The 55,616-nt window shown below is 65.8% G+C and carries 60 protein-coding genes, 1 tRNA gene and 4 pseudogenes (1 of these 65 running past the window's edge); 26 read left to right on the top strand and 39 right to left on the bottom strand.

Annotated elements, in window-relative coordinates; translation table 11 throughout:
- Window positions 1–28: 28 nt before the first annotated feature.
- The 4 genes from ACK1X7_RS07555 to ACK1X7_RS07540 form a co-directional block, all read right to left on the bottom strand.
- Window positions 29–1,210, bottom strand: a complete 1,182-nt coding sequence (locus ACK1X7_RS07555) for an N-acetylglucosamine kinase (protein ID WP_413114836.1) — start codon at window positions 1,208–1,210, stop codon at window positions 29–31.
- A gap of 4 nt (window positions 1,211–1,214) precedes the next feature.
- Complete coding sequence (locus ACK1X7_RS07550; RefSeq protein ID WP_385139762.1) at window positions 1,215–2,036, bottom strand: phospholipid scramblase-related protein; 822 nt, start codon at window positions 2,034–2,036, stop codon at window positions 1,215–1,217.
- Between the two features lie 39 nt (window positions 2,037–2,075).
- A complete protein-coding gene (locus ACK1X7_RS07545) occupies window positions 2,076–2,753 on the bottom strand; it encodes a uracil-DNA glycosylase (RefSeq protein WP_078645543.1) in 678 nt (225 codons plus the stop codon).
- 108 nt (window positions 2,754–2,861) lie between these two features.
- Window positions 2,862–3,950 carry a WD40/YVTN/BNR-like repeat-containing protein gene (locus ACK1X7_RS07540; RefSeq protein ID WP_385139765.1) on the bottom strand — a complete coding sequence of 363 codons (1,089 nt, stop codon included), beginning with the start codon at window positions 3,948–3,950 and terminating at the stop codon, window positions 2,862–2,864.
- Between the two features lie 229 nt (window positions 3,951–4,179).
- Here ACK1X7_RS07540 and ACK1X7_RS07535 point away from each other — a divergent pair, with 229 nt between their 5' ends.
- Complete coding sequence (locus ACK1X7_RS07535; protein ID WP_398160413.1) at window positions 4,180–5,259, top strand: NADH:flavin oxidoreductase/NADH oxidase; 1,080 nt, start codon at window positions 4,180–4,182, stop codon at window positions 5,257–5,259.
- Window positions 5,260–5,351: 92 nt separating this feature from the next.
- Complete coding sequence (locus tag ACK1X7_RS07530) at window positions 5,352–5,735, top strand: ArsR/SmtB family transcription factor (protein ID WP_385139770.1); 384 nt, start codon at window positions 5,352–5,354, stop codon at window positions 5,733–5,735.
- Here the strand turns inward: ACK1X7_RS07530 and ACK1X7_RS07525 are convergent.
- The 8 genes and pseudogenes from ACK1X7_RS07525 to ACK1X7_RS07490 all read right to left on the bottom strand — a co-directional run.
- Window positions 5,649–6,290: pseudogene (locus tag ACK1X7_RS07525) on the bottom strand (solute carrier family 23 protein); the annotation flags it as partial. The gene ACK1X7_RS07530 and the pseudogene ACK1X7_RS07525 overlap by 87 nt on opposite strands.
- Window positions 6,278–8,254 carry a recombinase family protein gene (locus ACK1X7_RS07520; protein WP_413116857.1) on the bottom strand — a complete coding sequence of 659 codons (1,977 nt, stop codon included), beginning with the start codon at window positions 8,252–8,254 and terminating at the stop codon, window positions 6,278–6,280. The gene ACK1X7_RS07520 and the pseudogene ACK1X7_RS07525, both read right to left, overlap by 13 nt.
- An 85-nt stretch (window positions 8,255–8,339) precedes the next feature.
- Window positions 8,340–8,522 (bottom strand): hypothetical protein, encoded by a 183-nt coding sequence (locus ACK1X7_RS07515; protein ID WP_413114835.1) that lies wholly within the window; start codon window positions 8,520–8,522, stop codon window positions 8,340–8,342.
- Between the two features lie 39 nt (window positions 8,523–8,561).
- The gene (locus tag ACK1X7_RS07510; protein WP_413114834.1) at window positions 8,562–9,131 is read right to left on the bottom strand and encodes a hypothetical protein; all 570 of its coding nucleotides are present in this window, start codon (window positions 9,129–9,131) and stop codon (window positions 8,562–8,564) included.
- Window positions 9,132–9,545: 414 nt separating this feature from the next.
- Window positions 9,546–9,809 (bottom strand): hypothetical protein, encoded by a 264-nt coding sequence (locus ACK1X7_RS07505; protein ID WP_413114833.1) that lies wholly within the window; start codon window positions 9,807–9,809, stop codon window positions 9,546–9,548.
- Entirely contained in the window at window positions 9,806–10,612 is an 807-nt protein-coding gene (locus ACK1X7_RS07500) for a hypothetical protein (protein ID WP_413114832.1), read from the bottom strand. Before ACK1X7_RS07500 ends, ACK1X7_RS07505 begins: the two co-directional genes overlap by 4 nt.
- A 49-nt stretch (window positions 10,613–10,661) precedes the next feature.
- Window positions 10,662–10,991: a hypothetical protein gene (locus ACK1X7_RS07495; protein WP_413114831.1), complete on the bottom strand. Its 330-nt coding sequence runs from the start codon at window positions 10,989–10,991 to the stop codon at window positions 10,662–10,664.
- A gap of 22 nt (window positions 10,992–11,013) precedes the next feature.
- Window positions 11,014–11,089: transfer RNA gene (locus ACK1X7_RS07490), tRNA-OTHER, on the bottom strand.
- Between the two features lie 1,429 nt (window positions 11,090–12,518).
- Between ACK1X7_RS07490 and ACK1X7_RS07485 the strand changes: the two genes are divergently transcribed.
- Window positions 12,519–13,634 (top strand): XRE family transcriptional regulator, encoded by a 1,116-nt coding sequence (locus ACK1X7_RS07485; protein ID WP_413114830.1) that lies wholly within the window; start codon window positions 12,519–12,521, stop codon window positions 13,632–13,634.
- Between the two features lie 253 nt (window positions 13,635–13,887).
- Here ACK1X7_RS07485 and ACK1X7_RS07480 read toward each other — a convergent pair whose 3' ends face one another.
- The 12 genes from ACK1X7_RS07480 to ACK1X7_RS07425 form a co-directional block, all read right to left on the bottom strand.
- Window positions 13,888–14,112 (bottom strand): hypothetical protein, encoded by a 225-nt coding sequence (locus ACK1X7_RS07480; RefSeq protein WP_413114829.1) that lies wholly within the window; start codon window positions 14,110–14,112, stop codon window positions 13,888–13,890.
- 83 nt (window positions 14,113–14,195) lie between these two features.
- Window positions 14,196–15,767 carry an AAA family ATPase gene (locus ACK1X7_RS07475; protein ID WP_413114828.1) on the bottom strand — a complete coding sequence of 524 codons (1,572 nt, stop codon included), beginning with the start codon at window positions 15,765–15,767 and terminating at the stop codon, window positions 14,196–14,198.
- 218 nt (window positions 15,768–15,985) lie between these two features.
- Window positions 15,986–16,555, bottom strand: coding sequence for a hypothetical protein (locus ACK1X7_RS07470; RefSeq protein ID WP_413114827.1), 570 nt, complete (start codon window positions 16,553–16,555; stop codon window positions 15,986–15,988).
- A gap of 138 nt (window positions 16,556–16,693) precedes the next feature.
- Complete coding sequence (locus ACK1X7_RS07465) at window positions 16,694–16,846, bottom strand: hypothetical protein (protein WP_413114826.1); 153 nt, start codon at window positions 16,844–16,846, stop codon at window positions 16,694–16,696.
- A complete protein-coding gene (locus ACK1X7_RS07460; RefSeq protein WP_413114825.1) occupies window positions 16,846–17,058 on the bottom strand; it encodes a hypothetical protein in 213 nt (70 codons plus the stop codon). The genes ACK1X7_RS07465 and ACK1X7_RS07460 overlap by 1 nt, the downstream gene beginning before the upstream one ends.
- Window positions 17,059–17,137: 79 nt before the next feature.
- Entirely contained in the window at window positions 17,138–17,647 is a 510-nt protein-coding gene (locus tag ACK1X7_RS07455; RefSeq protein ID WP_413114824.1) for a hypothetical protein, read from the bottom strand.
- Between the two features lie 2 nt (window positions 17,648–17,649).
- On the bottom strand, window positions 17,650–17,862 hold the full coding sequence (locus ACK1X7_RS07450; RefSeq protein ID WP_413114823.1) for a hypothetical protein: 213 nt from the start codon (window positions 17,860–17,862) through the stop codon (window positions 17,650–17,652).
- A gap of 2 nt (window positions 17,863–17,864) precedes the next feature.
- Entirely contained in the window at window positions 17,865–18,011 is a 147-nt protein-coding gene (locus ACK1X7_RS07445) for a hypothetical protein (protein ID WP_413114822.1), read from the bottom strand.
- Window positions 18,011–18,553, bottom strand: a complete 543-nt coding sequence (locus ACK1X7_RS07440) for a hypothetical protein (protein ID WP_413114821.1) — start codon at window positions 18,551–18,553, stop codon at window positions 18,011–18,013. The genes ACK1X7_RS07445 and ACK1X7_RS07440 overlap by 1 nt, the downstream gene beginning before the upstream one ends.
- 128 nt (window positions 18,554–18,681) lie before the next feature.
- Window positions 18,682–18,924, bottom strand: a complete 243-nt coding sequence (locus tag ACK1X7_RS07435) for a hypothetical protein (RefSeq protein WP_413114820.1) — start codon at window positions 18,922–18,924, stop codon at window positions 18,682–18,684.
- Between the two features lie 370 nt (window positions 18,925–19,294).
- The gene (locus tag ACK1X7_RS07430; protein ID WP_413114819.1) at window positions 19,295–20,011 is read right to left on the bottom strand and encodes a hypothetical protein; all 717 of its coding nucleotides are present in this window, start codon (window positions 20,009–20,011) and stop codon (window positions 19,295–19,297) included.
- 505 nt (window positions 20,012–20,516) lie between these two features.
- Entirely contained in the window at window positions 20,517–20,936 is a 420-nt protein-coding gene (locus tag ACK1X7_RS07425; protein ID WP_413114818.1) for a hypothetical protein, read from the bottom strand.
- 1,786 nt (window positions 20,937–22,722) lie between these two features.
- Between ACK1X7_RS07425 and ACK1X7_RS07420 the strand changes: the two genes are divergently transcribed.
- The 22 genes and pseudogenes from ACK1X7_RS07420 to ACK1X7_RS07315 all read left to right on the top strand — a co-directional run bounded on the left by ACK1X7_RS07420 (window position 22,723) and on the right by ACK1X7_RS07315 (window position 45,160).
- The gene (locus tag ACK1X7_RS07420) at window positions 22,723–24,654 is read left to right on the top strand and encodes a hypothetical protein (protein ID WP_413114817.1); all 1,932 of its coding nucleotides are present in this window, start codon (window positions 22,723–22,725) and stop codon (window positions 24,652–24,654) included.
- 10 nt (window positions 24,655–24,664) lie between these two features.
- A pseudogene (locus tag ACK1X7_RS07415) lies at window positions 24,665–25,324 on the top strand (peptidoglycan recognition protein family protein); the annotation flags it as partial.
- A gap of 100 nt (window positions 25,325–25,424) precedes the next feature.
- Window positions 25,425–27,248, top strand: coding sequence for a hypothetical protein (locus ACK1X7_RS07410; RefSeq protein WP_413114816.1), 1,824 nt, complete (start codon window positions 25,425–25,427; stop codon window positions 27,246–27,248).
- 178 nt (window positions 27,249–27,426) lie between these two features.
- Window positions 27,427–27,657 carry a hypothetical protein gene (locus ACK1X7_RS07405; protein WP_413114815.1) on the top strand — a complete coding sequence of 77 codons (231 nt, stop codon included), beginning with the start codon at window positions 27,427–27,429 and terminating at the stop codon, window positions 27,655–27,657.
- A gap of 13 nt (window positions 27,658–27,670) precedes the next feature.
- Complete coding sequence (locus tag ACK1X7_RS07400) at window positions 27,671–28,126, top strand: hypothetical protein (RefSeq protein WP_413114814.1); 456 nt, start codon at window positions 27,671–27,673, stop codon at window positions 28,124–28,126.
- Between the two features lie 190 nt (window positions 28,127–28,316).
- Window positions 28,317–28,547, top strand: a complete 231-nt coding sequence (locus ACK1X7_RS07395) for a hypothetical protein (RefSeq protein ID WP_413114813.1) — start codon at window positions 28,317–28,319, stop codon at window positions 28,545–28,547.
- Window positions 28,547–33,409, top strand: coding sequence for a hypothetical protein (locus ACK1X7_RS07390; RefSeq protein WP_413114812.1), 4,863 nt, complete (start codon window positions 28,547–28,549; stop codon window positions 33,407–33,409). Before ACK1X7_RS07395 ends, ACK1X7_RS07390 begins: the two co-directional genes overlap by 1 nt.
- Window positions 33,406–34,269 (top strand): hypothetical protein, encoded by an 864-nt coding sequence (locus ACK1X7_RS07385; RefSeq protein WP_413114811.1) that lies wholly within the window; start codon window positions 33,406–33,408, stop codon window positions 34,267–34,269. The genes ACK1X7_RS07390 and ACK1X7_RS07385 overlap by 4 nt, the downstream gene beginning before the upstream one ends.
- The gene (locus ACK1X7_RS07380) at window positions 34,256–35,548 is read left to right on the top strand and encodes a C40 family peptidase (RefSeq protein ID WP_413114810.1); all 1,293 of its coding nucleotides are present in this window, start codon (window positions 34,256–34,258) and stop codon (window positions 35,546–35,548) included. Before ACK1X7_RS07385 ends, ACK1X7_RS07380 begins: the two co-directional genes overlap by 14 nt.
- Window positions 35,548–36,834, top strand: a complete 1,287-nt coding sequence (locus tag ACK1X7_RS07375) for a hypothetical protein (RefSeq protein WP_413114809.1) — start codon at window positions 35,548–35,550, stop codon at window positions 36,832–36,834. Before ACK1X7_RS07380 ends, ACK1X7_RS07375 begins: the two co-directional genes overlap by 1 nt.
- Window positions 36,834–38,000, top strand: coding sequence for a hypothetical protein (locus tag ACK1X7_RS07370; protein WP_413114808.1), 1,167 nt, complete (start codon window positions 36,834–36,836; stop codon window positions 37,998–38,000). Before ACK1X7_RS07375 ends, ACK1X7_RS07370 begins: the two co-directional genes overlap by 1 nt.
- A 132-nt stretch (window positions 38,001–38,132) precedes the next feature.
- Window positions 38,133–38,669, top strand: coding sequence for a hypothetical protein (locus ACK1X7_RS07365; RefSeq protein WP_413114807.1), 537 nt, complete (start codon window positions 38,133–38,135; stop codon window positions 38,667–38,669).
- Between the two features lie 44 nt (window positions 38,670–38,713).
- Window positions 38,714–39,685: a N4-gp56 family major capsid protein gene (locus ACK1X7_RS07360; protein WP_413114806.1), complete on the top strand. Its 972-nt coding sequence runs from the start codon at window positions 38,714–38,716 to the stop codon at window positions 39,683–39,685.
- Complete coding sequence (locus tag ACK1X7_RS07355; RefSeq protein ID WP_413114805.1) at window positions 39,685–39,957, top strand: hypothetical protein; 273 nt, start codon at window positions 39,685–39,687, stop codon at window positions 39,955–39,957. The genes ACK1X7_RS07360 and ACK1X7_RS07355 overlap by 1 nt, the downstream gene beginning before the upstream one ends.
- A 9-nt stretch (window positions 39,958–39,966) precedes the next feature.
- Window positions 39,967–40,128, top strand: coding sequence for a hypothetical protein (locus ACK1X7_RS07350; RefSeq protein ID WP_413114804.1), 162 nt, complete (start codon window positions 39,967–39,969; stop codon window positions 40,126–40,128).
- Window positions 40,128–40,256 carry a hypothetical protein gene (locus ACK1X7_RS07345; RefSeq protein WP_413114803.1) on the top strand — a complete coding sequence of 43 codons (129 nt, stop codon included), beginning with the start codon at window positions 40,128–40,130 and terminating at the stop codon, window positions 40,254–40,256. Before ACK1X7_RS07350 ends, ACK1X7_RS07345 begins: the two co-directional genes overlap by 1 nt.
- 74 nt (window positions 40,257–40,330) lie before the next feature.
- A complete protein-coding gene (locus ACK1X7_RS07340; RefSeq protein WP_413114802.1) occupies window positions 40,331–40,546 on the top strand; it encodes a hypothetical protein in 216 nt (71 codons plus the stop codon).
- Window positions 40,546–41,451: a hypothetical protein gene (locus ACK1X7_RS07335; protein ID WP_413114801.1), complete on the top strand. Its 906-nt coding sequence runs from the start codon at window positions 40,546–40,548 to the stop codon at window positions 41,449–41,451. Before ACK1X7_RS07340 ends, ACK1X7_RS07335 begins: the two co-directional genes overlap by 1 nt.
- Window positions 41,451–42,722, top strand: coding sequence for a hypothetical protein (locus ACK1X7_RS07330; RefSeq protein WP_413114800.1), 1,272 nt, complete (start codon window positions 41,451–41,453; stop codon window positions 42,720–42,722). The genes ACK1X7_RS07335 and ACK1X7_RS07330 overlap by 1 nt, the downstream gene beginning before the upstream one ends.
- 11 nt (window positions 42,723–42,733) lie before the next feature.
- A complete protein-coding gene (locus ACK1X7_RS07325) occupies window positions 42,734–44,647 on the top strand; it encodes a hypothetical protein (RefSeq protein WP_413114799.1) in 1,914 nt (637 codons plus the stop codon).
- 11 nt (window positions 44,648–44,658) lie between these two features.
- Window positions 44,659–44,883, top strand: a complete 225-nt coding sequence (locus ACK1X7_RS07320) for a peptidoglycan-binding domain-containing protein (protein WP_413114798.1) — start codon at window positions 44,659–44,661, stop codon at window positions 44,881–44,883.
- A gap of 1 nt (window position 44,884) precedes the next feature.
- Window positions 44,885–45,160, top strand: coding sequence for a hypothetical protein (locus tag ACK1X7_RS07315; protein WP_413114797.1), 276 nt, complete (start codon window positions 44,885–44,887; stop codon window positions 45,158–45,160).
- A gap of 960 nt (window positions 45,161–46,120) precedes the next feature.
- On the opposite strand, the gene ACK1X7_RS07310 is transcribed toward ACK1X7_RS07315, so the two are convergent.
- The 15 genes and pseudogenes from ACK1X7_RS07310 to ACK1X7_RS07240 form a co-directional block, all read right to left on the bottom strand.
- A complete protein-coding gene (locus tag ACK1X7_RS07310; RefSeq protein WP_413114796.1) occupies window positions 46,121–46,405 on the bottom strand; it encodes a hypothetical protein in 285 nt (94 codons plus the stop codon).
- Entirely contained in the window at window positions 46,380–46,679 is a 300-nt protein-coding gene (locus ACK1X7_RS07305; protein WP_413114795.1) for a hypothetical protein, read from the bottom strand. The genes ACK1X7_RS07310 and ACK1X7_RS07305 overlap by 26 nt, the downstream gene beginning before the upstream one ends.
- Window positions 46,651–47,298, bottom strand: a complete 648-nt coding sequence (locus ACK1X7_RS07300) for a toprim domain-containing protein (RefSeq protein WP_413114794.1) — start codon at window positions 47,296–47,298, stop codon at window positions 46,651–46,653. Before ACK1X7_RS07300 ends, ACK1X7_RS07305 begins: the two co-directional genes overlap by 29 nt.
- A gap of 31 nt (window positions 47,299–47,329) precedes the next feature.
- Window positions 47,330–47,389, bottom strand: a pseudogene (locus ACK1X7_RS07295) (hypothetical protein); the annotation flags it as partial.
- Between the two features lie 68 nt (window positions 47,390–47,457).
- Entirely contained in the window at window positions 47,458–47,907 is a 450-nt protein-coding gene (locus tag ACK1X7_RS07290; protein WP_413114793.1) for a hypothetical protein, read from the bottom strand.
- A 172-nt stretch (window positions 47,908–48,079) separates the two neighbouring features.
- Window positions 48,080–48,814 carry a hypothetical protein gene (locus ACK1X7_RS07285; protein ID WP_413114792.1) on the bottom strand — a complete coding sequence of 245 codons (735 nt, stop codon included), beginning with the start codon at window positions 48,812–48,814 and terminating at the stop codon, window positions 48,080–48,082.
- Between the two features lie 125 nt (window positions 48,815–48,939).
- A complete protein-coding gene (locus tag ACK1X7_RS07280) occupies window positions 48,940–49,587 on the bottom strand; it encodes a hypothetical protein (RefSeq protein WP_413114791.1) in 648 nt (215 codons plus the stop codon).
- 71 nt (window positions 49,588–49,658) lie between these two features.
- Window positions 49,659–49,790 (bottom strand): hypothetical protein, encoded by a 132-nt coding sequence (locus ACK1X7_RS07275; protein WP_413114790.1) that lies wholly within the window; start codon window positions 49,788–49,790, stop codon window positions 49,659–49,661.
- Entirely contained in the window at window positions 49,790–50,671 is an 882-nt protein-coding gene (locus tag ACK1X7_RS07270) for a PD-(D/E)XK nuclease family protein (protein WP_413114789.1), read from the bottom strand. The genes ACK1X7_RS07275 and ACK1X7_RS07270 overlap by 1 nt, the downstream gene beginning before the upstream one ends.
- Window positions 50,643–51,386, bottom strand: coding sequence for a WhiB family transcriptional regulator (locus tag ACK1X7_RS07265; protein ID WP_413114788.1), 744 nt, complete (start codon window positions 51,384–51,386; stop codon window positions 50,643–50,645). The genes ACK1X7_RS07270 and ACK1X7_RS07265 overlap by 29 nt, the downstream gene beginning before the upstream one ends.
- 9 nt (window positions 51,387–51,395) lie before the next feature.
- Window positions 51,396–51,572 (bottom strand): hypothetical protein, encoded by a 177-nt coding sequence (locus ACK1X7_RS07260; RefSeq protein ID WP_413114787.1) that lies wholly within the window; start codon window positions 51,570–51,572, stop codon window positions 51,396–51,398.
- A gap of 70 nt (window positions 51,573–51,642) precedes the next feature.
- Complete coding sequence (locus ACK1X7_RS07255; protein ID WP_413114786.1) at window positions 51,643–51,864, bottom strand: hypothetical protein; 222 nt, start codon at window positions 51,862–51,864, stop codon at window positions 51,643–51,645.
- A gap of 109 nt (window positions 51,865–51,973) precedes the next feature.
- Window positions 51,974–52,750, bottom strand: a pseudogene (locus tag ACK1X7_RS07250) (solute carrier family 23 protein); the annotation flags it as partial.
- Window positions 52,751–52,940: 190 nt separating this feature from the next.
- The gene (locus tag ACK1X7_RS07245; RefSeq protein WP_385139776.1) at window positions 52,941–54,284 is read right to left on the bottom strand and encodes an FAD-dependent oxidoreductase; all 1,344 of its coding nucleotides are present in this window, start codon (window positions 54,282–54,284) and stop codon (window positions 52,941–52,943) included.
- 231 nt (window positions 54,285–54,515) lie between these two features.
- A complete protein-coding gene (locus ACK1X7_RS07240; protein ID WP_385139779.1) occupies window positions 54,516–55,202 on the bottom strand; it encodes a DUF305 domain-containing protein in 687 nt (228 codons plus the stop codon).
- Between the two features lie 192 nt (window positions 55,203–55,394).
- Here ACK1X7_RS07240 and ACK1X7_RS07235 point away from each other — a divergent pair, with 192 nt between their 5' ends.
- Window positions 55,395–55,616, top strand: partial view of an LVIVD repeat-containing protein gene (locus ACK1X7_RS07235; protein WP_390792694.1) — the 5' end (the start) only. It continues 1,260 nt past the right edge of the window; 222 of the gene's 1,482 nt are visible here — the first part of the coding sequence; its start codon is at window positions 55,395–55,397; its stop codon lies beyond the right edge, outside the window.

Raw genomic sequence — 55,616 nt, 5'->3', positions numbered from 1 at the left:
CCTGCGTCGCGCCCGCACGGGGCGGCGCTCAGACGATGCTGAGCAGCGCAGGGTCCCGGGGCAGCCGCAGTCCGTCCGCCGCCAGCGCCGCCGCGACGCACAGCGCCCCGTCCAGCGGATCCCCGGCCGCCTCCGTGACCCGGACCCCGGGCAGCCGCGCCGCCAGCTCCTCCCGTACGGGCGTCAGCAGCGGCGCGCCCATGCGGAACAGCCCGCCGGTGAGCGCCACCTCGCTCGACTCAAGCCGGGGGCAGACCGCCTCCGCGGCCTCGGCGATATGGCGGGCGGCCGCCCGCAGAATTGCCTCCGCGACCGGATCCTCCCCGGCGCACCGGCCCACTTCGGGAGCGAACGAGGCCAGGACGGCGGGGCGGTCGGGGCGCGGGTACAACTGTCCCGGCAGCCCGGTCGCGGGGCCGAACGCGGCCTCCAGACGGGCCAGCAGCGGCTTCGAGCCGCCCGCGCGCCCGTCGTACGCGCGCATGGCCGCCTCCAGGCCCGCCCGGCCGATCCACGCACCGCCGCCGCAGTCGCCCAGCAGATGGCCCCAGCCGTCGGCGCGCCGCCAGCCGCCGGTGGCCCAGCGGGTGTCGCCGCCTGTGGCCGTGGTGCCTGTGGCCGTGGCGCCCGTGGCCGTCGCGTCAGTACCCGATGTGCCGCCCGTGCCGGATTCGCCGTACGTACCGCCCAGCTCACGGACAAAGCCCTCGGGCACCGCGCCCAGCGCGATCAGGCCCGTCCCCGCCGCGACCACCGCGCCTGGACGCTGTCCCAGCGCTCCGGCGTAGGCGGTCACCGCGTCGGCCGCCAGGGCGAGTCGCCGTACGCCGAAGGCGTCTGCCAGCGCGTCCGGGAGCCTGGCGCGCAGATCGTCGCCGAGTGTGGCCATGCCCGCCGCGCCGACACAGACCGCGCCGAGGTGCCGGGCACCGGCCTCGCGCAGCAGCTCCCGGGCCGCGGGCAGGACCCGCGCCAGCAGGCTCTCCGCGTCGATGCCCCGGTCGCCGACGGTGGCGGGCGTGGCCGAGGACCAGGTCAGTGGCGGGGAGCAAGTCGGTGACGAGGACCAGGCCGGTGGCTGCTCCGCGGAGCAGCCGGGGGCGTCCGCGCGCGCCACCGCCACCCGTACGCCGGAACCGCCCGAATCGATCCCGAGCACATGCGTCACCGCGTCGTCGGGCTTGGCACCGTCGGGCACCGTGTCGCCCACCGGCTCAGCCGAATCCGCGCGAGTCCTGCTTGAGCGCGGTGTCCACGGTCAGGGCCGTGGCGATCACCAGGCTCAGCAGCGGATCGGGCAACTGGCGGTGGATTTGCAGCACATAGTTGTCCGCCGTCGTGAACATCGTCTTCGCCAGGCCCTCCCAGGTCTTGGTGATCCGGGCGACCTCGCCGTCCGTGTGGTCGACGATGGCGAAGTTCCAGGCCCGCCAGTTCTCCGCCTTGATGGCGCCGACCTGCTGGCCGTTGACGTGCATGCCGAAATTGATCTTGCCGATGACGTTCTGCTGGACGATCTCGCCGACCGGCTGTCCGTCCGGGCGGGTCACCACGACCTTGGACTTGATGAACTTCGCGGGCCGGGTGAGCACCAGATGCGGCTGCCCGCCGGCGTCGCGGATCTCCAGCTTGTGCGTCATGAACTGGTCGAGGCTCGAGACGAACCGCGCGACCTTCTTCAGCGTGCTCTGGCCGACCTGGACCACCGAACCGAGAGTGCGCCCCTGCTGGTCGAAGACGCTGTACTCATTGGTGAGCTCGATCAGCTTGGCCTTCTGGTTCACCACCAGCACCGGTTCGGTGAACAGCGTGCCGCCGCCGCCCATCGTGGGCCCCACATGCGCCTGCTGCTGCACCTGGTGCTGCACCTTGGCGGGATTGGGGTTGGGCGGGGCGGCCTGCGTCGGAGCGGCCTGGCCGGGCTGGCCCTGGTGCGTATGCGCGGTCCACTGGGCACCGTCCCACCAGCGCAACTGGTTCGGCGTCCCCTGGGGGTCCGCGTACCACCCCGCAGGGGTGTTCGGATGTGATGTCATGGCGGGCAGACTACCCCTCGCCCACCTGGAACGATGGGGTCAGGGAAGGCGCCAGTCCACGGGTTGGGCCCCCTGCTGTACGAGCAGGTCGTTGGCACGGCTGAACGGACGTGAGCCGAAGAACCCCCGGTCGGCCGACATGGGGGAGGGGTGCGCGGACTCGACCGCCGGAAGGCTGCCGAGCAGCGGCCGTACGTTGCGGGCGTCGCGGCCCCACAGGATGGACACCAGGGGGCGGCCGCGCCCGGCCAGGGCCCGGATGGCCTGTTCGGTGACGTCCTCCCAGCCCTTGCCGCGGTGGGCGGCGGGCCGACGCGGGGCCGTGGTGAGCGCCTTGTTGAGCAGCAGTACGCCCTGCTGGGTCCAGGGCGTCAGATCGCCGTTGGACGGGCGCGGCAGACCGAGGTCGGTGTGCAGCTCGCGGTAGATGTTCTCCAGGCTGCCGGGAAGCGGCCGGACCTCGGGCGCCACCGAGAAGCTGAGCCCCACCGCGTGTCCGGGCGTCGGATACGGATCCTGACCGACGATCAGCACCTTCACCTCGTCGAAGGGCTGCTGGAAGGCGCGCAGCACATTCGGCCCGGCGGGCAGATAGGTACGGCCTGCCGCGATCTCGGCCCGCAGGAAGTCGCCCATCGCCGCGATGCGTTCCTCGACGGGCTCAAGTGCCTTGGCCCAGCCCGCTTCCACAATTTCATTCAAGGGTCGTGCTGCCACACCGCGTCACTCTAGTGGCTCAGCGGGTGGCCGTGTGCCGCCTCGCGATCACTCTCAGCCGATCACTCTCAGCCGATCACTCCCGGCCGATCCCGCTCACGATCAAGCTCAGCCGATCACGGCGGCCCGGACACACAGCACATCCGGGAGATGGCGGGCGATCTGCCGCCAGCTCTCGCCCTCGTCGGCGCTCGCGTACACCTCGCCGTTGCGATTGCCGAGGTAGACCCCGGCCGGGTCGGCGTCATCGGTGCGCAGCGCGTCCCTCAGCACCACTCCGTAGTGCAGCTCGTCCGGCATCCCGGCGGAGCGCTCCTCCCAGGTGGCGCCCGCGTCCTCGGTGCGGAAGACCCGGCAGCGGTAGCCCGGGGGGTAGCGGTCCGAGCCGTCGTTGACCGGGAAGACATACGCGACGCCGCCGCGGCGCGGATGGACGGCGATCGCGAAGCCGAAGTCCGCCGGGAGGTCCTTGCCGATCTCGGCCCAGTGCGCCCCGCCGTCGTCGCTGCGGTACACCCCGCCGTGGTTCTGTAGATAGAGCCGGTCGAGGTCGACCGGGTCCCGGGCGACCTTGTGGACGCACTGCCCGAACTCCGGGTACTGATCCGGCAGGAAATCCGCCTTGAGCCCGTTGTTGGACGGTGCCCAGCTCTCCCCGCCGTCCGCGGAGCGGTACACCCCGCCGGAGGACACGGCGACCAGGAGCGCCCGTGGGTCCCTCGGATCGGGGACGACCGTGTGCACGGCCTGCCCGCCGAACCCCTCCCCCCACTCCGGCCGCTGCGGGTGGTCCCACAGGCCGCGGACGAACGCGAAGGTCTCCCCGCCGTCCTCGGAGCGGAACAGCGCACCCGGCTGGGTGCCCGCGTAGACCACTCCCGGCTCGTCGGGCCCGGCGGGCTGGAGCTGCCACACCCGCTCCAGCGAGGTGTCGGTGCCCTCGGGGAACTTCACCGCGGGTTTGGCGGGCTCGTGCCAGTTTCCCCCGAGGTCGTCGGAGCGGAAGACCGAGGGGCCCCAGTGCGAGCTGTCCGCACCGGCCAGCAGTCGGGGACGGTCGCCCCGGGTGTCGATGCCGACGGAGTACACCGCCTGCATGGGGAAGTGGGGGCCGGTGAGGTCCCAGCCCCCGCGACCGCCGGGGCGGCCGAGGAAGAGTCCCTTGCGGGTGCCGACGGCGAGCAGGACATCGTTCATGACGGCTCACTCCTTGGAGTGCGGGTGCGGGTGCGGGTGCGGGTGTGAGTGCGGATGCGGAAGGCGGGTGTGTCCGTCATCACAGAGTCTGCACCCGGCCACCGACAACCGGAGGGAGCGCGTCCATATTTATCCGAGCGGCTTCATAATTTGACGATCGTCGTACTACGATGTTTACCGTACTACCGCGCGGTCCGGCCGGGCCCCGCGAGGAGAAACGGAGACGTTGATGAGTGCCCTCTTCGAGCCCTTCACCCTGCGGTCGCTGACCATCCCCAACCGCCTCTGGATGTCGCCCATGTGCCAGTACAGCGCGGATGGGGACGCGGGCCCCGGGGTGCCGCACGACTGGCACTTCGTCCACTACGGCGCCCGCGCCACCGGTGGCACCGGGCTGATCCTGGTCGAGGCCACGGCCGTCTCCCCCGAGGGCCGCATCACCCCCGGAGACCTAGGCATCTGGAACGACACCCAGGTCGAGGCGTTCCGTAAGCTCGTCGGCTTCCTCAAGGGGCAGGGCACCGTCCCGGGCATCCAGCTCGCCCATGCCGGCCGTAAGGCGTCCACCGACGCTCCCTGGAGGGGCGGCGCGCCGCTCGACGCCGATCAGGGAAGCTGGCAGACGCTGGCGCCGAGCCCGATTCCGTTCGACGAGGGCCACCCGGTGCCGGACGAGCTGTCCGTGGAGCGGATCGGCGAGATCACCCGCCAGTTCGCGGACGCCGCCCGGCGCGCGCTCGCGGCCGGTTTCGAGGTGGCAGAGCTCCACGGCGCCCATGGCTACCTCATCGGCGAGTTCCTCTCCCCGCACAGCAACCACCGCACCGACGGCTACGGCGGCTCCTTCGAGAACCGCGTCCGCTTCGCCCTGGAGGTCGTCGACGCGGTCCGCGCGGTCTGGCCGGAGGACCTGCCACTGTTCTTCCGTATCTCGGCCACCGACTGGCTGGAGGAGAACGGCTGGACCCCGGAGGACACCGTCCGGCTCGCCGCCCTGCTCAAGGACCACGGAGTGGACCTTCTCGACGTCTCCAGCGGTGGCAACGCAGCCGGTGTGCGCATTCCGACGGGGCCGGGCTACCAGGTGCGGTTCGCCGAGCGGGTACGCCGGGAGACCGGGCTGCCGGTGGCCGCGGTCGGGCTGATCACCGAGGCTGAGCAGGCCGAGAAGATCGTCACCAACGGTGAGGCGGACGCCGTCCTGCTCGGCCGCGAGTTGCTCCGGGATCCCTATTTCGCCCGCCGCGCGGCGACCGAACTGGGCGGCCAGGTGCGCAACCCGGACCAGTACCACCGCGCGGTCCGGTAGCCCGGACCGCCGCCGTTCCCTCCTGGCCCGAAGTAGTACGCCGATCGTCAAACTACACTGGAGGTCACGGATCGAGGCGATGAGGAGCAGCCGTGCAGACGCAGACCACGCCGACCGGGCCCCAGTCACAGGCGACGGGGCGCTCGCTGGAGCACCCACGGCGTGAGGCGATCCGCCTCGAGGATGTGCTGCATGCGCTCTCCGACCCGATGCGGATGCGGGTGGTGCGGACGCTCGCCGAGGAGTCCGCCGAGCTGACCTGCTCGGTCATCGACCTGCCGGTCAGCAAGTCCACCACCACCCACCACTTCCGGGTGCTGCGCGAATCCGGGGTGATCCACCAGATCTACCGGGGCACCGCCAAGATGAACGCGCTGCGCCGGGAGGACCTAGACGCGCTGTTCCCCGGTCTGCTCGACAGCGTCCTCGCCGCCGCGGCTCTCCAGGAGGGGCGCCTCGGCGGCGACCGGGGCTGAAGTCCGCCCGCCCGGCAGGTGGTTGAAGAGCAGATTGAGCGCGATCGCGGTGACGCAACCGGCGCTGATCCCGCTGTCCATCACCGTCTGGAACCAGTTCGGGAACTCCTTGTAGATCCCCGGTACGCCGACCGGCAGCAGCCCCACGGCGACCGACACCGCGACCACGGTGAGGTTGTGGTTGTCCCGGAAATCCACCCCGGCCAGCGTGCGCAGCCCGCTCGCCGCGACCGTACCGAACATCACCAGACCCGCCCCGCCCAGCACCGGGGCCGGGATCGCCGCCACCACCGCGCCCAGCTTCGGGGCCAGCCCGAGCAGCACCAGCATGCCGCCCGCGACCGCCACCACCCAGCGGCTGCGCACCCGGGTCATCCCCACCAGGCCGACGTTCTGCGCGAAGGCGGTGTACGGGAAGGTGTTGAAGACCCCGCCGAGCACGGTCGCGGTGCCGTCCGCGCGCAGTCCGTCCGCCAGCCGCCGCCGGTCGACCGGGCGCCCGGTCATCTCGCCCACCGCGATGAAGTCGCCGGTGGTCTCGGTCATCGTCGGGAGTGGTTGCCGGGAACAAGATCGTGAATGTTCCCTTCTTCCACCAGGATGACCAAGTTCGGGTCCAACTCGCCAGTGACCTTGAGGGGCGGAAGCAGGGCCCGTTCGAAGCGCTGGGCCTCGGGAGAGAAGAGGGGGTCCATCATCTGAGCCCAAGCCCCAGAGGCGATCCACTTCTTAACCCGGGCACGCACGGACAGCCCAGAAGGGAAGTGCTCTGGAAGAGAACTCCAGCCGGTCCCTTGACGCAGCTTGTAGAGCGTGGCTTCGACGGTGGCACGCGGATCGATACTGTTCTTGCGCTCCTGGTACGGCGGGATTCTTCGAGCAACTTCCTCCCAAAGCTCGTCGGTGAGATCTAGGACGCCGTGCGTCTGCTCGGCAAACCATGCCTCGATGGAACAGGGGCGCCCGCCGTGGCGCACGGGAATCTCTCCGGCCACGGTGGCCTTGATTCCCATAAAATCGATGATGTCGGCCCTCCGCTCGCCATTAATGAGGGAGAGGTTTTTCTTTGCCAGTTCGACTAGGGACTTGATGCCGACTGCTCGGCTAGCTGCTTTTTCGGCATCCTTCAGCAATTGCTGAGCTAGATCCCGTTCCTTCTGTTTCTCCTCCAGTTGCTTGTTCAGGCCGGCTAGGGCCGCATTTACAACGGCTTGCGGAATTTCCTCATTGGTTTGAACGAAGCTGAGAAGTTTCTGACCCGACTCGTTTGCTAGCTGCTCAATCTCGGCATCCAGTGCGCTAACTCGTGCTTCGTACTGTTCGCGGTGGTTCGGCGTGTCCCCGATCCAGCGCTCAGCAAGGTCTCGAAGTGTTTTCTCGTCCGACAGGTAATCGGCGAGGGATGCCCAAACGGCGTCCTCGACTTCATCAGCCAGGATGATTGAGTCCGTGCATTTGTTCTTCTTGCTGCTCTTGTTGCCGGAGCAGCGGTATGCCCGCTTGCCCTCTTCGGCGAGGTATTGACCTACGTAGTGGGTGCCGCACGCACCAACCAAGCGCTTCGATAGGGCATAGACATGACCGGTAACTGACTTTGGCCGTGAGCGGCCCGCCAGCGCCTTTCTGACGGCCCTCACGCGGTCAATCGGCAGCGGCAGGGGGCACGGGATCTCAACAGTCCGTCCATGAGCCGGGAGTCCGTCATGCCCTAGGCGCGTAGCTCTCTTTCCTCGTACCTTGTTCACCTTCGGATCAGTGTTGCGGAAAATCACCACACCATGCATAGCGGTGTTGGAGAACTTGGCCTTCAAATTCCCGCCGGTCCACAACGCTCCGGAGCGCGTGCGGTAGCCCAGGGCGTTCAGTGCCGCTGCGGCCTCGTCGGCATTCTTGCCCTCATCCAAAATCAGTTCTGCGGCCTTCTCAAGGACGATGGCTTCGAACGGGTCAACCTCAAGCGTCGACTGACCCTTTTTTCCTCGGTTCTTGATCCGTAGACCGTAGGCCGGCTGGCCTCCGACCCAACCGCCTTCCTCTGCCTTCTCCTGAAGTCCGTTCTGGGTCCTCTTGCGGATCTTGGCGATTTCTTTGAATGCCTCGTTGGCCTTGTCGGCCATACGGTTCTTGCCCTCTTCGGTGGTGTTGTCGATGTCCTCTTCAACAACCGCCACGAAGACTCCGAGGTCTTCGAGCTGCCAAACCCATTCCCAGAACACGCGGGCCTCGCGGCCGATAGCCCGGGTCTCGTAGACAGTGACCAGGTCGAAGGGGCGCGGAGTCTGTTGGGCGAGACTCATCAGTCTCTTCGCGTCCGTGCGTTCCTGCCAGGGCAACGTCCCGGACTCCCCTTCATCTTTGAAGGTACCGACGTGATCCCACCCCTTGTGCCGGATGTGCCCCGTCGTTTTCTTCCCGGTGTACGCAATGCCGTAGCCCTTGGTCTGCTCCTCCGTGCTAACTCGGAGGTAGTCAACGGCCCTCAGCCGACCCGTCTGACTCGCTACGTCGATAGCGGACATAAGAGTCTTGGTCACGTTGGCCCCTTCACAACTGGCCAGACCTCAAGACGTATCAGCGTCGCCGAGGTCACCTAGTTCTGCGGCCCTAGGCCGCTTGGTCGTCTTCAATCGGTGTGAACAACGCACGCAAGAACCGCTGGAACCCTGCTGGGTCCGGCTCCGATTTGATCCGCCATGTGATGTCGATCGTCGGCCGTGGATCATCAGCGAAGTGCTTCTTCAGCCAGTCCCCGGGGTCGTCGGCCGGTATGGCGGCACGATCTTGCATGGGGTACTCCCCTCATCCCGCCCCACAAGGGCGGGGTCTCTACGCCGCGCGGCGGCAGCGGTGCGTGTCGGCCTCCGGCTCGTGCCGGAAGCAGTGGCGCTCGTACGAGGCGCCGCAGACATGGCAGGCAATCTCACCGACCAGCCCGCATGTACAGACAGGCCCGATCTCCGGCGGGGCCCAGCCGGCCACCGCGGCCGTGATCTCGGCCGCGTCTTCGCGCGGGATGTCCCGGAAGAAATCCCAGGCATCTCGGGGGCGCAAGAAGGCGGGAGCCAACATGAAACGACCGGCCCCGCGGCCGGTCTTGCTGTCCCAAGCCAGCCCCTGGCCCGCGTCCCTGGCGGCAGTGCCTCCGCTCACTACCGCCCGGAACCGCTCCGGCGCGTCGATGATGCCTCGGGACGAAAAAGGCCCCAGGATGACCGTGTGGGGGGTCTGGTCCTGGGGCCCGTATCTGATCTGGCCGACGACGGCCAAGCGATGAGTTCTGCCTCTGACGTCGTCCAGCGCGGCTATGGCGGCTGCTGCGACTTCCTCAGCCGACCGGTTCCGGTTCTCCGGATCTGTCAGGATCGTCGCCACTGCGGCGAGCTCGCGCTTGCTCACCCTTCACCTTCCACCGCTGGATTGTGGATGTGGATTCATCGAGAGCATCCGCGATCTCCTCGATTGTCATACCTGACGCATTCATTAGTGAGATTTCGATCCAAAAATCCTCTTCTGCCCGGATTGAGGTTGATTTCGCATGCTTCAGGCGATCCCTGAACGCCTCTCTGACGTCGTCCGGCAAGGCGACCTTCTTTCGTGGTGGCATGTGGGGGTCTCCTCGGTGAAGCGGTCGGCACCAGTAACAAGGGGGGCAGTTTCTCCCATCTGCCTGTGATGTGACACAGAGAGCTGCCCCCTTGCCGAAAATTTAGCCGAACGCAACAGGTGGTGATCAGTCCCCGCTCCGTGGTAGCGACTCATATGCGCCAGCGGCGCCACCAGCCCCCGTCTGGTCCTGGTGGCGGCCCGGCCTCACGCATCTGCGGTCTTGCGCTCTCCCCTCTCCAGGAGGATCTTCCTCCCCTTGGCCTCCTTGGCCGCGATCCCGGACGGTGCGACACCGCCGAGCATGTAGGCGACGTCGGCTTGAGTGAGCCCGTCCCGGCGAGCGCGGTAGACGGCTATCAGCTCGTCCTCTTCGGCCTTCTTCCTGGCCTCGCCCAGCTTGGCGAATGTGTTCTCCCAGGTGCGCCGCTTCTGGCGGGGGACGTCCGCACTGCGGTTCCGCTCGCTCATGCGGCAGCCGACTTGAAGTCGAAGTCCAGCACCGTCGGCAGTGGCTCGCTCGCCATTTGCCGCAACACCGTCAGAGGGGTGCCGCTGGCGTAGGCATTCCATGCCTTCACGATCAGGGCGTATGCCTGGTCACGCCGGTTGACCTTGCCAGCCGTCTGGAGGCCGTGGCGGAAGCGGTCACGAAGGCGGGCTCGGGCATCGCCTCGACCGAGGTTGTATCCAGTACGAACGCCCTCGATCCACTCCGGGATGATGTCTCGGTGATCGGTGCGGGCGACTTGGGCGAGCACTGCCATGTGCGGGCCCGCTGGGATGCCCGCGCCGTACTGGATGGCCCAGACGTCGGAGCCGTACCACGACAGCTCAGGCCAGCGGTGGTAGGTCTCCACCACCTCCGGGATGGTCACCTTCGAGTAGCGGGGCATCCCCCACCGATCCCCGTCCGACAGCGCTGCCAGGTGTCGGGCACCGGCACCCATCTGGGTGGCGTACGGCACTCTCAGAAGATGGGCCGCGGTGCGTCTGAAGCCCTGGTCCAGGAAGGGGGCGATGTCGCGCGGCTCGTTCGGGAAGACCCTGATCCTCAATGTGATGTTGGCGTTAGCCTGGGCCTTCAGGCGGTGCTGGGCCGAGATGATCCAGCCGTCGGAGTCGAAAACGTACCCCTCGGGGGTGGCCTCGGCCCAGCGGCCCGCCTCCATGTCCTCCTGGTATCGGCCTGCCACGCTGGCCGACAAGGGGCGAAGGCTCGGGTGCCGTCGATAGGATAGCCAAGAACTGGCCATCTCCGGCGTCACCTCCATGACCGTCTCCGTACTCGGCAGCGGGTACGGGTCGTTGGCTGGTATCAGCTCATCTCGCTCGATCACTGTTCTGTTTCCTCTCCTCGCGCCCGCGATGGAAGTCCAGCAGCTCCTGAAAGCGCGCCTCGCCCACAAGGCCAATGCGGTAACCCTTCAGGGCCTTGGCCATGGGGTCGTCGCCGAAGGCTCGCCAGAAGGCCATGAACGCCTTCTGCTGGTCGGCCTCGTAACCGGCCGAAGGCGTCTTCGTCAGGTGCTGGCGCTCCACATGCATGAAGCCAGTAGGGCGGCCGTCCCTGTCGTAGACCACCCAGTGGCCATCGGTGTACGGACGCATTTCGTTCTCTATCGGGATCTCGATCCGTGCCTTGCGGACCACGTGGTCTCTCCTCTCTGAGGCGTCCCCCCGACGGGACTCGAACCCGCGCTGATCTGCGCTTTTAAGTGCGCTAGCCTCTGCCGCTGGGCTACGGGGGGCACGGTCGCCGGCTTCGGCCGACAAGGCAGGCGGCGCCCCGGCGAAGGGAGCGGGGCGCCGCCGCTTCGTCCCGCCCCACAAGGGCGGGGGCATAAGAAAGCCCCTCGATCCATAGACCGAAGGGCTTAAAAGAGGCGCCCGCCTCGCTCCCGGGACGGTGGAGACGAGGCGGGCGGAGGGTGGCCGCGGGCACGATGTCAGTCCGATACGGGGGATTCCGAACCGACACGCGACCACCCGGCTTTACCGCTCGCCAGACGGATCTGATTCACATCGGACGAGCGGCGCTTGAGAGGCGGTCCCCGCCCGATCGAGGCATGAAATCGGGCGGGGACCTTCCAACGACCTCCTTACCGGAGGTCCGGCCCGGCTGGTGCCGACCAAAGGCCGGGCCGTGTCTGCCTGTCCTGAACGCCCCCACGCGTAGACAGGCAGGTATCGCGGTAGCCCTGAATCCCGATGCCGTCCCAGGGCTACCGCTGGCGGCTCACTGGGTCCGACAGTGAGCCGCCGTCCCTCGCCCCCCGGCTGCGGCGCCTGGCCGAGCGGGAGGCTGGGGAGTCACTGGATGGGAGGCTGGCGTTCCCGTGATCTGTTCGAGCCGTCGCCTTCGGGTGTCGGCAACCTCGATCATGTTGTCAAGCTCAACCTGAAGGAGGACGATCACCGCTCGGGCGTCCTCCAGCGAGGTGGTTGGGCTCGCCAGGTAGAGCGAGCCGGCCCGGATGGCGGCTCGACCCATCTCCTCGTACGACGCCGTACCATCGGCAGTCAGATGAGGGTTGGGCCGGCGCCGCTCCAGATAGGCTCCGATGCCGCTTGCGGAATGCATCTGGCCACCGCTCATGACTCGTCGTGTCGGACGACCGTCACGCCAGGTGAGACCTCTTGACCTCGGCCGCGCAAGGCGCCCATGACGGCTTCACGCCGACTCGGGTACCAGGGGGACTTCCTTCCGGTATAGGCATTGGTGATCTCTTCCCGGGTTGCGATACGCAGGTTCCCCGGCTCCGCAGTCCACGGCCGATCCCCATGCATGGGGCCTCTCAAGTCAATGCCGTCCTCTCGGACGTCAATCACGATGCCTACTCGTCCCGTGGCGGTGTCCATCCTGATCCGTCCCACGGTGTGGTCCGTGGCCTGACTGTCCTTCTCCATGGCCTCGCTCCCCGGCAATTGGCACCAGCTACGATGCACGCTCGACTTGGTGACAGACAGTCAACGATGCATTGCGAGCTGTGGAAAGGTGCCACCATGGGGGCCAGCAAGGGGCCCCGGGGGGGCCAGCTCGTACGGGGAGGCACTGTGATCGGGAGCGTTATTCGAGCCGCCCGGGAGGCCGCGGGCCTGAGTCGTGTCGAGCTGGCGCGGAAACTCAACGAGGCCGCCGGTTACGAGCCGAGGAGCGGACCGTGTACGTCCGACCAGGTGAAGCGCTGGGAAACGGACAAGCGCAAGCCCGCACGCTGGCGACCCCACATTGAGACAGTGCTCGACCTGGATCTATCCGGCTACGGTGGTCAGGACCAGGGATCAGTGGGTATCACTGCGGTGGAAGGGGTTGAGCCTGTGGAGCGTCGCAATTTCGTTGGAGCTGGCGCACTTGTGGGGGTTGCGCTCAGCGCTCCGTCGGCGTCCGCCAAGGGCCGTCGCCTTGGCCGAACGGACGTCCAACGCTTTCGTCAACGGGTCGCTGATCTGCGCCGACTTGACGACTACGCGGGCGGATCGTCCGTCTTCCCTCTGGCCGCAGATGAGATCAACAAGTTGTCGACCTTGGCCGCCAAATCGAGCTATTCGGAGCCCATTGGCCGCGCCCTGCTGTCCACTCTCGGCGAGCTGTTCCAGTTCGCAAGCTGGACTGCGTTCGATGCGGGAAGGGTGTCGCAAGCCCGCCAATTGGCCGTAACAGCAGCTCGGGCTGCGAATCAGGCTGGTGATCGGACCCTGGCCGCAACGGCCTTGTCTGAACTGTCCTATTTGACAGCATCCTCATCGACACCGAAGGAAGGCGTGGCCATAGCCCGTGCCAGCCTGGCGAATGCCCCCGCGGATGTGCTGCCAGTTGTCCGTGTCGTGCTGGCGGATCGGCTGGCTTGGGCATGCGCTCGTGTCGGGGATGAGTCCGGCGTCGACCGTGCGCTAGGGCTCTCGGAAACGGCGCACGACGAACGAGACGTGAAGGCCATGGAAGAGCCGGACACGGTGTACTGGATCAACCGTGATGAGTCCCAGATCATGGCTGGCCGATGCTGGGCCGAGTTGCGGCGTCCGCGGAAGGCGCTTCCCATCTTGGAGGACTTGACAGCGCCATACGATGACACGCACGCCCGAGAAGTGGCGCTCTACGAATGCTGGCTCGCCGGGTCGTACCTTGATGCTGGTGACATCGACAGAGCCGTGCACGCCGCGGAACGCGCTGTCACACTTTCCCGTAGTACCGCGTCACGGCGGACAGATGCACAGATCGACGCCATGCTGAAGGGCTTCGAACCGCACAGTGACGGCGCATCGGTGCGCGAGCTGCTGGCGTCGGCCCGCTAGCTCGTCCTGTCGAAGCGCACAGACCCCCGTCAGTGACGGGGGTCTTGTCGTGCTGCTACTGGCCGTTCGGCCACCAGATCCGCCGGATGTCCGGACGCACCTCGGGCCGCTCCTCCCTCGTCTCCTGATCGGTCTCTCGGCTCCCCAGGCGCCGGCTGGACCGTCGGTCATTGTGGACTCTGCGTTGAGCCATACAGGCCCTCCCTAATCCGCTCTGCCAGCCGGGCGGTAGCGCCAACAGGCAGGAGGGGTCTCAGTCGTCGTCGGGGTCGAGTCCCATCAGCCGGAACGCTCCCTGCGGTGCCGTCAGCGCCGCCGTGAGCGCTATGAATGCCTCTTTACTCATCGTCAAACGGATCTTGCTTCCGTCCGCGGTTTCCTCGATCTGCACCGGCTCAGCGACAAAGCTGCCGGTACTCGGCACCTCCGGTTCCTGGCCGTTTGCCAACTGCTCCAGGGACTCAATCCCGGCCGTCATACACTTTCTGCACATAGCTCCCCCTTCGGGGCCTAGGGCTAGGGCGAGGCCCCGGCGTCTACTCCACGCCGGGGCTTCCGCCGTTAGACCAGCTCCTCACGATCGACCTTGAGAGCGGAGCCTGAGCAGCCGCTGGACCGGTCGCCGTCCTCGTCCACGAAGTCCGTAGCGTCGACCACTTCGGCGAAGACCTCACGCAACGCCTTGTCGAGCGTCGGCGTGGCCTTCTCCTCGTCGGCTGCGGCCATCAACTCCAACTGCGGCCGGAGCGACTGAGCCGCGCCCACGAAATCGGCGGTGGTGAGGAAGTGGGGCTTCTTGCCCTCCCGGGCGATGGCGTACCGCATGGTGCGGCTGATCGCCTCGGACGCGAACGCGGGGGTGAAGCCCTCGTATGCCTCGTACACCGTGTCGTACTCGATCACGCGCAGCATGTCAGCCGGGACCTTGGCCTTGATCAGTCGCTCGACGCCATGCTGATCCAGGGAGTTGATGCTGATCACCGCGTCCAGACGACCAGGCCGCAACATGCCCTTGTGGATCTTGTCCTTGCGGTTGGTGGTCAGAATCGCGATGACCTCCGACCCCTTCGCGCTGATGCCGTCGAAGCTGTCCAGCAGCTTGGAGATACGGGCCGGATCGCCGGCTTCGGCCACCACGTCGATGTCCTCGAACATGACCACCGCAGGCGCGTACAACTGGGCCGTGCGCATGGCGTCGTCCAGGTTGTCACCGGGACGAACACGAAGGAATGTCCACCCATGGGCCTCGGCCTTCTGGGCCGTCAGGAACGCGGCCAGGCTCTTGCCGGTGCCGTAAGGGCCCTCCAGCAGGACCGCCCTCTTCAGCGGCTCTCCCAGCTCGCGCATCAGCGGCGTGTGCTCGATGAGTGACCACACGTTGGCATCGAGCTGCTGAAGCACCTCATCCGAATAGACGACCTTTGAGGCGTCGACCTTCCGGAGATCCAGGAACCGCGGAGTGAGCTGATCGCCGCCTTCGAGAGCCTTGCCCCGGTAGATCGAGGAAGACTTCAGGTGCTTCTCGATCAACTTGAACAAGCCGTCCACCTGCGCTTTGACAGCGCGCGGGGCCAGGATTTCGACCGCCCCCAGAAGACCGGCCTCCCGGTCCCTCGTGGCCTGGATCTCGATCTGCGCGTCCGGTCCCAGCGGAGGGAACGCCGTGGTTCCCCACGGAACCTGAACGCTGCTGGTGATGCCGGTCGGCACATCCACGAACTGGGGCGGCTGCGGGCCAAAGAAGGTCTGGATCGTCTCGCCCACACCGGTCGTGCCGAACGCCTCCCTGAGCGCCAGAGTCACGGCGTGGGCGACATCGTAGGGCCGGTAGCGAAAGACCTTGCTGTAGTTGTGTTGGGTGCTCTGCTGCTCCTCCCAGCGCTCCAGGAATCGGCGGGCCTCGCCCACCCGGCCGCGGTACTGCTCGGGGAGGATGAACCGCTGCCCTTCGAAGACAAGGTCCGACTCACTGACCCGGCCGCCGCCGATCTCGGCCAGAAGAGCCATCGCGGCGCGCTGGCTCGCCTCCTCCGGACTCAGCTCCGTTGCCTGTCTGGTGTGCTGCTGCTGCATCGCCGTCAGGATGTCGGCGATCTGGTTGCGTGCCATGGCGTCCTCTCGATTGGGTGACATGGCTTGCCTATACGGGGTGTCCGTACGGGCAAGAAGCGTGCGCTGCAACGGCAGGAGAGGGAGCCGGAGCGCACGCCACTTGCTGGCACGGAAGGATGGACGGACACACGAGCAACGGGGGGCGTCTCGTGCCCGGGGGCGCGCCGGGGCTGAGGGAGGGATGGGGGCCGTGCACGGAGTACGCACCACTCCGTGCACGACGGACTCACCGGCGAGTGTCAGACCTTGCTGGCACACGCTCCACGGCCGCAGGGGGCGCCGCCGAGGGCGAAGCAGTCCGCGCGGTCGTAGCTCAGCGGGCCTCGTTCCTTCGCGGTGCGACGGCCGAGTCGGAACAGACGTAGGGCGGTGTTCTTGTCCTGGCCGTAGTCGATGAACTGTCCACTGTGCGGCGCGACGTAGGAGTACGACAGCGCCCAGCGTCCGTCACGCTCGAACAGGGACACGCGGTCGCCGTCGGCCGTTTCGTAGTGCCCGTGGATGTCCCACTCAACCCCCGTCGGGGGCTTCCAGTCCGGCGCCTCCAGGCGGTACCAGATGGACGCCCAGCGCTCCCGGTCCTCGTCGCTGATGCTGTCCGGGAACACAACAGCGTTGTAGTCCACGAGCCGCCCACGCTCGTCGCCGTGCTCCGAACGGAAGTCGGCGAACCAGAAACTGGGGCTGGCGGCGTGCTGGTAGATGTTCAGCACGATTGCGGGGCTGAGGGAACCGGGGCCCTCTTCCCCGGTGTGAGTAATGGCGACGCGGGCGCCCTTCTCCAGGGGCGGTGTGCGATCGTTGGCCATGGTCCTGTCCTTCCGTAGGTCACGGGACCGGAGGGGCCTCGGGCTGCATCCGGGGCCTCTCACATGTGGGCTGCACCGTGCAGTCCCAAGAGACCGGGCGCCCACCAGCGAGGCGCCCGGCGACTTGAGGCGACAGGCTCAGGCAGTGGCCATGGCCTCCAGCCAGTCAACCCACGGCATGCCGTCGATGGTGAACACTGCGCCGACGCCGTCGATGTCGTTCGGCTCCAGCTCGATGTCTTCGGCTCGCGCCGCTTCGATGACGGTCGTCTTGTCTTGGACTGCGTCCACTAGTACACCCCCATGGGGTGCGACTTACCGATGTAGCGGACCGTCGTCTTGGCGTACGGGGAAAGGTGCTCCCTGCCCCACTTCCTGGCCCGCTCCTGAGCGGAATGTGCACCCTTTTCTGACCTGACGACCTGTACGAACACCTCGCCTGACTGATCACCGGTACCCGGCCACTCGATCAGGGCCCAGTGGTAGGTCTTCGTCTGCTCCATGGTCCTCTCCTCCTGTAAGGCCAGGGAGCCGGGCACCCCGTAAACGGGAGAGGGCGCCCGGCAGTCTGGCGTCACAGGGTCAGGAGGATTCCGCCTCGCCGCTCTCCTCGGGTGGACTGACGGGCTTGCCCCATCCCGAGCAAATGCGATTGGTCCTCGGCTTGCCGTGGAAGACGAATTCCCCTTGCCTGACAGCAATGGGCCGCTTACATACTGGGCAACGGTGTCGCTTCGGGCCTTGCAGCTTGCGTTCCGCAACTTCCAAGGCGCTGCCCACGCTGTCCAGGCATGCCCTGATGACGCGTTCCGACTCGCTCAGGTTTTCCTGGGGCCGGTCGGCGGTCGCAACCTCGCGCAACTTGGCCAACTGGCACTGTACGGCCCGCACCAGTTCCAGCGGCTTCATCGCGTCCAGGTCCAAGACCTTGGTCAGCCCAGAGCGGTACGGGACGGGCCACGGGCAGCCGGGCCACTGGACGAGATAGACCCATTGCTTGTAGCGCCGATCGAACTCAATCGTCTCGACGGTGCCGACACGACCGGGCTCGCTCGGGTGGGTGACCTCGTCGCCCTCCTTGATCTCCTCCATGGTCACTCGCCCTTGTCCCTGTGCTCCTCGGTGCAGTCGCTCAAGCCCAGGTGACCAGACAGCATGTCTTCGGCCGCCTCCGAGGCACCGAGGGCGGCCAGCATGGCAGCCAGCGCGTTGACTTCCAGGCATTGGAGCGCCGGAGCCACTTCCGCCGGGGAGACCCTGAAGACCTTGACGAACTGCTTCGCCACTTCGTCCGGGATCCGCGCCATGGTCATCCCTCCTCGATCCACGCGGTGGTGTCGCCGTAGATCTCCATGACGCGAACGACCAGCTTCTCCGCGAGACCGAGCAACGGAATGCCGCAGAGGACCGCGCGGTCGTTGCCGTCCTGGTCCTTAGTCCACACGGTGTAGGTCATCAGCGCCGCTCCCCGGTCGCGTAGCTCTCCGGCCGTGGCATCGATGCGCTCAAGTCTCCGGACTGCCAGACCAGGTAGGCGGTGTGCCAGGCGCTGTAACCAGCCGGGTCACGGTGGGACAGTTCCTGTGCGTGCCTCTCGAAGTCCTCGCGCACCTGGGCCGCGTTAGCGGTCGTCTGAGGCCGGAAGGGAGCCCGGCCGGTGTTGTCCCGCACAGGCGCCCCGGGCGTAGCCAGGTACGCCGACCACTCCACGTTGCGTCGCAGCGTGGCCAGGTCCTGCCGGAAATACCCCTTGAGCGGCCCGTCCGCGTACTTGTACCTGTCCAAGATGGTGTCCGGGTTCTCGTGGGCGCACGGCGGCCACGTCGTACCGCACTTCCCGCACGCGGGGAGGAAGTGCTTCGCGGCCTCTCCGGGAGTCATAGACTCGCCGTTCACCAGGTAGCGCAGACCGCCCGCTGCTGGGTCGAAGGTGGGACTAGGGGCTCCGGCCTCCCGTAGCAGCGTGGCAAGACTCTTGCGCGTGTGCTTGATCTCCATGGCCAACCTCTCCAGTTCCTTGGCCATATGGCGGGGCCCGGGGTGCCACCCGAGGCCCGCGCTCCGTTCCTGTAGGAGCACAGCGACGGCCCGCCGCAGGGGCGGGCCGCACTGGTGATCCGGCAGGATCAGGTGCCGTAGCCGTCGGCCGTGACGTCGCGGCCGTTCTCTGTGATCTGAATCGAGATGCCGTGCGGGCTGAGCACGCCGCACCGGAAGTCGCCCCGGCCAGGGGTCACCTCCTGCCCGTCCGTGCCGCACGGGCACGCCTGGCGTGCCCGCTCGGCCTGTCCTTCTGCAACATCACGCTGACGGTGCGGGCCGGAGACCAGTTCTCCGCCCTCGTTCCACACGAGGAATTCGCGCGCCATGGTCAGTCGCCCTCGCCTACGGCCTCGCGACCGTGCCAGCGCGGGCCTTGAGTCGTGGTGATCTCGATGGCTAGCCAGTCGTTGCGGATGGGGGACCCGTCGTGTGTGCCCGGAGCGTGATGCTTGACTTCCGTCACCGTGGAGTAGACCCCACGACAGAGAACAAGATCACCCCGACTCAGCGTGGGATCGGACGCGCTCTTGCAAGAGCCCGGACCGCGCTTGTTACCTTGGTTCATGGCCTACCTCTCCAAGGATTCCTAGGCCAACTGCGACGGCCCCGGGTGCCACCGGGGCCGTTGCTCTACCCCTGTCGAGAGCACGGCGACGGCTCACCCGGAGGTGAGCCGCGCCGGTACTCCGGCAGGGGTCAGTCCTGGTTGTGCTCGCACTCGTCGCGGTCCCCGTCCGCGAACGCCACCCAGTGGGCAACGGACGGCCCGGCGGGAGGCTCGAAGACGAACGTGTGGGTTCGCCCGTACGTCTCGGGGTGGTTCAGCCGGTAGGTCAGATCGCCGAGAGCGATGGCGGACAAGAACGCTTCGACGTCTACAGCCACACGGTTCCAGTCACATGCAGATTCCGGGTGCGGCTCCAGGGCCCAGCAGGCTTCGTAATAGAAGTCCTGCTGATCCTTCAGCGCGTGTCGCAGACCGTCCATCGCGGCCTCGATGGTGGCGAAGCACGCGGGAGCGTCCTCCGGCGCCTGGTCGTCGGTCGTGTAACCCACGTGGATGTGCATGGGCACGGGGCGCACCCACATGCCCGACCATCCCGGAACGCGCCCGGTGTCACCCGCCCCCTGCCTGTGCAGCAGATACCCGCACAGCGCTTCAAGGGCTGCGCGGTCGTTCTCCAGCGTCTGGACGTCCACCCCGCGACGGACGGCATCCATGAGCCACATCGCGTCGCCCCTGGGCATGTAGCCCGTGTTCACGAAATGGGCTGTCCGGTAGTCGTTGTAACCCGACGCGATCGCCCGAGCCGTGCCGTGGTCGATGACCCCTCCGCGCTGGCGCGCGGCCTTGACCGCATCCTTGATCATCTGTTTGTCGCTCATGGCCAACCTCTCCAGTTCCTTGGCCATTGGCAGAGTCCTCGGAGTGCCATCCGGGAACTCTGTGGTTCGCTCCTGCGGAACCAAGAGGACGGCCGTACGGGACGGCCGCCCGATGGGACTTACAGGACCACCGATTCCGGCAGCTTCCGAGCTGCGGAACGAACGGTGCGGTAGGTGGGGCAGGTGCGCGAGAACGTGAAGACCCGTCGCCCGAGGCGAACGCAGCGCATCGACGCAAACTTGATCGTCTGTTGCATGATCCCTCTCCGATGATCACGTTGGTTCTCCTGCGGAACCAAGGGGGCGCCCGTACGAGACGGGCGCCCGATGGCTCTTACAGGTCAGGGCTGTTGGCCAGCCCATACGGGAATGGGCTGGCCGCCCTTCCCGTGATCGATGTGGTGACAACGCCACTCACCGCGAGGCCCGGGGACCGGCGCGGGACCGAAGTCGCCCCACTGGGTCTCCCTGTCGGCACAATCGATGGAGTGGCCACAGTCAGGGATGATCCACTCATCTTGAGCACTCATGATCAGCCCACCGTGACGGTCACGACCGTGAAGCCCTCGGTCGCGAACGCGACCCATCCACCCTGGTAATTGCGCTGGACGTACCGGACGGCACGATCCGCGCTCACGCGCTCGGTGTGGTCCATGAGCGGGTGATCCTCAGCCAGACAGTCAGTCGCCCAGTCGCGGGCAGCTTCGATCTGGTCGGGGGTGGCGTCGACGGACGCGCGGTGTCCGGGGAGCGCTACGCGCCATTCGTAGGCGGAACACTCCAGACAGAGAGTGCCGACGATGCCCGTGACGGGTAGGGCGTTGCGGCAGTCTCCGAACTGGCACTGCCCGGCACCTTTGTGGAAGCCGCAGACACACGTACCGGCAGTCGCGCAGTCTCCATCAAGGTGCGCATCCACGCACTTGCCGTTGTTCAGCTTGACGTAGCTCATGATCCCTCTCCATTGATCATGTGATGACTCATCAAGCGAGCAGGGACACCGGGATGCCACCGGAATCCGCCCCTGCCCGCATGACGAGTGACGAACAAGGCGCGTCATCACCGCGCGTTCGTCGCTCGCAGGTACCCGCACCAGCGTTCATCTGCATGGCGCATAGGGGCCCTTACGTTGCGGTCACGGACTAGGCCAGCACTCGCACCAGTCATGGCGCCGGGTGTTATCGGGAGGTCTGCGCCGTGTGGCGCGATCGTCTCGGAACCGATCACCGGGTGATGGTCGCGGCTGGTGGCACTGTCGCCTGTCCGTCCGGTCGTGTTCTGGTCCGACCGGCCACCCTTCCGAGCACGTCTGCGCCGCCACCCCGGAAGGGATGCGTTGCCGGTTACCTCCCCGCTCACCCTCTCCCCTCGCGGGGGTGGCCATGTCGGGGGTCGTCACCCGGTAGACGTGCTCTCCAGTTCTCAAATCGGCGTGAACGGCCAGTGAAGACCGGCCAGTTCGAGCCGTGCAATCCCTCCCGGTTCGTCCGCTGTGCGTGCTCCCCGGTGGGGGTGCCAACACTCCTCTTCATCCCAGTTATGGGTCAAGTGTTACGATGGTAAAGAGAGTTCAAAGTCATGATTAGCCATCAAAATGCCTGCTCACAGGTATGAATGAGAAAGGTTGCAGGGTCAATCCAAGATTGTTTGGACGTCCATGTATCCCAAGATCGGGTCTACGCGGGTGACATGGAGTGTCATCCCCGCTTGTGTGCAGGGTGTGAAGCTCTGGCCGATGGGTGACCGGCACACACGGGCGCGAATGGGCGCACACGGGGCGCAAAGGCGAATTGAGCTGGACGGTCCCAATCGAGTGCCGCTCGGGCACGCATGGCCACCTGCTGTGGCCTGTGACGAAAGAGGAAGAGGGGGGTGTCACTCGCCCGATGTCACCCATGCCCGGGTTGGCCCTGTTGGGCTGGCCGCTGGTGGCCGACGGCCACCCATGGCAGGCCATCGGCCTGCCCTTGTACATGTGTGGCCATCGGCCCACATGTCCTAGTGGGCACCGAGCAAGCCACATCGTGGCTGGTCAGGGGCTCGGTGTCCACCTCGCCTCATCCCATCGGGCCCGGGGGCCTGTAAGGCCCATATCGCCCCAAGGTGGACATGTCATGTCCACTCTGACCCCCGGGTTTTTAACCCGGGCCCGATGGGATGGGATGGTCACAGACCTCCCATCCCTCACAAACCCCCCAGGTCCAGGGCGCTCTGACGGAGCGCTGATATGGCCGGATAGAGCCGGGCTTCCTGGAGTCAGCCCCGGCTCGCCGGCCTGCTGGCGGCCGTCGGCCGCTCCGCGGGCGCCGGGCGCCAGCGGCTCCCGCGTCGGTCGACGCGGGACAGGGGAGCCCCGACAGGGGAGAGCGTGGGCATTACTCCACGCCAGCGCGGCATGTGCAGGGGATCGCGGGGTGTACCTCACCCGCCTTCGTTGACCCGCCACGGCGCTCCGGCCTCCGGGTGTCCCATCTGCTCGTGGGTGCGCTCAGTCGACCCTGAGCGCGTTTGGGCGGCGCCCTCTAACGGCCTGCATCCGCCGTCGCGGCGGGCGACCGGGGAGCGTGCTCGACCCGGCACGGCATAGGTGACATCACGGGCGTCGAAATCGCAATCGCGACACGGAATCAACTTTCCGCATCATGAAACTTGGATCGCTCGCGAAATGGCACGAGCCGAATGTAACCTCCCCCGCCGATCGGGCCCCCAAGGGCCCCCAGGCGCTGGGGAGGTGGCAGATGGCCAGGCTGATAGCCGATCCGGCCAAGGTGCCGCCACTCAAAGCGAAAGATCGCCGGGCCGACACGAACAGCGCCCGGGACGCCAAGGGCATCATCCTGGCGACGGTCCGCATGGGCGGGACGGTTGAGGAGGGCTGCCGACAGGCACGCCGTGCCAGGTCGTCTTACGACTACTACCGCAAGACAGATCCCGACTTCCGCGTGCTGGTCGACAAGGCCCTACAGGCGAAGATCGAGCGGGCCAAGGGCAACCGCGAGGCGCTGCCGGACTTCCCCGAGTTCTCTGAGCGGTACCTGGGGATGCGGCTCTTCCGCCATCACCTCCAGTGGTACGACCTGCTAGAAGGGCGAGAGCCGCGGGACCTTCATCCGCGCCAGCGCTTCGTTCGGGGTGACGATGACCAGATCCTGGTCAACACTCCACCCGAGCACGCGAAAAGCACGACCCTCACGGTCGGTTATGTGGTCTGGCGCATCTGCCAGGACCCCAACATCCGTGTCTTGCTGATCTCCAAGACACAGGACATGGCAAAGAAGTTCTTGCTCTCGATCAAGGAGCGCTTGGCCGAGTCCGAGACCTTCGCCGACTTGCAGACCGCGTTCGGTCCGCCCGGCGGATTCGCCGAGGGCGCAGCGAGCTGGACCGCAGACAAGATCTACGTGGCCGGTCGCGACTCCGGCGAGAAGGACCCGACGGTTCAGGCTGTCGGCATCGGCGGCCACATCTACGGCAGTCGCTGCGATCTCGCGATCATGGATGACTGTGTGGACCACACGAACCACCAGCAGTTCGAGTCACAGATCACGTGGATTCAGAATCAGGTCGGTTCTCGTGTGGCCGACGCTGGCGGTCGGATGCTGCTCATCGGCACCCGGATGGAGACGGTGGATCTCTATAGCGAGATCTTGAAGCCGTCCTATTACACCGAGGGCGAGAGCCCTTGGACCTATCTCACTCAGCCTGCGGTCCTGGAGTTCGCCGACGATCCCAAGGATTGGGCGACGCTCTGGCCACGCACGAACCGGCCGCCGGTCACCATCGCGGCCCGCAAGCTGGTTGCCCAGGACGAAGACGGACTCTGGCCAATGTGGGACGGTCCGGCCCTGGCGAAGAAGCGCCGGAAGATGAGTCCGCGGAACTGGTCGATGGTCTACATGCAGGACCAGGTGTCCGACGATGCGGTGTTCAAGCAGGAAGACGTACAGGGTTGCGTTGACCGGGCCCGGTACCCGGGGCGGCTGATGGATGGCCAGTCTCAACACCGTAAGTACGGCATGGATGGCCTCCTGGTGGTGGCCGGGCTCGACCCGGCGGCGGCCGGCTGCACGGCCATGGTGGTGGTAGGTCTCGACCGACGGACCGGCGTCCGTTGGCTGCTGGACGTGGTGAACAAGCGCGGGATGCCGCCTCATGAGCTTCGCGCTGAGATGCGTCGGCTCACCGAGCGGTACGGCATCTCAGAGTGGCGAGTCGAGAAGAACGCCTATCAGGCGTCCTTGGTCCAGGACCAGGAGATCCGGAGCTTCCTGGCCGCGCGAGGCTGCCTGATCACCGGGCACCACACCGACGCGAAGAAATGGGACTCGGACTTCGGCGTGGCCTCGATGGCGACCCTCTTCGAGGGCTGGCGGGACGGCCGGAACCTGATCCGGCTCCCCAGCCAGACCCAGTCCGAAGGCGTACGGGCCCTGATTGAGCAACTGTGCTCGTGGTTCCCGGAAACCAGGGGCTTGACCGACACCGTTATGGCCTTGTGGTTCGTGGAGATCCGCTGTCGAGAGCTGATGTTCGGCGAGACGGACGGATGGCACGTCCAGACCAGCGAATTCAGCTCCGCGCGGGACCGAGCTGGCCAATCGGTGATCGATCTGGACTTTGCTCTGCAACAGCAGGGCTCGGGGGCCTGGGACGGCTCCATGCACTGGTGAGGAGTACGACATGGCAACCCCGCTGACCGCTGACCGAGTCCTGGCCGCCCTCCGGGCAGAGGGGCTGACTGTGCATGAGGTCCGTAGCTGGCGGACGCATAGCCGCAACCACAAGGGCGCCTGGGGGCCGGTGAACGGGGTCATGCTCCATCACACGGCCTCCGGCAGCTCCGGAATTATCGACGCCTGCTACGACGGCACGGCTTCCCTGCCGGGACCGCTGTGTCATGGGGTCATCGATAAAGCGGGCGAGGTGTGGATGGTCGGCCACGGCCGCGCCAATCACGCGGGCGGTGGAGATAGCCGGGTCCTGGCCGCCGTGGTTGGCGAGTCGTACGGGGATCGGCCCCCGGCCACACACGAGCACCAAGGCAGTTCTGGCGCTGTCGATGGGAACAGCCACTTCTACGGCTTCGAATGCGTCAATCAGGGCGATGGACACGACCCGTGGCCGACAGTGCAACGGGTCACGATGGTCAAGGCAGCCGCTGCCCTCTGTCGAGCGCACGGATGGGGCGCCCGGAGTGTCATCGGCCATCTGGAGTGGTCCGATTGGAAGCCGGACCCTCGGGGGCTTGGGATGCCGGGTCTCCGGACAGATATAGCGGCTTGCCTCAAGCTCCCGGCCGGGAAGTGGAAGCCCACTTCTTCGGCCCCCGCCCCCAAGCCCTCCTTCGAGCAGCGCCTTGCGGCACTGGAAAAGCGCGTGAAGCTCCTCGAAGCGCGGAAGTAGTCGTACAGGACGTACATTTTGCACATTGGAGGTGGCCATGGCGGACATGTCGGTGATCACGCGCCGCGTCGAGGCGCTTCGCCGTGATGCCTCCGAGCGGGATGAGCGACACCAGACGATCACTGATGCTCGCGCCCAGAAGATCGACAACATCGCGCCCGGGAGCATGCCGGACGCCTGGCCGCGACCGATCACGGCGAACCTGATCGACACGAGCGCGCGTCAACTGGCGGAGCATCTGGCGCCGCTGCCGTCGATCAACTGCGCCAGCGGAGTCATGACCTCGGAGCGGTCGAAGAAGTTCGTCGCCAAAAAAACCAAGATCGCGTACAGCTACATCATTGACTCCGCCTTCAAGGCAAAGATGCCGACCGGAGCAGACTGGTATCTGACTTACGGCGCCATGCCCATCGTGGTCGAGCCCGATTTCACGGCTGGTCGGCCGCGGCTCCGCATCGACAACCCGATGAAGCACTACGCCCAGTACGACCTGAGCGACAGAATCATCAGCTACACCAAAGTGTGGCGGGAGAAGGCGTCTCAGCTCGCCTCGAAGTTCCCCGAGCACGCTGCCGCCATCCTCGGCAAGGACCAGCCCTTCGGCCGCCAGACGGGTGGAGACACCGAGCTGGAGCTGATCAAGTACTGCGACAAGAGCGTGTACGTGCTCTATATGCCGGAGCGCCGAAACCTGGTCCTGATGGAGACCGAGAACCGCTTCGGTAAGGTCCCTGTCGCCATCGCCCGAAAGGCTCTCTGGGATGACCAGGAGCGCGGTCAGTTTGATGACGTGGTCTGGCCGATGCTCGCGCACAACCGGATGGCCATGCTTGGCCTTCAGGCGACTCAGCAGACCGTCAGGGCGCCGCTGGCCCTGCCGACAGACGTACAGAAGATCCCGTTCGGTGATGATGCGGTGATCAGGACGAACAGTCCCGAGAAGATCCGCCGGGTGGGCACCGACATGCCCCAAGCGGCCTGGCAACAGGACGCGCTTCTCCAGCAAGAGGTCATGCGAGGCACCCGCACGCCGGCCAGCGCGACCGGCGATGTGAACGCGAGCATCATCACCGGCCGTGGAGTCGACGCCCTCAACGGGGGCTACGACATCCAGGTAGCGACAGGTCAGCTCGTGATCGGCCACGCCCTGGAGCAGGCGCTAGAGCTGGCCTTCGAGATGGACGAGAAGTATTGGCCGGACGCCCAGAAGTCCATCTCGGGTGTGATCAACGGGACCCCGTTCGAGGAGAGCTATACCCCCTCGAAGGACATCAAGGGGAACTATCGGGTCAGTGTCAGCTACGGCTTCGCCTCCGGCATGAACCCGAACCAAGCCCTGGTCTTCCTCCTCCAACTCCGCGGTGACCAGCTCGTCTCTCGCGACTTCGTACAGCGCCAGCTCCCCATGGATGTGGATGTGGCCATGCTCCAGGCCGAGGTGGACAAGGAGCAGACGACCGACGCCCTGAAACAGGGCGTGTTCGCCCTGCTCAGCAGCATCGGAATCATGGCGCAGCAAGGCATGGACCCGACCATGATCCTCACCAAGGCCGCTCAGCTAATCGAGTTGCGCGAGAAGATGCCGATGCATGAGGCGATTCTGACCGCGTTCAAGCCGGAGCCACAGCCCGCGACTGCACCCGCTGAGGCGGGTCCGCCCGGCACCCCGGGCTCCGAGGGGGGTCAGCCCGGGGTGCCCTTCGGCATCAACCCTGCCAGTGGTCTCCCGGCCGGCGTGGCCCCTGGCCAGGCTCAGCTCGGCCCTGGCGGCAAGCCGGATCTTCAGACCCTGTTGGCCGGTCTCACGTCTGGCGGCGGGTCAACCCTTTCCGCCTCCGTCAAGAGGAGTGTCCCCGCATGAGCGAGTGTCGCAAGTGCGGCCGAGAAGACGGCCACTGGCTTGGGTGCCCGGCGGCCGAGGAGCAACCCGCCGCCGACGTAGCGACCTGCGCCCGCATCGGGTGCACGAACCCCCCGGCGGTCAGTAAGGGGCCTCGGCCGGCGAAGTACTGCGACGATCACAAGACAGGGAGCAAGAAATGAGTGACACCGGATTCAGCGGCGACCCTTTCCATGAGGGCGGCAGCCAGCCCATGGACGGCCTCAAGGGAACCTCGGCCGGGGTGCACACCCAGACGCCCATGACCAGCGCGAATAGTGGCGACACCAACGGCAACACGACGACGCCGAACATCACCGGGTGGACCACCACGAGCCTCGGTGACAAGCCGAAGGGCACCGGCAACAACGACAAGAACGAGGCTCACTGACGAGGAGGGGCCCATGGCGAGCGGTGGATACCGCAAGCCCAGTGCCCCCGCCCCGGTCTCCGGGCCGGGGGCACTGAGTAAGAGGACCGACGGCGGGCCATCCCAGCCGATCCGCACACCGTCCGGCGGCGCGTACGGCGAGCGCCAGCAACTCGAACAGCTCCAGCAGTCGGCGCCGCTGGCTGCCAGCCCCGGCGGAGACGTGGGCAACCCGCAGTCCGCCCAGGACATCACCGCGGATCTGGTCGGTTTCGACCAGCCGAGCCAGCAGCCGGACGTGCCCGTGACGGCGGGCGCCGAGCTGGGCGCCGGGCCGGGCCTGGAGGCCCTGGGCCTGCCTAACGAGCCCGACGAAGACATGCGGCGGCTCCTGCCCTACATCCCGGTTCTGGAGCACATGGCCAGCCAGCCGGGGGCCTCGAAGGCGGCCCGGAACCTGGTACGGCAGTTGAAGGGGATGGCCCCCTGATGGCGGGCAAGGCTGGCGCCAACCGAGGCGTCCGGAACAGCACCACTCGGATCACGGTCACGGACGTCGCCCTGATCCGCTATTTGCACGACCGTGGGTGGGGCTACCGCCGCATCGCGCGGCGTGTCGGGTGCTCCTGGGATATCGCCCGGGATGTTCTGCGTGGGAAAAGCTGGGAGTGGGTCAAGTAATGGAGTGGTTCACTCAGCTCGGCAATATGGCGGCGTTCATGCCGGACACCCCCGCCCTGGCCTGGGACTTCACACTCAATGGCGCGGACCCTGACACGGTCGGTTATGGCTTGGCCTACGGGCTCCAGGCGATGCCGACAGCCATCGATGTGTACTCGCCCGATGAGCCGTCTTTCAGTGCCCCGGACTTCGGAGGCATGAACGAGCAGGCTGATACAGGGGTGTTCTGATGGGCTTCGGGGATTGGATTAAAGACGGACTCGACAGCGTATCCAACGCGTTCAACGCCATCGACCGCTACACCAACCCTTTCCATTCCGACGTCACATGGCATCACGGGAATGCCACTCACAACCCTGAGAAGGATCAACCTCTCTCAGCGGCAGTCACCCCGATCAGCACGGGTCTAGAAAAGGCCATGGCAACCCTGAACTGGGCATACGACAACGGAGTCAGTCAGCCGTTGTCTACCGCGACCCTGGTCAGCGCTCAGGGGTTCGACAGTCTGGTGTCGGCATCCGATTGGGGAAAAGCCTGGCATGCGTCCAACAACATCAGCCCCGGCCAGGCAGTTTGGATTGGACTGACTAAGGGCGAGTCAGGCGCGGAAGCGGCGGTCAACTCTCCGCTTCGCTATGCCACGCCGCCCGCTTCAGCGCTGCCGCCGAATTGGAAAGACCTGAGCGAGGAGGAGCAACAGCAACTGCTCAAGCAGGCAGGTATGCCTGCGATCGGCAATGCCTATGTTGAGCGCCTTCGCCGAGACAGCGACTTCTTCAAGTACTCCAGTGGCGCCGTGGACTTTGGCCTGCGCTGGTGGGCTGACCCCGCCGTCCTAGCGGGCAAGGGAATCGGTCGAGCCCGACGCGGGGTCATTAAGCCCCGACCCAAGGGCGGCTGGACCACGACGGATATCAACGAGCTGATGTCAAATTCGACCATGACCAAGGCTCAGAAATTCCTGTGGGAGAACAAAGACAACCCCGCCCTACTGAACAACTTGACCATGGCCCGGCAGTCGGGCATGGGGCCGCGGTTCGGCGGCATCGTCTCCAAGCTCCAGTCACCGGACGAAGTCCATCAGTTCTTGCGTGTCTCCCTGGGCGACGTGGAGGCCAGGGCACAACTGGAGGGGGAAAACCTGCTGGCGGCCAACCGGATGCAGAAGGACACGGCCCGGCTGGCCGAGCTGGACCTGATGCGAGGCCGCTACGCGGGCATGCCCACCATGGAGCGCCTGGTCCAAGAGCGCATGGACGAGGTCACACGCCAGATCAACGCGGATGAGGATCTGGTGAGCCGCTACAACGGCATGCTGGACCACTACGCGGAGCTGGACGCCGTCAACCTCACCAGGTGGTCATTCGCCCGCGCGGAGCGCCGAACGGCTGCACAACGGGAGTTCAGGACCGGGCCCGCACGGGGCAGCACCGCTCGCCCGAGCCGGCCAGACCACCCAGCTATCGGCTTCTCGCGCGTGCACAGCGATTTCGACGGCACGCCACTGACGGTAGTACGGAGCTTCAAAGAGGCACATCCGAACGGGCTGATCTCCATCGATGACATCCATCCGGAATCAGTCGATGAACTACGCGGTCACATAGCCCGAATTCCGGGAATCGGGCCGGACATCCGCCAGGACATCCTGAACCGGTACCTAAAGACCGGCACCGAAGGCGAACGACTCGATGTCTTGGACAAGGTGGGCGCCCTTGGCGTGGGAAAAGTCGCGGAGAAGCACGGACTGTCGGCCGACGAGGGCCTGACGCTCTACAATGCGTATCGCTCGCGCATTGGCGCCCAGCAAGAAGGGCTGCGCCGTTATTCGGCCGCCACCATGCCAGGTGAAGCAATCCACGTGGATGAGTTCATGTCCGAGGGCGGCAAGTTGAGCGTGCACCCGAATATGGTCACACGGCTGGCGAATGACCACGTGATGATTGATCTGCAAGCCCTGGACAAGACGCTGGCCAGACACTCAAGCGCCATAAAGGCGTTGCGGAGGAAGGGCTACGGCAATCCCGACTGGATCACGGACCGGCTTGATTGGTTCAATCATCTGTGGAAGTTCGGGACGCTGTTCAGGTTGGGCTACATTCCCCGAGTCCTCGGTGACGATCTAGCCGGCCAGGTGGCCCGCCTTGGGGCAGCCACTATGGCAATGCGCGCCGGGTACGGCGTGAAGAATCTGGCTACAAACCTCGCCCACTGGAAACCTGCCAGTCACTATGAAGCGCGGGAAGAAGCGGCTCGCGAGGGACTGCGGTATGCGGACGAGGAGATTGCCAGGATCCAGCCATCCGCGCTCGCACTTCGTGCACGAGTGAAGGCGCACGAAGCGCTTAACCAGGGCCAAGTTGCCAAGGCGCAGAGATTGCGGCAGGCGGCAGAGACCAAATTGGCCGCCCTACCCCAAGATGCTCCTGCCGCGCGCCGGTCGGCGCTGGGGAAGCAGATCGAGAAGCACAAGAAGACCGAGCGCCTGGCTGCGGACCGCCTCAAGGCGGGACTGCCGAGCAAACAAGCGCGGTTGTCCGAACTGGACGAGCAGTTGGCGCACCTGGCGAGCGGTCGTGAGGACTCGTTGGCCGCGATCGATGTGGTGAAGTCGGCCCGGGAGCGGGGCTTTCGTCAGTCTAGTCAGCTCTACAAGTCGCCAGAGGTGGCCCCTGGCGTAGTCCTGCCGCCTGCCCTTGGGGGAAACAAGGGCGAGTACTTCCAAAAGATGATCTCTTCGGATGACTCGCTTCACAATCTGTTCTCCTCCAACAAGAAGCTGGTGCACAACAACCTGATTCGGTCCTTCAGCCACTCCGGTGTCTCGATCTCGTATCCGCAGGATTCCAAGCTCTTTGTCGCTAGCTGGCATCAGGCGATCAACACCCAGATCATGCAAGACCAGCTAGCCGTCCAGGCAGTCAAGGGTGCCTCCATCGAAGACATGACCAAGTGGCTCGTCGCCACACCCGCAGGGAGGGCGTACCGCAAGCGGCTTGGCATCAAGCACGCGAGCGACGAACGCGTTGCGGCCAGCGTGTACCACGATGTGGCCGAATACCTGCCGACGCCTGAGGTACGCCAGGCCGCCTTGAAGGGCGAGGCAGACGAGGCGTTTTTGACGAAAGCGGCTGACGACGGCATGCGGCCCTTCGAGGTTCACACGACTCAGCTAGGCGAGACCATGGCCGGGTCCAACCGCCTGAGCCAGGGGATGGACCGTGTCATTGACGCCTGGTTCAAGACGGTGGCCAGCCTCCCCGCGGACCGCATGGCTCGGCACCCTCTGTTCAATCAGCTCTACGAGGGCCACGGCCGACAACTGGCCGCTCAGGAGCTGAAGCAGGGCGCCAAGTTGGCCCAGAAGGACGCCGACCGCATCGCCGAGACCGCGCGTCGGCTGGCCTTGAGGGACACGCGCAAGCTCGTCTTCGACATCGCGCACCGCTCCGACGCCGCCCACGCCCTCCGGTTCATCTCCCCCTTCTTCGCGGCCACCACGGAAGCCTGGCAGCGGTGGAGCCGCATCGTCGCCGACCGCCCCCAAGTCGTCGGCTATGCGCACAACTTCTTTAACGCGCCGGCTAGCTGGGGCTGGATGCAAGACCAAGACGGTAACCGGATTCTTGCCGACGGCACGGTCATCGACCCCGTCACAGGAAAAAAGCGTCTGGTGCCCAAGGGGGACCGGTTCATCATGGCCAGGGTCCCCAAGTTCCTTGCCGACAGCCCTGTTGGCAAAGCATTTGGGATGGACCCTAGCGGCCGATGGTTGATCTCCCAGGACTCCATGAACCTGGTCACCCAGGGTGACCCGTGGTTCAACCCGGGAACTGGCCCGATCGTCAGTATCCCCGTCAACGAATTCGTCAAGGACAAGCCCTCTGACGCTGAGCTGGCTCGCAAGCTCGGTGTTCTCCCCTTCGGGCCGGTGACTGGTGGGTTCTTGGGACAGAACCCGCTGGGGCGGGCGGCCGACCAAGTATTGCCCCCAGCCGTCAAGAACTTCTTGACCGCATTCGACACCAGCGACGAGCGATACCAGCGCGTCAAGCTCCAGATCATGCAGCGTGCGGCCTATGAACACGCCAATCTCGGCAAGCCGATGCCATCAGCCGAAGAGATAGCCAGCATGACCAGGAACTATTGGCTCTTCTCGGCGACGTCCGCCTTCCTCCAGCCGTTCGCCACTCAGAAGCCGGACAATTACCAGTTCTTTCGCGACCAGTACAACAATCTGCGCCGCAAGAACCCGCTTACTGCCGACGAGGAATACTTGAAGCGCTTTGGCGAGTCACATTTCATCTTCGCTCAGGCGACCTCTGACGGTTCCGGAATCCCAGCCACGAAGAAGGCCGTACAGCTCTCGAAGGAGTACGGCGACATCATCGCCACGAACCCCGAGCTGGCCGCGCTCATCGTCGGCCCGGAGGGCAATGGCCCCTTCTCTCCAGAGGCGTACGCGTATCAGCTCACGACGCCCCTCATTCCTGGCGGTGCGGAGATGCAGCGCCGGAAGCTGTCGGCCGACGAGGCCATGGCGGAGAATCAGCGCCGCCTGGGTTGGGCCAGATACACCGGCATGATGAATCGCATCTCCGCGGAACTGCACAAGCGAGGGCTCAATAGCTTCGCCGACGAAGGCGCCGAGGACTTGACGAACATGCGGGCTGCCGTGGCCCGGCTGTACGGAGACCCCCTCATGCCTGACGGCTCACGCAATCCGTACTACAACAAAGAGTGGAGCAAGGACTTCTTCACACTCGACGCTCGCCGGTACGACCGCCTTATACCGGCAATGACCGAGGTGGCCAATTCTCGGCTGGCCGACCACCCCAATCGAAGCGACCTTCGCGTCTTGCGTGAATATCTCGTAGGCCGGAAGGCCGTGCTGGCGGTCCTCGTTGAGCGAGACAAAGATGGCGGAGCCAAAACGCTGGGAGCCAAAGCGAACGCGGATCTGGCTCAGTCGTGGAGCCGATACGTGGACAGTCTCATTGAGAAGGATACTCGGTTCGGTGATCTCCATCACCGTTACCTGGCGCGCGATATGGGCGTGGATCTCCAGGACATAGCCAATGAGGAGGCGGAGTGACCATCACGGGCAAGGGCGACCCCTCCAGCGATGAATTGGTGATCTTGAAGAAGTACTTCGGCGCTGGTGGTGGAAAGTCGAGCGGCAGCGGCCGGGTTTTCATGGGTACGACGTGGGAGACCAGTGGCCCGCACGGAAGTTCTGGATCAGTCGCCCCAGAGAAGAAGCCCACGAGCATATGGGTTTCCGAGGAAGACGCTCTGGGCGACTTCTACAACTGGTCGAGCAAGCAACAGCGGGACTTTCTGGCGAAGGGCATCATTGGCGGTCAGCTCAAGTTGGGAGACGGGCCAGTTGAGGCCGGGAAGCTCTGGTCCAAACTGGTCAAGGAGGCCGCGAAGTACGGTGCTGCTGACAAGAAGGTATCTCCTCTCGACATCCTAGCCGCCTATGTCGGAAGTTCTGGCGGAAAGTCCGCATGGGTGCGGCAGGGCGATTTCGAAATCAACAGCGTTACCGGAGAGAAGCGATACGTCGGCCCACGGTTCAAGACCGAGACTCAATCCCGGGTAGACCTGACTGACCCAGACACCGCGCGGGCAATGGCGACGAAGCTATTTCAGGACATGATGGGCCGCGACCCCGGAAGTGGCGAGCTGACCGCATTCGGTAGGGCCCTGAATGAGGCCGAGCGATCGAGTCCCGTCGTCCAGACGACGACCACCGAATATGACATGAAGACTGGCGAGTCGATCGGCGCCAACACGACGTCTAGCGGCGGACTCACCGCCGACGCTCGGGGCTACCTCGGGGAACAGCAGATCAAGAAGAAGAAAGAGTACGGCGTCAACCAGGCAGTCACGACCTATCAGAACGCGCTGGAAAGCCTGATCTATGGGGCCCCTGATGGCGCAGGGTGAGGACATCGTTAGCACGGCCAGATCGGCTCTTGGAGTGCCCTATGTCTGGGGTGGCAACAGCCTGAAGTCTGGAGTTGATTGCTCAGGACTCGTGCAACAGTCCTTTCTCCAGTACGGCATCAGTCTGCCTCGCACGACGTACGAACAGATCAACGTTGGCTATTCGGTCCAGCCCAACAAGCTCAGGCCCGGAGACCTGGTCTTCTTCGATACGGACCGCAAACGGTCCGGCCCGGACCATGTCGGGATCTACATCGGTGGCGGAAAATTCATCCACGCCCCACGGCCGGGCCAGGGCGTGAAGGTCAGCTCGTTGGCTGAGGGCTACTACATGGACCGCTGGATGGCTGGTCGTCGGATACCCGGCGTCCAGGCTGACCCGTCCAGTGGCGGCGGCTTCGCTGAGGAAGTGGCTCCCCGGCTCGACGCCCACGAGTTGGCGGAGACGTACGGCATGTCGTACGCATTCTTCAAGAGCCAGCCCAGCCTGATGAAGCTACTGAAGCAAGCGGTGGGCGGCCAGTGGACGCCGGACAAGTTCCAGGCCGAGGTCAAGAACTCCAGTTGGTGGAGGAAGAACAGCTCAACAGCGCGGCAGGCTCAAATCCTCCAGAAGACCGATCCGGCAACCTACAAGGCTCAGATGGAGGCGGCTCGCGTCGCGGCCCGCCAGATGGCGGTGAAGATGGGCGCCATCCTGCCGGACTCCAAGGTCATCCAGCTCTCCAAGAATATGGTGCATTTGGGTTGGCAAGACGCCCAAGTTGCCAATTTTCTCGGTCAATACGTGAAGTTCGGGAAAGACCACACTCTGGGCGGGGTGGCTGGGCAGGCCGCCAAGCAGATCAAGAATGAGGCTTACAACCTCGGGCTATCCGTCACCGAGCAGTCGATTCTGAATAACGCTCAGTACCTCGTCCGCGGCCTCACCACCATGGAAAAGATCCAGGCCAGCATGCGCGAGCACGCGGCGGGGCTCTACCCTGCATTCGCTGACCAGCTCAAAGCCGGGGCGACCATGAAGGACATTGCTCAACCCTACGTCCAAGTGCTCGCCGAGGAACTGAACCTGCCCGAGTCTGACGTCGACGTGTTCAACCCCAAGATCAAACAGGCGATCAATCGAGTGGACTCCAAGGGCCAGCCGACGCCCATGGATCTGGACGCCTTCACTCAGTCGGTCCGCAATGACCCGCGCTGGCGTCGAACGCCAGGGACGGCTGAGAAGACGTTCAACGTGGGCCGTCAGGTTCTCTCTGACATGGGGCTGGGGTTCTAATGGCTACGACCTTCGAGGCTTTCCTGTGGAGCCTCACACAGCAGGAATCGGGCGGCAATTACCGAGCCATCGGCCCATGGGTCAACGGTGACAGAGCATATGGCCGATACCAGGTCATGGGTGCCAACGTGGGCGCTTGGACAGCGAGGTACTACGGGCGACGGCTAACGCCACAGCAGTACCTCGCCAATTCGGCCGCCCAGGACGCGGTGGTCCGCGGTGTGCTCGGCGGCTACTACAAGAAGTATGGCGCTCGTGGTGCCGCCGCCATGTGGTACTCGGGCCAGCCAAACCCCAACAAGACCTACGGCAACCCGCCCGTCTACAAGTACGTCAACAGCATCATGACGCGGGCGGGAGGCTACTCCGGCCAGAAGGTAGGTGGCGGCTACTCGCCATCCGCTCCTGTTACCGTCAAGCTCTCAAGCTCGGAGCTAGCCGAGCGATACGGCCTGTCCTCCAGGCTCATCAACAGTTCGTCGGAACTGAAGCGGCTCTTCTCTCAGGCGGTAGCCGGCCAGTGGTCGGCAGCCCGCTTCCAAGCGAGCCTGAAGAACTCCAAGTGGTGGCGAACTCAGTCTTCCACTCTGCGGAAGTACATCACCCTTCAAGCCACCGATCCGGCGACCTTCAAGCAGAACTGGAAGAACGCGCAATACAAAGTCAACCAGCTCGCCGTTCAGGTCGGCGTCGGGAACCAGATCAACGGCAAGGGCGGCAGCTCGGCCATCTTGAAGGAAGCCATCTACAACGCACTGGCGCTCGGCTGGTCGGATGCCCGGATCAAGGACTGGCTCGGTTCTCGGGCGAAGGTGAACGACGGCATTATGTGGGGCGAGGCTGGTGAAGCGTGGGACAAACTCCATGAGATTGCGTACTTGAACGGGATGAAGTACTCCACCGACTGGTATAAGCGCAATTCAACGGGCGTGGCCTCCGGCAAGGTAACCGTGGAGACTGTGGAGGACCACATTCGCAGTCAGGCGGCTGCCCGCTTCAAGAACTTCGCCGATCAGATCAAGGCCGGACAGAACGCAATGGACCTAGCCGCCCCGTACATCAAGAGCCTGTCCACCCTGCTGGAGCTGCCCGAAACGGATGTGGATCTCTTCGAGAAGCACATCTACAACGCCATGGCCGGTGACCACGCGGGCCAGAACTTCCCGCTGTGGCAGTTCGAGAACTACGTGCGCAACGATCCACGCTGGAAGAAAACAAACAACGCCCGCGAAAGCATGATGACCGTGGCCCGCCAGGTGGCCAAGGACTTTGGGATGGCCTACTGATGAGCACGCCCGCGCAGAACGTCCCCGAGGAATGGCAGGACACGATAGATCTGCCGGAGCCAGGGCAGATCGACCGCAAGGCCCTGGACAAGGCACAGAAAGACCTCTCGACCCGAAAGCGTCACGCGGCGCTCTACAAGGCGGAACTCGGCACATACCAGAAGAAGATCAAGCAGGCTAAGGACAACAAAGCAAAGATCGACTGGTACAACAAGCAGATCGCCAACATCAAAAAGGAACAGACAGCTAATGATGCGAAATTGGCCACTGCGCAGAACGACGTTTATACGGCCAGCGGCCAGTACGACAAGTTGCTCTCTGGGGACAACAGGGATGCCTATCTTGCGCTGAAGTCTCTGTTCGGGGCCTATGGCTTGGGATCGCTGGCGGGCAAAATATTCGACTACGTGAAACAGGGATACGGCGCCGACACCATCGGCCTGCTGCTCCAGGACACCAAGGAGTACAAGGAGCGCTTCGCAGCGAATGAAGCCCGCACGAAGGCGGGTCTGCCGGTCCTGAGCCCGGCTGACTACCTGTCTGCCGAATCTTCGTACCGGCAGATTCTCTCGGCTGCTGGCCTACCAAAAGGGTTCTATGACGACCCTGCCGACTTCCGGAACTGGATCGCGGGCGATGTCTCGCCGACCGAGGTGAAGAGCCGGGTGGACATGGCAGTCCAGGCCACCACCCAGGCGAACCCGGCGTACAAGGGGGCCTTGTACCAGATGTACGGCATCAACGAGGCGGACCTGACCGCCTACTTCTTGGACCGCAAGAAGGCCGAGCCGCTGCTGAAGAAGCAGGCCAGCGCCGCCGCTATAGGGGCCGCCGCGCTTCGCCGCGGGTTCGCTCTAGATCGATCGGAGCTGGAGAACTACGCCACATACGGCATCACGCCCGATGAGGCCGAGGCGGGATACGCGAAGATCGCCGATGGCTTCGAGCAGATGCTAGGCATCGCTGGCCGATTCGGCGATACCTGGAATCAGCGCATGGCCGAACACGAAGTTTTCGAGCCTGGCCTTTCCGAGAAGTGGAGCCCGTACAGCAGCGAGTCGGCCAGTGAGAAGGGCAAACGGCTGCGCTCTCAGGAACGGGCTCTGTTTTCCGGGGGCAAGGGAAGCTCAAGCCAGGGCTTGTCAGCCGGATACCGGCAGACATAGCGAATTGCGCTGGACGGATGTACTCTCCGCCGCTGACGGACCGACCGGCCCCGTTCGAAGAGAAGTCCGGCAGCGGAGCGCGACCCCGATCCCCGTCGGGCTAGCTGGCCGTGAAGGCGCGGGAGATAAGCAGTGAGCGAATACAGCTTTGGCTATGACGAGACCGACGATTCATCGTCGGACCTGGGCGAGACAGGCAATGGCCAGCAGGGGCCCAAGTGGTTCCGCGAAGGGCTCAGCAAGCTCTCCAACCAGGTGCAGGAGCTGAAGGCGGAGAACGATCGCCTGAAGGCCGAACAGCGTCAAAGCGAAGTGGCTGACCAGCTCAAGGCAAAGGGTTACGCCCCAGCAGCCGCAGGGCTGTTCATGGGCGAGCCTGAGAAGCTGGACGAATGGCTGACGGCGAATGGCGCCGCGCTGGCCAAGCTGCCGACTGCTCCAGGGGAGCAGGAGGGCGGCGAGGGCGAGACGCAGATAGGGCCTCCCGCCTCCACCGTTCCAGATGACGGTCAGGAACAGATGCAGCGCATGCAGGAGCAGGGCACGCAAGGCGTGGCCCCTCCGCAGGGCTCGGACAAGGAGCTGGCCGCCGCGATAGTCGCGGCAAAGACTCCGGAGGAGTTCGCCGAGCTGATGCGGGCGTACGGTTCGCCGTACGACTGGTCCTGACCTCTCCCCGATCCCTTCGGCATCCCTACTGGGGGTGAGAGGCCATGGCAAACGCGTATACCGATACCTCAGCAATGAGCAACGCCGTTCAGACGGCGTATGACAAGTACTTCGAGTTTCAGCTTCGGTCCCAGCCGCTGTTTCGTGCGGTAGCAGACAAGCGGCCGACGGACCTGACGGCGCCCGGCAGTTCCATCGTTCTGGAGATGTACCAGGACCTGGCGACGGCCACCACAGCGCTGACCGAGACGACCGACCCGGACAGCGTGGCCATCGGCAACCCGACCACGAAGACCTTGACACTGGCGGAGTACGGTTCGCCGGTCCTGCGAACCCGCAAGCTCCAGCTATTCAGCATCTCCGATGTTGACCCGGCCATCGGCAACATCGTCAGCTTCAACTGCGCTGACTCGGTGGACGTCATTGTTCAGACCGAGTTGCGCAGCGGCTCGAACCTGATCCAGCGCAAGGCCGGTGCGGTCTCCTACGTCACCAACGCCAGCGTCTCCACGGTGGCAACCACGATGGCGGCCACCGACTCCTTCAACAGCGCGATTTCTCGACTGGCCACAGCGAAGCTGAGAACCAACAAGGCCGTTCCTCGGAAAGGCTCGCTCTACTGGTGCGCCATTCACCCGGAGGTCTCCCACGACCTGCGGGCCGAGACCGGCGCTGCGGCCTGGCGTGACCCCCACAACTACAGCGCGGCCGGGAACATCTGGGCCGGTGAGATCGGCGCCTATGAGGGCGCGTTCTATGTTGAGTCCCCTCGCTGTTACAACGCCGTGGACGCCGGTACCGGCGACAACACCGTCCGTCGATTCCGGACCTACTTCGCGGGTCAGCAGGCCCTTGCGGAAGCCGTGGCCGACGAGTTCCACATCGTGGCCGGTCCGATCGTGGACAAGCTGGCCCGCTTCCGCCCGCTGGGCTGGTATGGCGTGGCCGGCTGGAAGCGCTACCGCGAGGAAGCCCTGATCCGGGTCGAGACCACGAGCACAATCGACAGCGCCTGATGACCGATTGGACGTTCCGGACCCCATCTGTTGATGAGGGTCCGGCGTCCTGGGAGAACCCATTGTTCTACCGGGTCAAGCTCGCCCGAGGGATCTCGATTCTGGAGACCTCCGGCGCTTACCGGGCGATCAGGTTCCCCACTCAGGACGAGATCGCAGCAGCCACAGCCGCCTACATGGGCGGGCACGAGTACACCGTCTCGGATGCCGTGAAGGCCGCGCTCATCGCAGGCAACGTCGGCGTTACCGAGGTCAATTTCACGGCTCAGTAGGAGAACGCCATGGCCGGATACAAGACCACCGCGAAGGCAGCGATGGCCAAGAAGCCCACCCCCGCGAAGAAGGCCGCCGCCAAGAAGGCCGCCGCCAAGAAGGCTGCGGCAAAGAAGGTCGCCACCGCCGCGAAGTCCGGCGGCCGGAAGATGAACCCACGAGGCAAGTGATGGCTGACGACGAGAAGTGCTGCCCCAAGGGCAGCGGTGGCAACTCGACCATTACCAATCAGGATGAGGCCGAGATCCTGGCCCGTACCACCGGCACCTTGCCCATACGGACCGAGGGGCAGCAGTGAGCGGTGAAAACTGCACGTCCGGTTGCCGGACGAGAGCCCACGAAAGCTACGGGGAGTGCCTACGCGACAAGGGCGTGAACACGTACCTGGCCACTCCCAGCCGGGGCCTGGACGGTACGGCACAGAAGCGGTGGGACCACGAGCTGGACCTGTATAGGAAGGTTCGCAAGGAGGGCATCCAGCCTGACGGGACCACGCTGAACCAGATCACCGATGCCATGCGGCGCAGTGACACGGCAGGGATGGCATACGGCCGCGACTTCAACAAGGCGACTCCGATCGAGGCGTGATGGCGACCTTCGACCAGATCATCATCCGCGTGCGCCAACAGCTCCAGGGCTACACCCTGAGCCAGGCCAGCGTCTCCGAGCTGGCCGCGCCCATGTCGGCTGCGGACACGTCCTTCCAGTGCGACGCCAGCACCGTGACGAACCTGTCTCGCGGCCTGGTCGAGATTGACGATGAGCTGGTCCTGGTCAAGACCTTCGATGCGACGTCTGGCGTGGTGAGCGTCATGGGCCTGGCCAACGGCCGCGGGGTCGAGGGCACCACAGCAGCCAGCCATGCGGCGCATGCCCTCGTGACCTCAGACCCGGCCTTCCCGCGCCAGCGGATCAAGGAAGCCATCAATGACACCGTGACGGGCCTGTACCCGCATCTGGTGGTGTTCTCCACCACCGAGATCACGTACAACGCGGCGCAGGTCGAATACGAACTACCGGCCGACGTCGATGACGTCTGGTACGTGGTGGCGCGCACGGTCGGGCCGTCGAAGGTGTCCCAGCCCATGCCGGACTGGCGGTACAACCCGAAGGCCCGCACCGCGGACTTCATCAGCGGCAAGTCAATCCAGCTCTTCGACGCCATCACACCCGGCCAGCCGGTGCGCATCGTCTACGCCAAGCCCCCGGCTCCGCTGGTGGCCGGCTCGGACGACTTCGCCGTGACCGGCTATCCCTCCCGGATGACGGACCTGGTGGTCTACGGGGCGCTGAAGCGACTCCTGCCCGCCCTGGAGTCGGCCAGGCTCCAGCAGCAAGCCGTAGAGGCCACCGAGCGGGCTCCGCTCGTGCCGCCGTCGTCGGCCGCCAAGGCCGTGAACCTGTACGCCTCGCTGTACGCAGAGCGCCTGGAGGAAGAGCGGGCCCTGATGTTCGCCGAGATCCCCAACTACGCCATGTTTCAGGGGTCCTGATGGCCAACGCCTACTACTACAGCAACACGGCCCAGGAGACGACGCTATCCGGGTCCATCTCGGCTGGCGCCGCCTCCATAACCGTGGGCGCCACCACCGGCTTCCCCGGCAGCTTCCCGTACGTCCTGGCGCTCGACTACGGCGCCAGCGCTGAGGAACTGGTGAGTGTGACGGCTGCCGCTGGGACAACCCTTACTGTCAGCCGCGGATTCAGTGGCACCAGTGCGCAGACCCACAGCCTGGGCGCCAAAGTGCGCCACGTCTACCACGCTGGTGATGCCACCGACTTCCGGACGCACGAGGGCGCCACGGTGGCCGTGCACGGCGTGACGGGCACGCTGGTGGGCACGAGCGACACTCAGACACTGGCCAACAAGACACTGACAGCACCCGTCATCAGTGGCGGCGGCTCGTTCGCCGGAACGTTCACCGGCGCGCCCACCTTTTCCGGGGCCGTCACCTTCACGGGAGGCCCTGCGTTCAACCGGGGGCTGAACACGGACGTGGCCCAGTCGGCCACGGTGACGGGCGACACCTTCGACCGCCACCGCGTGTACGCCGACGGCCTACACGAATGGGGACCGGGCTCGGCCGCCCGAGACGTCCGAATGTACCGAGCGGCGGCCGACACGTTGGGGCTGGACGACACCTTCCGCGTCGTTCGCGGCGCCGCCACAGACGAGGCTCAGCAGACCCGTGCCACCGGAGACACTGCCTCGCGGCACATGGTGGAAGCCAGTGGCAAGCACTGGTGGGGGGACGGGGCGAACGCCCCCGACACGAACCTGTACCGCGCGGCAGCCGGGGCCCTTCGGACCGACGGGACTCTGACCGTCATCGGCAACGTGGCCGCTGCCAACATCACCACGGGCACCTGGACCAGCTACACACCCACCTGGACGGCGTCGACCACCAATCCGTCCCTCGGTAACGGGATCTTGATCGGCAAGTCTGCCCTGATAGGCAAGACATGCCACGGTCACATCAACCTGGTCACGGGGACCACGACAACCTACGGATCGGGCACGTGGTCCTGGGCCTTGCCTTTCACATCCGCCAATGACGGCACAACGAGGATCGGCACCGCACACATGCTATCCGGCGGCTACCGAGCATCCGGGGACATCGTCATCTCACCGAACGCGACCACGGCGAGCATCTACTTCCCGGCTGCCGCCGACACCCGCATGGCAGGCGCTAGCGCCACCTACCCGATCACCTGGACACAATCAGACCAGATCCGTATCACCTTCACCTACGAGACCGCCTGAGGCAGGACGGCATGGCAGGCATCGTCTCCCGGCTCCCGTTTCCCCTCTCGGGGCGCACGGCCTCAGCCAGCTCCAGCTACGCCCTGACCGATGTGGCGTACGACTACGCCATCGGCGGCATGCCGTGGCTCTCGGCCATCAGCGACGACCGGCCCATGACCAGGGCAGGAGCAGAGATCCGCAAGGATCAGGTGGACCAACAGCAGATACCGGGCGAGCAGTCCCTTGCTGGTTGGTGGCTGCGGTCGCAATCCACATTCGTGGGTGGGGCCGGAGTCCTCTATCAGGACCCCTCCACCGACAATCAGTACGCCATCCGCTTCGCGGAAAGCGTCGGCGTGAATCCCTGGACCAACGGCAGGCTGACGCTCCTGAGGAGCACGAGCCAGCGCCTCAGCGACGCCTCGGCGAACCGCGGCTTGGTGCTCGGCTGGACGGACGGGACAGACCGGGTCTGGTACGCCGTGGGCAACGCCTTGAAGAGCGACACCGGCAGTGCCACCACCACCATCACCTGGGGTGGTGCCAACACCATCAGGGCCTTGGCGAGCGACGGCACGAACTACTTCGCGGCCGACAACGTGGCCGTCTACAAGGGCGCTGGGAATGGCGCCGGGGCATCGTGGACGACGACCGGCACGACGGCCGTGATTCTCGGCTGGGCCAAGGGGCGCATGATGGTAGCGCTCGACAACAAGGTCTACGAGACCGACAGCACCGGCACCAAAACTCTGCGCTTCACACACCTGAACCCCAGCTTCGTCTTCACCGCCTTCGCCGAGGGCACGAACGCTATCTACGCATCCGGCTATGCCGGGTCGCAGTCGTCCATCTACAAGTTCGTGCTCGACAGCTCCGGCAACGTGCCGACCCTGGCAAGCGGCGGTGTCCAGACGGCACAGCTCCCCCTGGGGGAGACCGTGCTGAGCATGACCACCTACCTGGGCGCATTCGTCGGCATCGGCACGAACAGGGGCTTCAGGGTCGGCCAGATCGATGACAACGGCGACATCCAGTACGGGCCACTGCTGATCTCCAACGCCAACGGCGTGCAGTCCATCGCGGCCTATGACCGTTTCTTCTTCGTCGCGGCGACGAACGGCATCGATGGCCAGTCCGGGCTGTATCGCGTGGACCTGGGCCAGCAACTGGCCGGCTCGGAGGTCTCGCCCGCCGCCCGCTGGGCGTACACCACTGATCTCCAGGCCAAGGTCACAGGCGAAGTGTCGAGCGTCACCAACTTTGGCAACACCGACCGCATGTGCTTCGCCGTGGTCGGCCAGGGGGCCTTCCTTGAATCGGCCTCCACGCTGGAGAACACGGGCTACCTGAAGACGGGCAGGGTGCGCTTCAACACCTTGGAGCCGAAGCTGTTCAAGTTCGTCTCGGTCAAGACGCCACTTTCCCTGGCTGGCTCGGCCGGCGTGTCGGTGATCGACCCCGGCGGGGCTGATACATCCATCCTCACCATCACTGAGGGCTCTTCGACACCCATTGAGAACGTGGTCTTGGGGGCGCCCATGGCGGCGGTCGAGTGGATTCAGCTCAAGATCACGCTGGGCCGCTCTGGCTCAGATGCCACCAAGGGTGGAGAGGTCACCGGGTGGCAGCTCAAGGCCATGCCCGGCTCGGTCCGGCAGCGAGTGTTCACGCTTCCGCTGCTCTGCTTCGACGTGGAGAAGGACCGAACGGGCCAGAAGGTGGGTGGGGAAGGCCGGACCCTGCCGCGGCTCGAAGCCTTCGAGCAGCTTTTCGCCCGAGGTGACAGCGTGGTCTTCCAAGATCTCCAGAACGACGTGTCATACCTCGTCGTCATCGACAACTACCGATTCGAGCAGAAGGCGGCTCCGGCCAACAACCGGAGCACCTACGGCGGAGTGCTCTGGGTGGAGCTACGCACCATTGCGGATGTGATCACGACGTGACGGCCCGCTGGATGCCCCGAGTCATCATCATTGCCCCAGCCAACGAGGCCGAGCACGAGGCCGTACGGACGGCCCAGCGAGCTCTGAGGGTGCCCGAGACGGGCGAGATGGACGACGCCACGAAGACCGCTCTGCGGGGCGTGCAGACCTTGTTCAAGCTCCCTGTGACGGGGGTCCTGGACAACGAGACCGCGAGCGCGTTGGACCGCCTACGGCCACCATCGCTGAGGGAGTGAGATGAGATCGACAGTGCTACAGCTCGGTGTGGCCGCGTTGGTCATCGCGGGGTTTGTTGTTCTGACCCTCAAGGGCGCGGACACAACCGGGTTCGTGGCGCTGGTCGCGCCGGTCCTCGGCGCGGTGTTCGTCATCAATCACCTGGACCACCGATCCGACCAGCAGGACATGATCTTGCAGCGCATCAGCGAGCAGACGAACGGCGTGCTGGACAAGCGCATCAAGGACGGCGTGCGAGCTGCCTTGGATGAGTCAAGAAACCGCATGACAGAGTGAGCCGCTAGTCTGTAGCCATGACCGGTTCCCCCGCGCACGCCGCCGAGCCACTCCGCGCGCACACGGAACAGGTGCTCGCGCTCGCGGAACGGGCGGTTGCAAGGTTGCTGGACAACAAGGGCGTCAAGTACAGCCTCCCTGACCAGTGGCTTCAGTGGCTTCCGCCTGCGCGCGACTTGCGTGAGGTGTACGTGGCCACCGGGGCAGACAAAACCCATGCTGCTGCCAGCCTCATGCTCCGGGCAGGCCGGATCGTCGCCAACTTCAGCACCACACTGGACCAACAGGCCAGTAGGCGACTCCGAAGGCACTTGCTGACGTCCGTTGAGGACGAAACGGGCCTGCCGTCGATCACGGCGCTGATCACTGGCGACAGCTCCACGGCCACGTTCGGGTCAGGCGCTCCCCTGTCGCAGCAGCAGGCCGCCGAGGCAGCCGAAGCGTGGCGCGCCGTCTACCGCATAGCGCGAGACGTTGTTGAGCGGAGCATTTGCGTTCAACACTACGCATTTGAGCACCATCCACCCCCGCTTGAGACGTCTCCGTGCGGGGTGATTGGCTTCGCTGCCCCTCGTATCCCTCGGGCACCTGGACGGCCGGTGTACTCACCGGTCCAATCCAGTCTGGGTGTAGCTGCCTGATCAGCTCACCTCACACAATGCCCGAGGTCGATCGAAAATGTCCGACTTTCTTGCGGGCCTGCCACCGTGGCAGCTCGCATTACTGCTTGTGTTCCTCGGTGTCCCGCTGCTCCTGGGGTGGGTCTATGCCATTCGGTGCATCACGCGGTGGGTGAGGCTGCTGCCGCGCTGGGTGCGCGCCTCGATGCGTCGCGCGCTGTTGCGCTTGCATGGCATTACCGGCCGTGCCCTGAACCTCCTCAGCGACGGGGATAACGCCACACGTCGATAGGTGCGGCTGGACTCGGAGCGGCGGCCCCACGGCCGCCGCTCTTCTGCCTCATGCCTCGGGCTCGATGATCTCGACTTCGCCCTGGAGCCGGTCCGGCAGCTCCGGCGGAGCCATGGCGGCCCAGCCGTTGCCGACAGGCGCGGCGGCCACAATCCGGCCAGGGCTCGCCGGCTCAGGGCTGACGTCCGCGGACTCGCCTCCGGCCAGGTCGATGATGCGCCGGAACTTCCGTATCAAAGTGGGCTCGTCATCGGTCGGCCGAAGGGTGACCGTGACGTCGTCTCCGGTGTCCACCCGGACCTGACCTCTACCGATTGTCAGGGTCAGCGCCATTGGTGCCCTCCGCTCGTACGGGCATGACGCGGATGATGCCCAAGACCGGGCCGCCGTCATGCAAGATCTTCAAGACGCCGTCTTCGGCCGTCACCGAGGCGTCGCCAGACAGCAGCAACTCATAAGCATGTCCGCCAGCGCTGTACGCCACCGCATACGGCGGGCGTCGCTCCAACTGGGGAGCGGCAACGGCCTGCTGGTCCTGCGGTAGCTCCTCCTCTTCTTCAGGTGTCAGTGGGGGCTCTTCATCCGTGGATGAGTCGCCGGAGGCCATGGGCTCCCTCCTTGCAATAGAGGCTGTTCACGTCCTCCCCCTTCGGGAGTCGGACGGGCCTCGCCTTGACCTCGCGGGCGAGGAACTTTCCAAACTTGCGCCCGGCAGTGTCCGGGTCGCCGAATACATAGATCGTGTCGAAGTCATCCAGGCACTTGGAGAAGTGCTGTTGCCAGTTCTCCACTCCAGGCACGCCGACAGCCGGAAGCCTGGCCATGGACAGCGTGGCGGCGTCTAGTTCGCCCTCGGTGACACAGATGAAGGGACTGTCCCGCTTCAGGTCCAGCACGTTGTAGAGGTTGGAGTCCATGCCGTCCATGGACAGGTACTTGGGGCAGCCCTCGGCCTTGCAGCCGTGCACCCGCAGACAGCGGAACCGCATGTTCACCACGCCGGATGGGGTGATGTACGGGATGGCCAGTCGGCCGGCGTACGACTCGTGGCCGACTAGCGGACTACGCACTACGCCCAGGCGGTACGTAGCGGCGGCCTGGCCGTCGAACCCCCTTTCCTTCAGATACTCCTGGGCGCTGGTATCGACCGCGAGGTCCGCGGCGTAGGTCGATGCCGCTGTCTCGAAGAATTGCCTCTGCTCGCTCGTAAGCGTCTGCACGGTCACAGCCCTCCATGAGCATGATGAGAGTCAGCGCCGTGCCGCGTGCGTCACAGGCGAAGCAATGGAACAAGCCCTTCTCGATCGAGACGGACATGGAGGCCCGGCGCTCACCATGGACCGGGCACAGAACAAGGGTGTTGCCCCATCGGGACTCACTCAGGTTTACCCCGTAGTGGAGGAGGACGGGGGCGAGGGGGAGGGGCGCGCTTCCCCCGCGATCAGATCCCGAAGCACGATCACGGCCATGGCCAGGTCCATACGTACCCATGTCCACGCCTCCCGCTCTTGGTGCCGATACAAGCCGGTGGCCTGCCAGACGGGCATGTAGGCGTCCCACGCCCCTACCGCCTTCTGCATCTTCCTAACGATCAGCAGACACAGCGGATTGCCCGCTTCGTCTCGCTGCTTCAGGGTCTGCTCGACCCAGGTCTGAAGACGGGGCTGCTTAGCTCGCTTGATCTGGATCGTGGTCAGCGGTACCCCATCGATGTCCCCCTGGTCGTCCGCGCGACCTTCGCGAAGGCGGCGATCGGCACCGGTCCAAGTACCCCGCAGGTACTTCGCGGCCATGCGCTCGGTCTCGGCCCCCGCGGCGTGGTTCCGGTTGGTCACAGGCACCTCTTCATGTGAGCCATGGCATACATAAACGCGATCGTCTGGCTGAAGTAGCTCAGACCATGGACGGCCCCGGCCTCCCACGGGCAGAGGTGCGTCCAAGTCCAACTGTCACCGGCCTTAAAGACTCGGGCCTTGGCCACGGGCTGATCTCGGCTGATGCGAGTGGTCACCATCCCTCCCGTTGTGTGTAGTCGTGTTGATCTCCGCCCCAGCCGCCGTAGATGCGACGGGGCACGTAGTCACCGACGAAGGACATAGCGGCGTCGAGTTGCATCGGGAAGTGGTTGTCCGCGTTCGCGTCAGCTTTGGCGTGACGGTTCTTCACGCACGCCACATGCAAGTCCCCGACGTCTGTGACACCGCAGGTGACGATCAGTTCCGGGATGGCGGCCACCTTGCCGTGGATGTCCGAACGACGCGGGCAGGGGCGCTTGGTCCGTTCGCTGTCGCTGGCGTGATGCACCAGGAGGACGTGGGCCCCCGTCTCCCTGGCCAGAACCTTGGACTGGCGCATCAGGTCCCGCAGGGAACCCCATTCGTCCCCCGTGTCGTGGCCGATGTCTGAGGCGATGTCCACCACGATCTGGTCCGGGTACCGACCCTCGGTCTCGTGGTAGGCATACGTCGACAACCAGACGTCATCCAGGCTGGGGTCTGGCATGAAGTCCCAGCGGATGAAGTCGAAGGCCGCCAACAGTCGTTTGGCCTTGTCGGACTCCTGGCGAAGCCACTGCTCGGTGGTATCCGTCGGCGTGCGGGTACTGATCGCCAGCAGCCGGCTAGCCACCGTGTCCTGGTCGGAGTCAGTGCTGAAGGCCAACGTAGGGACCCTCATGTTGACCAGAGCGTTCAACATGATCCGGGTCTTGTGGGAGCCGGGTATCCCGGCGAGCATGCTCACGCTCGCCCGCCGGAAGCGGATTCCGCGGGACTCCCAGGAAGCGAAAGCGGGGGGCAGCGGCTCTTTGCCGACTGCCCCCCGCGTTACTGAGCGCGAGAGCGTGAGCATTTACATGTTCCCGGCGGTCATGCCGGAACCGGGTTCCAGGGAGCCAGAGACTGGACGACGTCGGCAGATACCCAGTACTGACCGTCGCCCGCGAATCTGATCTTGCCTTTGAAGTACTGCTGATTCTTTTCTCGGTACGGCTTGAACTCGGTATCACCGCGAGGGACCGTGATCTTGTAGACGCCTTGCGGCCAATCCGTCGGCCGGGGCTTCGGTCCGTTGCGGGCGCCAGCCGCCGGGGCGCCGCCCTGCTGAGCTGGGGCCGGAGGCGCGGGCGGAGTCGGCGGACCGACGTAGCCCGGCGCCTGCGGTACGGAGACGTTCGGCCCGAACGGCGGCCCCTGCGGGGGCGTCGGCGGCCCAGCCGGGCTCACTGGGCCTACGCCCTGGGCGACCTGCATTTCGGCTTTGATGTGGCTGTAGACGGACGCGGCGGTGGTGGTGACACCGCCGTCCAGGAGTGCCTGAAAGCGCTCATTGATCTCGGTCGGGGTGTTCCCACGGACCACGATCATCGGCCCACGAGCGTCCATGCTGATCGTGTAAATGTGGTTGTGGGGGTTGTCCGGGTAATCAGGGAAGCCCGCCGGGACGCCGGTCGTCACCTGGCCGTCGTAGTCCTCGTCGTAGCCTTCCTCCGGGACGGCCTGATCGGTGTCGCTCATCGTTCTCCTTGTCGATCGCGTTGCGGATGCAGTCGGGGTAGTGGCCGCACTGTTCGCAGCAGGCCCCGCAGTCACAGCCGGGGAGCATCGGCCTTCGGCGCCCGATGACGCCCCTGGGGCCGCAGCTTCTCCCTGGCCCACATGGCGAACCACATGGCTCCATTCACCAGGGCTGCCGCTATGGCAAGATCAGAGCCGGTCATCAGGCAGCCGCCTTCTTGTGGTCGGGGTGGTTAGGGTGGTCGGGGTCGTAGATGTGGGCCAGCGGTCCGTTCTTCACGAAGCAGGCGTCCGAGACATCGCAGATGAAGCACTCGGAGTCGTAGCCGTCGGCGGGGAATTCGCCGCGCTCGATCTGCTTCCACGCTTCGCCGTAGAGCTGACCGACGGCCTCAGGTGTGTACTCCTCCAGGTCGAACGGTCGGCCGACGGTGCCCTTCCGATTCATGAAGGGGATACCGCTGTGCACTGTCACCCCGTACTTGGCCTCGATGAGGGCCGCGTACGTCCCGAACTGATCGGCTGTCTTTGGCGGACGCTTGCCGGTCTTGAGGTCCACTACTTCCAGATGCTCGAAGACCGGGTCCCAGAAGAGCCTGTCCGTATATGCCTTGATCTCGACTGGGCAGCCGGGGAGATAGCCCGACACGTCCAGCTCAATCGCCGGCTGACCGTCCGGCGTCGTCCAGATCTGCCACGGGCTCCGCTGGCGCCAGTCAATGTATGACCGGATGAACTGGGGACCGAGCTGATTCCAGACGTCGACCGGCTCTGTGGAGGACCGACGCCACCGGTTCTCGTTCGGCTCGCTTCGGCGAGCTGTTGCCAGCTCGGCCTGAAAGTAGAGCTGCCAGCGGGCCTCCACGTCGAAGCGCTCTTCCTCGCCCATTACGGCAAGGCGGTCATATTCTTCGGTCGCCATGTGGACGGCTGAGCCACCGGCCAGCCACAGCGCGGGGCGCTTCGGCGCCCCGGCGATGCGGCTGAGGAAGTAACTCTTGGCGCAGCGCAACAGCGTCTCTCGGGAGCTGTGGCTGATATGAGAAACCCGCCGCTCAGGCGGCGGGCTCTTCGTCTCGGGCACGATCGGGCCTTCCCTCGTACTCCATGATCAGCGCCGGCTTCGGATCGTGGAACTTCACGTCCTCCCGCCGGACCCACTTCCGCACTCGGCTTTTACCGGAGTGGACATTCATCAAGAGCCAGAGGCCGTCTGCGGTCTCGCCCTGGTAGTAGCCGTCGGCCACCAGGCCGTTATGACGGACCCAGGCGTCCAGCCGTCCCCTGGCCTCTGGGAAAGGCGGCTCGCCTTGCCGCGTCGGGATCGGCTCCGGCAGGCTCAGAATCTTGGCTCTTCGGGCTCCCTCGGCTTTGAGGTGGGCCCGCCATTCGGTGACCAACTCTTCCGCTAGGCCAGCCGATACGCCGGTGAGCCGACGAATCTCGATCCATGGGACGGCTGGGTCGCGGTCGCGGTAGACGGACAGCGCTCGTCCCCATGCAAGCCGTCGCTCGGGCGGCCACTTCTTCGCCGCCTTGGGCAGCGTCTGCCGGATGAGATAGCGCTCACGCTGGTCGTACCCGCCCCAGACGCCGTATTCCTCGCCCAAGGTGTCTCGGCGGCACTGGTGCATCACCGGGCATCCGTGACAGATCTTCTTGGCCTCGTTCCACAGCGCCTGTGCGTCGGCGCTCGGCGGCTTGTCCGGCGTCCCGCCGCCGTCGGCGAAGAATTCGCCGGGCGGGTGCCCGCGGCATGCCGCCTGGGGCCACCATCTCCGCTCGGGGTCGTATAGCACAGCGCGCCCTTATCGACACAGCGCGTAGGCGATGGTGAGCCCGAGAAGGCACCCAATGGCGGACATGATGACGGTCGTGCCCACCTCCCACCACCATTCGGGGCTCTCCAGGGCATCGGCGATGCGACCCCACAAAGCAGAAAGGCCGCCTCGCAGGCGGCCCGCAATCAACTTGGTCTTCTTCATGTTGTTGTTCCTCTTGGTGGACAGATACAGGGATAGACCCGCTGACATCGCGGGCAAACCGGGACGTCCATCAGTTGTCCTTCCGCACGCCGCGCAGTTCCCGCCGTAGGCGCTCGTTCTCACGGGTCAGGCGATAGCCCGCCCGGCTGGCTCCAGCCGCAAGGCCGCGCCGATAGGCGGCCTCGATGTGGGGGAGGACGGCGGTCATGAGCCGGTCGGTCTCGACCGGCCCGCCCCCGGGGCTCAGTGCATCGCGCAGCGCGGCCTTCCAGGCCGGATCGTCGGCCGTCATGGGCGACTCCAACGCGAAAAGCCCCCGGTCTCTCGGGGGCTCTCGGTATATCTGTGCAGGTCAGGCGGCTAGCCGATGACTTTTAGGGATCATGACGTAGCTGAACACACATGGTCACCAGCGCGACGACCAGCATCGACACCACGGCCGGGGTCTCGAACGTGGGGGAGCCGAAATGGAACGGGGTGGAGACGCCGGCCCAGTCGGCATCGCCCACCCCGGAGAAGTCGGTGAAGCCCAGAGGTATCGCGGCCGCCGTCCCGGCCACGATGCCCACCAGCACCGCGACCCGGCTCAGGAAGCCGGGCGCGAAGCGCTGGACGGTCAGGACCACGACCAGCACCCCCGCCGCCAGGCCCAGGTTCTTCGGCGCGCCGAAGTCCGCCGCGCCCTGGCCGCCCGCCGCCCAGTTGCCCGCGACCGGCAGCAGCGACAGGCCGATGATCAGTATCACCGTGCCGGTCACCAGCGGCGGGAAGAACCGCAGCAGCCGCCCGAAGACCGGCGCCAGCAGGATCATCGCCACCCCGGCCACGATCACCGAACCGTAGATCGCGCGCAGCCCGCCGCCCTCGGTGCCGATCAGCACCATCGGGGTGACCGCCGCGAAGGTGCAGCCCTGCATGATCGGCAGCCGGACGCCGAACCGCCACAGCCCCACGCACTGGAGGACCGTGGCGATACCGCACAGCAGCAGATCGGCGTTGATGAGATACGCCAGATCGGCGGGGGACAGCTTCATCGCGCCGCCGACGATCAGCGGCACGGCCACCGCGCCCGCGTACATGGCCAGCACATGCTGAAGTCCGAAGGCGGCGAGCCGGCCGGGCGGCGGCACCTCGTCCACGGGATGGCGTATGGGCACGGGAGGGCGTACGGACGTCATGGCGGCTCCTCGCACGGCGACGGGATGGGCGGCGGGATGGGTGACAGGTCAGGGCGACGGGTCAGGGTGACGCAACCGTAGAAGGCTTCAACAATCTGTTGATTTCAGGGGTGTTGCCGTCGTGTGTCAACCCCTCTGACAGCGCGGACGCGGGGACCGCAGGTGGAGCCCGACCGGCGCCCCGCCCGGTTCACTCCTGCTCGCGCGCCGCGCCCAGCAGCCCCGTCCAGTCCGGAATCTTCACCTTCGTACGCCCCAGCGCCGCCCCGAGCGCCTCCTCGGCCGCCTCGATCCGCAGCCAGCCGGTCCACTCCACCGGCTCCACCCCCGCCTCGCGCAGCGCCCGCAGCGGATCCGCCACCACCGGGCGGGCGGCGAGCGCCTCCGCGTCGGCCAGCAGCGAGGCCACGGTCTCCTTCGCACACGGCCGGTTGGTGCCGATCACCCCGGTGGGCCCGCGCTTGATCCACCCCGCCACGTACTCCCCGGGCGAGGGCCGGCCGCCGCGCAGCACCCGCCCCGCCGCGTTGGGCACCGTGCCGCGCTCCTCGTCGAACGGCAGCCCCGGCAGCGGCACCCCCCGATAGCCCACCGACCGCAGCACCAGCGGCGCCTCGATGTCCTCGAAGACCCCGGTGCCCGCGACCCCGCCGCGCCCGTCCGGCGCGGTCCGCTCGAAGCGCACCGCGCGCACCGCGCCCTCGCCGAGCAGTGCCACCGGCCGCAGGAAGAACCGCAGATGGATCCGGCGCGGCCGGCCCACGGGCGCGCGCCGCGCCCAGTCGCGCAGCACCTCGACATTGCGCCGGTTGACCCCCGGCAGCCCCGACGGGTCCTCGTACCCCGGGTCCAGCGCCAGCTCCTCGGGGCGCACCAGCACCTCGGCGCCGGTCAGCGAGCCCAGCTCACGCAGCTCCTTGGTGGTGAACTTCGCCTGCGACGGCCCGCGCCTGCCGACCATATGGATGTCCGAGACCCGGCTCTGGGACAGCGTCCCGAGGGCGGCGTGCGGCACATCGGTGGGCCGCAGCTCCTCCGCCCCGCGGGCCAGGATGCGCGCCACGTCCACCGCGACATTGCCCACCCCGACGACGACGGCGGAGCCCGCCCCGAGCGCGAAGGCGTCGCCGGTCGCGTCGGGATGGGCGCTGTACCAGGAGACGAAGTCGGTCGCGGAGTAGCTGCCCGGCAGCTCCTCGCCCGGAACGCCTAGCCGACGGTCGGTCGCCGCCCCCACGCAGTAGACCACCGCGTGGTAGAGCTCCAGCAGCCGCTCGGGCACCAGCGGGGGCGGGCCCACATGCACATGGCCGAGAAAGCTGACCCGGGGGTGCTCCAGGACCGCGCGCAGGGTGTGCTGCAACGACTTGATCTTCTCGTGGTCGGGCGCGACACCGTAGCGCACCAGCCCGTACGGACAGGGCAGCCGGTCCAGCACATGCACCGACACCTCGGGGACAGCCTGCTGCTGGACGAGCGCTTGGGCGGCGTACACCCCGCTCGGCCCGGATCCGACGACCGCGACGCGAAGCACGAAGGAGCCCCTTCCGCAGGATGTCTCCAGCATCCCACCCGGCGGGGCGCCGTGTCCGGTACTACGCGCCGGGGGACCGGCCCGGATGACGCCTCCCGGCCACCGGTCCACGGGCCCGCGACCGCGCCGCGAGCCCGGCTCGACGAGAACCGGCGCATCGGCCCGTACGCCCCCGTACGCCTCTCCACGCCTCTCTACGCCCCTCTACGAGATCCGCCTACGAATACCTGCCTACGACATTTGCAGCATCCGCCGGATCTCGCTGCTCTGCTGCGCGATCACATCGCCCGCCATCTCCTCCACCTGGACGTTGTTCCCCTGGGCCAGCACATCCGTGGCCATGGAGACCGCGCCCCGGTGATGGGCGATCATCAGCTTGAGGAAGAGCGCGTCGAAGTCGGCGCCACGGGCGTCGCGCAGCCGCTTGAGCTCGGCCGCGGTGGCCATCCCCGGCATCCTCGCGTCATGGCCCTCATGGCCCTCATGGGCGCTGTCGCCGCCCTTCGGCGCGCCGCCGTTGGTCTTCTGCCAGGCGCGCATCGCCTCGATCTCCGGCTTCTGCCCGGCCGCGATGCGCTCCGCGAGCCGCTTGACCTTCGCCGACTTGGCCCGGTCGGTGGCGAGGTCGGTCATCACCAGGGCCTGCGCATGGTGCTCGATCATCATCCGGACGTAGGAGCGGTCGGCCGTGTTGGGGGAGTCGTCGTCCCCCGCCTTCGCCGCCTCCTCGGCCGACAGCTTCTTCGCCGCCTCGCCGGGCTTGCCCGGTGCGATCACCGCGGGCTTCCCGTCCTTGCCCTTTCCGGCGTCGGCCTTGCCGCCGCTCTCCGTGTCACAGCCGGTCAGGGCGAGTGCCAGGGCCGCAGCCACGGCGGCCGCGAGGGATGCGGTGTGGAGCGTCGTACGGCGGTTCAACACCGTGGCCTCCTGGGGCGCTTGGGATCCGCAGACCGTCTTAGCACGTCAGCGGCGCGTCCGGGTCGGGCGCGTTGGGAAATTATCTTTACGAACTTGTTGCTACCTGTTGTGCTGTACATGGATAGAGCGATACTTCCCCCGGTCCGTCAACCGCTCAACTCCGAACGGGGACGGCGACAAAGGGAGGACGCAGTGAAGCCGTGGGAAAGACCTCCGCAGCGGCGCAGATATCTCGGCGCGGCCGCGGCCGCCTTCGGTCTGGTGGCCACCTTGCTGGCCGCGGGCCCGGCGGCCGCGACGCCCGACCCCGGTGATGCCCCGCACAAGGAGCGGGTGACAAAGGGTCAGCAGTCGGAAGCCAGGGCCGCCATCGAGAACGGCGACATCCCCGGGGTGGACCAGGTGGTCCACAGC

It is taken from the genome of Streptomyces sp. CY-1 (assembly GCF_047218265.1).
In the GTDB taxonomy this organism is placed as follows: Bacteria; Actinomycetota; Actinomycetes; order Streptomycetales; family Streptomycetaceae; genus Streptomyces; species Streptomyces niphimycinicus.
This window is presented reverse-complemented; position numbering and strand designations above follow the sequence as displayed.

Excerpts from the sequence above, each read along its gene's own strand:
- ACK1X7_RS07335 (WP_413114801.1), top strand. The coding sequence starts at position 40,546 with ATGGCGACCTTCGACCAGATCATCATCCGCGTGCGCCAACAGCTCCAG.
- ACK1X7_RS07410 (WP_413114816.1), top strand. The coding sequence starts at position 25,425 with ATGGCGGACATGTCGGTGATCACGCGCCGCGTCGAGGCGCTTCGCCGT.
- ACK1X7_RS07435 (WP_413114820.1), bottom strand. The coding sequence starts at position 18,924 with ATGGCGCGCGAATTCCTCGTGTGGAACGAGGGCGGAGAACTGGTCTCC.
- ACK1X7_RS07275 (WP_413114790.1), bottom strand. The coding sequence starts at position 49,790 with ATGACCGGCTCTGATCTTGCCATAGCGGCAGCCCTGGTGAATGGAGCC.
- ACK1X7_RS07325 (WP_413114799.1), top strand. The coding sequence starts at position 42,734 with ATGGCAGGCATCGTCTCCCGGCTCCCGTTTCCCCTCTCGGGGCGCACG.
- ACK1X7_RS07400 (WP_413114814.1), top strand. The coding sequence starts at position 27,671 with ATGGCGAGCGGTGGATACCGCAAGCCCAGTGCCCCCGCCCCGGTCTCC.
- ACK1X7_RS07305 (WP_413114795.1), bottom strand. The coding sequence starts at position 46,679 with ATGGCCTCCGGCGACTCATCCACGGATGAAGAGCCCCCACTGACACCT.
- ACK1X7_RS07450 (WP_413114823.1), bottom strand. The coding sequence starts at position 17,862 with ATGGCGCGGATCCCGGACGAAGTGGCGAAGCAGTTCGTCAAGGTCTTC.
- ACK1X7_RS07550 (WP_385139762.1), bottom strand. The coding sequence starts at position 2,036 with ATGACATCACATCCGAACACCCCTGCGGGGTGGTACGCGGACCCCCAG.
- ACK1X7_RS07500 (WP_413114832.1), bottom strand. The coding sequence starts at position 10,612 with ATGGAGGTGACGCCGGAGATGGCCAGTTCTTGGCTATCCTATCGACGG.
- ACK1X7_RS07455 (WP_413114824.1), bottom strand. The coding sequence starts at position 17,647 with ATGGAGGAGATCAAGGAGGGCGACGAGGTCACCCACCCGAGCGAGCCC.
- ACK1X7_RS07505 (WP_413114833.1), bottom strand. The coding sequence starts at position 9,809 with ATGAGCGAGCGGAACCGCAGTGCGGACGTCCCCCGCCAGAAGCGGCGC.
- ACK1X7_RS07460 (WP_413114825.1), bottom strand. The coding sequence starts at position 17,058 with ATGGAGCAGACGAAGACCTACCACTGGGCCCTGATCGAGTGGCCGGGT.
- ACK1X7_RS07405 (WP_413114815.1), top strand. The coding sequence starts at position 27,427 with ATGAGTGACACCGGATTCAGCGGCGACCCTTTCCATGAGGGCGGCAGC.
- ACK1X7_RS07330 (WP_413114800.1), top strand. The coding sequence starts at position 41,451 with ATGGCCAACGCCTACTACTACAGCAACACGGCCCAGGAGACGACGCTA.
- ACK1X7_RS07425 (WP_413114818.1), bottom strand. The coding sequence starts at position 20,936 with ATGAGCTACGTCAAGCTGAACAACGGCAAGTGCGTGGATGCGCACCTT.
- ACK1X7_RS07255 (WP_413114786.1), bottom strand. The coding sequence starts at position 51,864 with ATGACGGCCGACGATCCGGCCTGGAAGGCCGCGCTGCGCGATGCACTG.
- ACK1X7_RS07440 (WP_413114821.1), bottom strand. The coding sequence starts at position 18,553 with ATGGAGATCAAGCACACGCGCAAGAGTCTTGCCACGCTGCTACGGGAG.
- ACK1X7_RS07540 (WP_385139765.1), bottom strand. The coding sequence starts at position 3,950 with ATGAACGATGTCCTGCTCGCCGTCGGCACCCGCAAGGGACTCTTCCTC.
- ACK1X7_RS07375 (WP_413114809.1), top strand. The coding sequence starts at position 35,548 with ATGGCTACGACCTTCGAGGCTTTCCTGTGGAGCCTCACACAGCAGGAA.
- ACK1X7_RS07430 (WP_413114819.1), bottom strand. The coding sequence starts at position 20,011 with ATGGCCAAGGAACTGGAGAGGTTGGCCATGAGCGACAAACAGATGATC.
- ACK1X7_RS07390 (WP_413114812.1), top strand. The coding sequence starts at position 28,547 with ATGGGCTTCGGGGATTGGATTAAAGACGGACTCGACAGCGTATCCAAC.
- ACK1X7_RS07445 (WP_413114822.1), bottom strand. The coding sequence starts at position 18,011 with ATGACCTACACCGTGTGGACTAAGGACCAGGACGGCAACGACCGCGCG.
- ACK1X7_RS07420 (WP_413114817.1), top strand. The coding sequence starts at position 22,723 with ATGGCCAGGCTGATAGCCGATCCGGCCAAGGTGCCGCCACTCAAAGCG.
- ACK1X7_RS07360 (WP_413114806.1), top strand. The coding sequence starts at position 38,714 with ATGGCAAACGCGTATACCGATACCTCAGCAATGAGCAACGCCGTTCAG.
- ACK1X7_RS07280 (WP_413114791.1), bottom strand. The coding sequence starts at position 49,587 with ATGAGCGACACCGATCAGGCCGTCCCGGAGGAAGGCTACGACGAGGAC.
- ACK1X7_RS07355 (WP_413114805.1), top strand. The coding sequence starts at position 39,685 with ATGACCGATTGGACGTTCCGGACCCCATCTGTTGATGAGGGTCCGGCG.
- ACK1X7_RS07535 (WP_398160413.1), top strand. The coding sequence starts at position 4,180 with ATGAGTGCCCTCTTCGAGCCCTTCACCCTGCGGTCGCTGACCATCCCC.
- ACK1X7_RS07370 (WP_413114808.1), top strand. The coding sequence starts at position 36,834 with ATGAGCACGCCCGCGCAGAACGTCCCCGAGGAATGGCAGGACACGATA.
- ACK1X7_RS07475 (WP_413114828.1), bottom strand. The coding sequence starts at position 15,767 with ATGTCACCCAATCGAGAGGACGCCATGGCACGCAACCAGATCGCCGAC.
- ACK1X7_RS07350 (WP_413114804.1), top strand. The coding sequence starts at position 39,967 with ATGGCCGGATACAAGACCACCGCGAAGGCAGCGATGGCCAAGAAGCCC.
- ACK1X7_RS07345 (WP_413114803.1), top strand. The coding sequence starts at position 40,128 with ATGGCTGACGACGAGAAGTGCTGCCCCAAGGGCAGCGGTGGCAACTCG.
- ACK1X7_RS07520 (WP_413116857.1), bottom strand. The coding sequence starts at position 8,254 with ATGTCCGCTATCGACGTAGCGAGTCAGACGGGTCGGCTGAGGGCCGTT.
- ACK1X7_RS07480 (WP_413114829.1), bottom strand. The coding sequence starts at position 14,112 with ATGACGGCCGGGATTGAGTCCCTGGAGCAGTTGGCAAACGGCCAGGAA.
- ACK1X7_RS07395 (WP_413114813.1), top strand. The coding sequence starts at position 28,317 with ATGGAGTGGTTCACTCAGCTCGGCAATATGGCGGCGTTCATGCCGGAC.
- ACK1X7_RS07515 (WP_413114835.1), bottom strand. The coding sequence starts at position 8,522 with ATGCAAGATCGTGCCGCCATACCGGCCGACGACCCCGGGGACTGGCTG.
- ACK1X7_RS07320 (WP_413114798.1), top strand. The coding sequence starts at position 44,659 with ATGCCCCGAGTCATCATCATTGCCCCAGCCAACGAGGCCGAGCACGAG.
- ACK1X7_RS07310 (WP_413114796.1), bottom strand. The coding sequence starts at position 46,405 with ATGGCGCTGACCCTGACAATCGGTAGAGGTCAGGTCCGGGTGGACACC.
- ACK1X7_RS07470 (WP_413114827.1), bottom strand. The coding sequence starts at position 16,555 with ATGGCCAACGATCGCACACCGCCCCTGGAGAAGGGCGCCCGCGTCGCC.
- ACK1X7_RS07315 (WP_413114797.1), top strand. The coding sequence starts at position 44,885 with ATGAGATCGACAGTGCTACAGCTCGGTGTGGCCGCGTTGGTCATCGCG.
- ACK1X7_RS07380 (WP_413114810.1), top strand. The coding sequence starts at position 34,256 with ATGGCGCAGGGTGAGGACATCGTTAGCACGGCCAGATCGGCTCTTGGA.
- ACK1X7_RS07260 (WP_413114787.1), bottom strand. The coding sequence starts at position 51,572 with ATGAAGAAGACCAAGTTGATTGCGGGCCGCCTGCGAGGCGGCCTTTCT.